Annotated in this window: 36 protein-coding genes and 1 pseudogene (1 of these 37 only partly in view); 28 read left to right on the forward strand and 9 right to left on the reverse strand. The window is 56.7% G+C overall.

Features of this window, described 5'->3' with window-relative positions; all coding sequences use genetic code 11:
• A protein-coding gene (locus ACGYLO_RS20455) for an IS3 family transposase (protein ID WP_394377291.1) occupies positions 1 to 509 on the reverse strand; the annotation gives its coding sequence in 2 pieces (ribosomal slippage) (positions 1 to 257 and positions 257 to 509; 1,155 coding nt in all) (it extends 645 nt beyond the left edge of the window).
• 72 nt (positions 510 to 581) lie between these two features.
• Between ACGYLO_RS20455 and ACGYLO_RS20460 the strand changes: the two are divergent.
• Positions 582 to 1,337: pseudogene (locus tag ACGYLO_RS20460) on the forward strand (O-antigen ligase domain-containing protein); the annotation flags it as partial.
• Between the two features lie 309 nt (positions 1,338 to 1,646).
• Positions 1,647 to 2,060, forward strand: coding sequence for a universal stress protein (locus tag ACGYLO_RS20465; protein ID WP_394377292.1), 414 nt, complete (start codon positions 1,647 to 1,649; stop codon positions 2,058 to 2,060).
• Between the two features lie 17 nt (positions 2,061 to 2,077).
• Here the strand turns inward: ACGYLO_RS20465 and ACGYLO_RS20470 are convergent, their stop codons facing one another.
• The 3 genes from ACGYLO_RS20470 to ACGYLO_RS20480 all read right to left on the reverse strand — a co-directional run bounded on the left by ACGYLO_RS20470 (position 2,078) and on the right by ACGYLO_RS20480 (position 5,265).
• Positions 2,078 to 2,794 (reverse strand): Crp/Fnr family transcriptional regulator, encoded by a 717-nt coding sequence (locus tag ACGYLO_RS20470; protein WP_394377293.1) that lies wholly within the window; start codon positions 2,792 to 2,794, stop codon positions 2,078 to 2,080.
• Between the two features lie 705 nt (positions 2,795 to 3,499).
• Positions 3,500 to 4,297: an alpha/beta hydrolase gene (locus tag ACGYLO_RS20475; protein ID WP_394377294.1), complete on the reverse strand. Its 798-nt coding sequence runs from the start codon at positions 4,295 to 4,297 to the stop codon at positions 3,500 to 3,502.
• A 71-nt stretch (positions 4,298 to 4,368) separates the two neighbouring features.
• Complete coding sequence (locus tag ACGYLO_RS20480) at positions 4,369 to 5,265, reverse strand: LysR family transcriptional regulator (RefSeq protein ID WP_394377295.1); 897 nt, start codon at positions 5,263 to 5,265, stop codon at positions 4,369 to 4,371.
• 133 nt (positions 5,266 to 5,398) lie between these two features.
• On the opposite strand from ACGYLO_RS20480, the gene ACGYLO_RS20485 reads away from it, so the two are divergent.
• From ACGYLO_RS20485 to ACGYLO_RS20495, 3 genes are read left to right on the forward strand one after another with little or no spacing between them, the layout of a single operon-like run.
• A complete protein-coding gene (locus ACGYLO_RS20485; RefSeq protein ID WP_394377296.1) occupies positions 5,399 to 5,911 on the forward strand; it encodes a TRAP transporter small permease in 513 nt (170 codons plus the stop codon).
• Complete coding sequence (locus tag ACGYLO_RS20490) at positions 5,908 to 7,218, forward strand: TRAP transporter large permease (protein WP_394377297.1); 1,311 nt, start codon at positions 5,908 to 5,910, stop codon at positions 7,216 to 7,218. The genes ACGYLO_RS20485 and ACGYLO_RS20490 overlap by 4 nt, the downstream gene beginning before the upstream one ends.
• 28 nt (positions 7,219 to 7,246) lie before the next feature.
• The gene (locus tag ACGYLO_RS20495) at positions 7,247 to 8,359 is read left to right on the forward strand and encodes a C4-dicarboxylate TRAP transporter substrate-binding protein (RefSeq protein WP_394377298.1); all 1,113 of its coding nucleotides are present in this window, start codon (positions 7,247 to 7,249) and stop codon (positions 8,357 to 8,359) included.
• A gap of 42 nt (positions 8,360 to 8,401) precedes the next feature.
• On the opposite strand, the gene hydA is transcribed toward ACGYLO_RS20495, so the two are convergent.
• Complete coding sequence (hydA, locus tag ACGYLO_RS20500; protein ID WP_394377299.1) at positions 8,402 to 9,793, reverse strand: dihydropyrimidinase; 1,392 nt, start codon at positions 9,791 to 9,793, stop codon at positions 8,402 to 8,404.
• Positions 9,794 to 9,918: 125 nt separating this feature from the next.
• Between hydA and ACGYLO_RS20505 the strand changes: the two genes are divergently transcribed.
• The 13 genes from ACGYLO_RS20505 (at position 9,919) to ACGYLO_RS20565 (ending at position 23,639) form a co-directional block, all read left to right on the forward strand.
• Positions 9,919 to 10,566 (forward strand): GntR family transcriptional regulator, encoded by a 648-nt coding sequence (locus tag ACGYLO_RS20505; protein ID WP_394377300.1) that lies wholly within the window; start codon positions 9,919 to 9,921, stop codon positions 10,564 to 10,566.
• A 93-nt stretch (positions 10,567 to 10,659) separates the two neighbouring features.
• Positions 10,660 to 11,052, forward strand: coding sequence for a VOC family protein (locus ACGYLO_RS20510; protein ID WP_394377301.1), 393 nt, complete (start codon positions 10,660 to 10,662; stop codon positions 11,050 to 11,052).
• 75 nt (positions 11,053 to 11,127) lie between these two features.
• Positions 11,128 to 12,687 (forward strand): ABC transporter substrate-binding protein, encoded by a 1,560-nt coding sequence (locus ACGYLO_RS20515; protein WP_394377302.1) that lies wholly within the window; start codon positions 11,128 to 11,130, stop codon positions 12,685 to 12,687.
• A 72-nt stretch (positions 12,688 to 12,759) separates the two neighbouring features.
• Positions 12,760 to 13,725: an ABC transporter permease gene (locus ACGYLO_RS20520; RefSeq protein ID WP_394377303.1), complete on the forward strand. Its 966-nt coding sequence runs from the start codon at positions 12,760 to 12,762 to the stop codon at positions 13,723 to 13,725.
• A gap of 10 nt (positions 13,726 to 13,735) precedes the next feature.
• The gene (locus tag ACGYLO_RS20525) at positions 13,736 to 14,608 is read left to right on the forward strand and encodes an ABC transporter permease (protein ID WP_394377304.1); all 873 of its coding nucleotides are present in this window, start codon (positions 13,736 to 13,738) and stop codon (positions 14,606 to 14,608) included.
• Entirely contained in the window at positions 14,608 to 15,603 is a 996-nt protein-coding gene (locus tag ACGYLO_RS20530; RefSeq protein WP_394377305.1) for an ABC transporter ATP-binding protein, read from the forward strand. Before ACGYLO_RS20525 ends, ACGYLO_RS20530 begins: the two co-directional genes overlap by 1 nt.
• The gene (locus ACGYLO_RS20535; protein ID WP_394377306.1) at positions 15,600 to 16,634 is read left to right on the forward strand and encodes an ABC transporter ATP-binding protein; all 1,035 of its coding nucleotides are present in this window, start codon (positions 15,600 to 15,602) and stop codon (positions 16,632 to 16,634) included. The genes ACGYLO_RS20530 and ACGYLO_RS20535 overlap by 4 nt, the downstream gene beginning before the upstream one ends.
• A complete protein-coding gene (locus ACGYLO_RS20540; protein ID WP_394377307.1) occupies positions 16,631 to 18,073 on the forward strand; it encodes an ABC transporter substrate-binding protein in 1,443 nt (480 codons plus the stop codon). Before ACGYLO_RS20535 ends, ACGYLO_RS20540 begins: the two co-directional genes overlap by 4 nt.
• Complete coding sequence (locus ACGYLO_RS20545) at positions 18,063 to 19,508, forward strand: amidohydrolase family protein (RefSeq protein ID WP_394377308.1); 1,446 nt, start codon at positions 18,063 to 18,065, stop codon at positions 19,506 to 19,508. The genes ACGYLO_RS20540 and ACGYLO_RS20545 overlap by 11 nt, the downstream gene beginning before the upstream one ends.
• Positions 19,505 to 20,164, forward strand: coding sequence for an aspartate/glutamate racemase family protein (locus ACGYLO_RS20550; RefSeq protein ID WP_394377309.1), 660 nt, complete (start codon positions 19,505 to 19,507; stop codon positions 20,162 to 20,164). The genes ACGYLO_RS20545 and ACGYLO_RS20550 overlap by 4 nt, the downstream gene beginning before the upstream one ends.
• An 8-nt stretch (positions 20,165 to 20,172) precedes the next feature.
• Positions 20,173 to 21,096 carry a dihydrodipicolinate synthase family protein gene (locus tag ACGYLO_RS20555; protein WP_394377310.1) on the forward strand — a complete coding sequence of 308 codons (924 nt, stop codon included), beginning with the start codon at positions 20,173 to 20,175 and terminating at the stop codon, positions 21,094 to 21,096.
• A complete protein-coding gene (locus ACGYLO_RS20560) occupies positions 21,096 to 21,866 on the forward strand; it encodes an SDR family oxidoreductase (RefSeq protein ID WP_394377311.1) in 771 nt (256 codons plus the stop codon). Before ACGYLO_RS20555 ends, ACGYLO_RS20560 begins: the two co-directional genes overlap by 1 nt.
• 156 nt (positions 21,867 to 22,022) lie before the next feature.
• The gene (locus ACGYLO_RS20565; RefSeq protein ID WP_394377312.1) at positions 22,023 to 23,639 is read left to right on the forward strand and encodes an MFS transporter; all 1,617 of its coding nucleotides are present in this window, start codon (positions 22,023 to 22,025) and stop codon (positions 23,637 to 23,639) included.
• Between the two features lie 74 nt (positions 23,640 to 23,713).
• Here the strand turns inward: ACGYLO_RS20565 and ACGYLO_RS20570 are convergent, their stop codons facing one another.
• Entirely contained in the window at positions 23,714 to 25,513 is a 1,800-nt protein-coding gene (locus ACGYLO_RS20570) for an ATP-binding protein (RefSeq protein WP_394377313.1), read from the reverse strand.
• 307 nt (positions 25,514 to 25,820) lie between these two features.
• On the opposite strand from ACGYLO_RS20570, the gene ACGYLO_RS20575 reads away from it, so the two are divergent.
• Positions 25,821 to 26,348, forward strand: coding sequence for a hypothetical protein (locus ACGYLO_RS20575; RefSeq protein WP_394377314.1), 528 nt, complete (start codon positions 25,821 to 25,823; stop codon positions 26,346 to 26,348).
• A 166-nt stretch (positions 26,349 to 26,514) separates the two neighbouring features.
• On the opposite strand, the gene ACGYLO_RS20580 is transcribed toward ACGYLO_RS20575, so the two are convergent.
• A complete protein-coding gene (locus ACGYLO_RS20580) occupies positions 26,515 to 26,829 on the reverse strand; it encodes a hypothetical protein (RefSeq protein ID WP_394377315.1) in 315 nt (104 codons plus the stop codon).
• Positions 26,830 to 28,162: 1,333 nt separating this feature from the next.
• Here ACGYLO_RS20580 and ACGYLO_RS20585 point away from each other — a divergent pair.
• The 7 genes from ACGYLO_RS20585 to ACGYLO_RS20615 all read left to right on the forward strand — a co-directional run bounded on the left by ACGYLO_RS20585 (position 28,163) and on the right by ACGYLO_RS20615 (position 34,746).
• Positions 28,163 to 28,405 carry a hypothetical protein gene (locus tag ACGYLO_RS20585; protein WP_394377316.1) on the forward strand — a complete coding sequence of 81 codons (243 nt, stop codon included), beginning with the start codon at positions 28,163 to 28,165 and terminating at the stop codon, positions 28,403 to 28,405.
• Between the two features lie 225 nt (positions 28,406 to 28,630).
• Positions 28,631 to 28,894, forward strand: coding sequence for a helix-turn-helix domain-containing protein (locus ACGYLO_RS20590; RefSeq protein ID WP_394377317.1), 264 nt, complete (start codon positions 28,631 to 28,633; stop codon positions 28,892 to 28,894).
• 3 nt (positions 28,895 to 28,897) lie between these two features.
• On the forward strand, positions 28,898 to 30,145 hold the full coding sequence (locus ACGYLO_RS20595) for a type II toxin-antitoxin system HipA family toxin (protein WP_394377318.1): 1,248 nt from the start codon (positions 28,898 to 28,900) through the stop codon (positions 30,143 to 30,145).
• A 341-nt stretch (positions 30,146 to 30,486) separates the two neighbouring features.
• Positions 30,487 to 31,380 (forward strand): hypothetical protein, encoded by an 894-nt coding sequence (locus tag ACGYLO_RS20600; RefSeq protein WP_394377319.1) that lies wholly within the window; start codon positions 30,487 to 30,489, stop codon positions 31,378 to 31,380.
• Positions 31,381 to 31,615: 235 nt separating this feature from the next.
• Entirely contained in the window at positions 31,616 to 32,107 is a 492-nt protein-coding gene (locus ACGYLO_RS20605) for an acyloxyacyl hydrolase (RefSeq protein WP_394377320.1), read from the forward strand.
• A 413-nt stretch (positions 32,108 to 32,520) separates the two neighbouring features.
• Positions 32,521 to 34,092, forward strand: a complete 1,572-nt coding sequence (locus ACGYLO_RS20610; RefSeq protein ID WP_394377321.1) for an ATP-binding protein — start codon at positions 32,521 to 32,523, stop codon at positions 34,090 to 34,092.
• 198 nt (positions 34,093 to 34,290) lie between these two features.
• A complete protein-coding gene (locus tag ACGYLO_RS20615; protein ID WP_394377322.1) occupies positions 34,291 to 34,746 on the forward strand; it encodes a hypothetical protein in 456 nt (151 codons plus the stop codon).
• Between the two features lie 38 nt (positions 34,747 to 34,784).
• Here ACGYLO_RS20615 and ACGYLO_RS20620 read toward each other — a convergent pair whose 3' ends face one another.
• Entirely contained in the window at positions 34,785 to 36,617 is a 1,833-nt protein-coding gene (locus ACGYLO_RS20620; RefSeq protein WP_394377323.1) for an ABC transporter ATP-binding protein, read from the reverse strand.
• Positions 36,618 to 36,625: 8 nt separating this feature from the next.
• Positions 36,626 to 37,906 (reverse strand): glycosyltransferase, encoded by a 1,281-nt coding sequence (locus tag ACGYLO_RS20625; RefSeq protein ID WP_394377324.1) that lies wholly within the window; start codon positions 37,904 to 37,906, stop codon positions 36,626 to 36,628.
• A 123-nt stretch (positions 37,907 to 38,029) separates the two neighbouring features.
• On the opposite strand from ACGYLO_RS20625, the gene ACGYLO_RS20630 reads away from it, so the two are divergent.
• Positions 38,030 to 39,460 carry a glycosyltransferase family 4 protein gene (locus ACGYLO_RS20630; protein WP_394377325.1) on the forward strand — a complete coding sequence of 477 codons (1,431 nt, stop codon included), beginning with the start codon at positions 38,030 to 38,032 and terminating at the stop codon, positions 39,458 to 39,460.
• A 195-nt stretch (positions 39,461 to 39,655) separates the two neighbouring features.
• The gene (locus ACGYLO_RS20635) at positions 39,656 to 41,077 is read left to right on the forward strand and encodes a TolC family outer membrane protein (RefSeq protein WP_394377326.1); all 1,422 of its coding nucleotides are present in this window, start codon (positions 39,656 to 39,658) and stop codon (positions 41,075 to 41,077) included.
• Positions 41,078 to 41,392: the final 315 nt, after the last annotated feature.

Here is a 41,392-nt window from a genome sequence, read left to right on the forward strand (position 1 = left end):
CACCAGATGGCCGTCGTTGCGCAGGTGCCAGGTCATTTGCCGGACGCCGAAGAACGGGGTCTCCAGGAACTGCTCGTCGATCTGCCGCATCAGGCCGAGGTTCTGCTCAGACTCGCCCTTCGGCTCGTAGTAATAGGACGAGCGCGCGATCGACAGCAGCTTGCACTGCTGGCCGATCGACAGGTCCGGGTGGTCAGGCTCGATCATGCCGCGCCTCACTTCCCGCCCCAAGGCTTCAGCTTTCGTTCCAAAAAAGAGTTGGCTACCGCCAGCTCCCCGATCTTGGCGTGGAGCTCCTTCACCTGCTCCTCGTCAATCTCCGGCTTCTTGCGACTCCCGCGCTCGAACACACCGGACGCGCCTTCGAGCAGGGCTCGCTTCCATTGATGGATCATCGTCGGATGAACCCCGAACCGGCTCGCCAGCTCGGCCGCCGTCTCTTCACCCTTCAGGGCTTCCAGCGCGACCTTCGCCTTGAACTCAGGCGCGTGCTGTTTCCGTTTTGACATCTCTGATCTCCTTCTCGTCGAAGATCAGCAGACTGCAAATCGTAGCTTATGTCAGTGTCCGAATTTCCGGGGGTAGCTCATTTTACTTTTGACCCTGCCAGTTGGACACCAAGGTGGCAGTTCTATGCCCCTTGGTCGCCCTTCGCTGCATTGCTGGGGGTGATCATGGTTCTCTTTGCGCTAGAGGAGCAGGATCGCAAGTGGATGCTAGCTGGGGTGGGTGCCGGGGTGTTGATGATCTTGGCCTCAAAATCACGCATGGGACTTGTGGGCTTGGTGGCCTGTACGATTGGGCCGCGCATGCTGCCTTTAATCCTTAAGGGGTGGGCATGGCATGTCACCGCTGCTTTAACAGCTTCACTTGCCGTTTTCGGTACGGCCCTTCTGACTTTGGGCCAAGATGCGGTGGCTACCTTCAAAGGTGCGCGGGCCGATAGCACGCGGGTGCGTGAGACATTGCAGCGCATTGCTTACGAGCGGTGGCAAAACGAAGCGGTTTGGTTCGGCCATGGGACCATCCATCCAGGATCTCATGCGGTGGAGTATATGCCCATTGGCAGCCATCATACTTGGTATGGGCTTCTTTTTGTTAAAGGGCTTATTGGCTTTGGCGCGCTTTTGGTCCCGATGGTTTGGCACACATGCTTTGCGATGCTCGACGCGGCACGGCATTCGAGAGGCCGGCTGCCGATGGGTATTTTGATGACAATGGTTTTGCTGTCGTTTGGGGAAAATATTGAGATTGAAGCTTATATGCTTTGGCCTGGGCTTATCCTTTTAGGGGTGCATTTGCGCGAGGTGGCAGAAGGGGGCCCCAGTCCATCGTGAGCTATCTCGTTACTGCGCAGCGATCTAGCGGCGGCCCGTCGCCCGGCATGGCATCAGAACCACCTTAGTCGAACGGTCTTGGGAACGCCCTGGAGCTGCGGCTGTTTTGAACAGAGAAGCATTTGAAAGCGGCGCGGATATGATTGCTGCCGTTGCATTTGAGTACTCACGAACATACGATCTATAGGAGTTACACCTAGTGAGCTGTTGCGAAACGCCGATCTCCCGGTGTTGTTCTCTCGATAAGTATTCTCACACAAGCGCATCGTACCAAGCACCTGCTAATCTACCAACAAAACGGAAAATGCTATGTACACCAAAATCATGATCCCCATTGATTTGAGACATATTGAACAGATGACAAAAGCCCTCCAGGTGGCCGCTGATATCGGCAGGCTTTATGGCGCCGAAGCCCATATTCTAGGGGTGGGACAAACTGTTCCAAGCCAAGTTGCACGTACACCTAAAGAGTTTGCCGATAAGCTTTCGGCCTTCGCGTTAAGAAGCACCGAGGTCTACGGTTTCGCTTTCGAGTCCCATGCTGAGATTAGTCACGACCCGTCGGTTGATCTCGATAATGTCCTAGCGCGTGCCGCGAAAGCCATTGGTGCCGATCTTATTGTTATGGCGAGCCACACTCCCGGCCTTGCTGAACATATTTTCTCTTCAAATGCAGGGTATCTTGCTTCGCATTCTGATATATCAGTGCTGGTTGTGCGCTAAGTTACTGCACCTTGATGTTAATCCAAAGCAATCTCTCCCGCTGCACGCTGAAGAGCTGAAAGGTTATCGCAAAGCATTGTGCGACCATTGTTTTCTAGCCGAATAAGACCATCCCGTCGCAGCGCGGTCATTTGTCGGCTTACGGTTTCAAGGGATAAGCCGAGATAGGTTGCGATGGTATCACGTGTGAGCGGCAAGGTGCAGCGCAAAGGAGAACACCGCGGCCGAATGCGTTGAAATAAAAGTGAAAGGAAGTGTGCCACTTTTTCGCGGGCGGTCTTACGGCCTAATAGTAGCATCCAGCTGCGCGCATTCTCAAGGTCATTCAATGTCATGTCTAAAAGACGAGATGAAACATTCTTAGAAGAGCCCAAAAAGTTTCTAAATATTACTGGATCGAAAGTACAGAAAGTTACATTACTGATAGCAGTTATTTCATAAGATGCGGTCTTATGCCCAGGCTTCCCGACAAAATCAGCTGGTAGGAGCATACCCACCATTTGTACGCGTCCATCTGCAAGGGATCGCGTGAGAGACGCGGAACCTTTCACGATAGAACCGACGAAAGGCAGGCTACCTCCTTCCATTGCGATGGTCTCACCTGCACCCCATGTCTGATAGCGCTTGATGCGACTGATACGGAGTAGCTCGTCATCGCCAATTTTGGCGCAGATCCCGTCGTCACGGGCTGGGCAGGTCTGACAAGTGAGGGGGAAATCTTCGTGGATGCTCATAGCATGAGCCGCAATTCTCTTCTCGCCTGCATAAGTCACCATAAAGGTTGAATAAATATCGATCTATGAGCCGAACTAATGCTATCCAAGTATACCGGTGATAGCAATGGCCCGACAACCCGCTTGGCCCGACATCGTCGTTCCCGAGTGTGGGAAAAAATGGGGAGCACAAAAGCCACTGATTAGTATGCTGGAATGCCGAAAGGCAGGAGCTCTAAAGTTAATGTTCACAGGTCGAAGATCGAAATCTGTTCACGGCCGACCTGATCCAGCACCTTCGACGCGGCCTCAATACGCCGGAACAAGCGCTGGCCTTCGTGTCGCACTAACAGTGCATTTCCGAGTTTCCTTCGGCCTTCAAAGGGTCACGTTCGCTGAAATAGCTACTCCAAATCGCGCACACAGCGAATGACCATATTCCGTCCTTTCTGTGGAAGCGCGATCTTTTGCGAGCGTAGAATATCAAATCAGTAACTCGCTGAGGCCCTTCGACCCGCAGTAAAGATCGGGCCGCACAAATGTCAGCAACTTTCAATGTCTACGAGCGCTAAGTGTAAACTTAACTCGCCGTTACTCTCCTCGCGTTTCGACCTTCGCGCCGCTCGCTCGGGCTCTGAGCGCTTGGCGTAGCGTTAGTGCCGTTCACATGCCCTTAACGTCGCGCGTCTCGGAGGCAGTAGTATCTCGGGCTACTTTGAACAAAGATCACGTCGGAGTGTGTGTCCCGAAATGGCTAAACTTCGACTGGCTCAGAAATTCACTAATCTGATCGGCGATGAGCCTTCGGTCATAATCTAATGTTGCGACGTGGTAAGATCGCTCTAACCAGATGAGACGGATCTCGCTCGACCCCACCGATGTGACAATGCGAGGCGCATTTTTTGGGTCTACAACGTTATCGCGGCGCGATTGCTGTATTAAGATGGGCTGTCGTATCATTGGCAGCAGCGCGCCGGTGGCGTTGGTCAAGAGAAAGCGCTCTTTCAGCGTTACTTTGGGAATGCGGTCATAGCAGACCTCAGCCATACCGGGTTCGGCAATATCGGACCCGATTCCGGCGATAAGACGGGTCCCTTTCATTTCGTATAGCGGCGCGACCACCTCAGGACGATAGAGGCCAGTTGAGCCATTAATGCTAACCACGCCGTGTATTTTCTCTGGGAGCCGAGCCGCGAGGTTGAGCGACAGCGTCGCCCCCAACGAAAGGCCGCCAACGATCACCTGCGTGCAGCGTGACCCCAGGGTTTCGAGAGCCGCTTCGGCGGAGGCCACCCAGTCGGCTTGCCCTGTCTTTGCTAAGACCGCAGGGGTTTCACCATGACCCGCCAGCAGCGGGCAATATACGGTAGCACCGCTCGTCGCGTGAACCTGATGAGCGACCTCTCGTACGCTTTGCGGCGTGCTGGTGAAGCCATGGAAGAACAGGAAACCGGTATTGCTCCCTTCGAGAAGAAAAGGCTGCGCTTCTGGCAGGTCGAAGGGTGCAATCGGTATTTGTTCCATAGGCACATAAAATCGCGCTATGGGGCGGTGACGCAAATAGACTTGCGGTATCGTGCGATAACCGAACGCGATCAGCCCAAGGGCGGGAAGTAATTACGGAACTGGCGCAGCAGCCCGGTATCCGCCTTGAGGCTCCAGGCCATGGAGATTGTTGCCTCTGCGTCGAACCCGGCAATCGGCGCCAATGTTAAGGCGGCGGGCAGGCTGTCGGCCATGCTCATTGGAAAAAACGTCATACCGCGGCGCTCGGCCACGCGTTGCAAGATCACCTGTACGTCCCAAGCCTCATCTACCACCATAGGGTCGAGGTTGGCCTGATCACATGCGCTGTCCAAGAGGGCGCGCCAGGAGCGCCAGTTTTCCCGCAGTCCCATGACAAAGGGCGTGCTTTCCAAATCCTTGACTTCTGAGGGCTCCTCACCGGCGGGAGCGACCACACCGATGCGGGAGCGCCAGACCGGCATCTGGTCTATTCCCGGCGCGCCGACGGTGGGATGAGAGAGTAGAAAACCGAGGTCGATCTGGCCAGACTTCAAGTTTTTCAGCATGTTATCGGTAGACATTACATGCATTTCGACTTGGACACCCGGCACACTGCGATGAAACGCATCCAGCGCTTCAGAGATTTGCCGCGAGGTGGCAAGGGCGGAGTAGCCGACGATGATATGCCCGCGTGCGCCAGCAGCATTTCTGCGCGAGGCGCGGATCGTGCGCTCGAACTGCGCGACCGTCTGGCGCGCATCTTCAAGAAAAACCGCGCCTTCGGGGGTGGACACAACGCGCGGGCCGCTGCGGTCAAAAATGCGAAACCCCAGATCGGTTTCCGTGTCTTTTACAGCTTTCGAAATCGCGGGCTGCGCGATATTGAGCGTCTCTGCGGCGGCGCGGAACCCGCTGGCATCGGCCACGGCCAGCGCATAGCGCAGATGCCTAAGGTCGAGCCGCGTGGGCTTAATGCTGTCGTCCATGCGCCTCATCCTGGTTGATCGCGCTTCGTTATCACTCGATCAACCATCGCTATTTGTCAACTGCCCCCCGAGCGGTGAGGTTGAATCGGAATAACGGGCCCAGATCCCGTCTTGGTATGGGGGAGGAGGCCCGATGCTGAAGCTGTTTAACAAGATATGTTCATGGCTGATGTTCATCGGCGGCTTTGGCGTCATCGCAATGATGCTGAATATCGTGGCCGATGTCGTGGCAAAGCTCGTGTGGAACGCGCCCATTCAGGGCACGGTCGAGATGTCGTCCTATTACTATATGGTCGCGCTGGTCATGTTGCCGATGGCCTTTGTGGAGATGCAGGATCAGCAGATTTCGGTCGACCTTTTGTTCAATCACTTCCCGAGATGGCTTCAAAAAGTCGCGCTGACCTTTAGCTGCCTCGCCGCTGCTGCCATTCTTGCTGTGATGACATGGCGCACGGGGCTTGATGCCGTGCGGGCGCTGCGTGTGGGCGAAGTCGTGATGGGTGGGCGCGAGGTCATTGTTTGGCCGTCGCGCATGGTTCTACCGCTTGGTTTTGGACTAGCCAGCTTCGCCGCCTTGCTGCGGGCGGTATTGGTGCTGCGCGGTGCGCCTGTCACCCAGTCTGACCTCGATGGGGGCATTTCATGAGCAATCTTGTCATTGGTTGGATCGGTGTGGGCACCCTGTTTGGTCTGCTGGCCTTTCGCATGTCCATCGGCACAGCGCTGATGGCGGTGTCCTTCGTCGGCATCACCATCATGTTCAATCTGCAAGCTGCCCTTGGCATCGTCAGTGCCATGCCGTTCAACCTGATTGGGGATTGGTCGCTGACGGCGATCCCGATGTTCCTCTTTATGGGCTTTATCGCGGCCAATACCGGGCTGACAGCAGGCGCTTTCGATCTGCTGCGCGTGATGCTGGCGCGGGTGCCGGGCGGGTTGGCGTCGGCCAGCGTCGGGGCTTGTGGCCTATTTGCTGCCGCCTCCGGGTCGTCCATCGCAACGACGGCGGCCATGTCGAAAATCGCCGTGCCGGAAATGTTGAAGGCGAAGTATCACCCGTCGCTGGCCACGGGCGTGGTCGCGGCCTCGGGCACGCTTGGCTCGCTCATCCCGCCGTCGATCCTCATGGTGCTCTACGGCATTTTCACCGAGCAATCGATCGGCCAGCTCTTCATCGCGGGCGTCATCCCCGGTGTGCTCTCTGCTTTCGTCTATATGGCGATGATCACCGTTCGCGCCACGGTCACGCCCCAGCTGGCACCGCCCGTGGTCGAACGGATCGACCGGTCGCAAGTGTTGGGCCTGCTATGGTCCGTCTGGCCATTTCCTGTTTTGGTGCTCGGCGTCTTGGGCGGCATTTTCGGCGGTTTCTTCACCCCGACTGAGGCCGGTGCCGTGGGTGCGTTCCTCGCCGCGATGGTTGCATTGCTGCGCCGATCGCTAACCCGCAAAGCGCTGGCCGAGGCGATCCGTCAGACGACGCTGGCGACCTCTTCGATCTTCTTTCTCTCCATCGGTGCGGTGATGTTCACCCGTTTCATGGGGCTGTCGGGCGTGCCGCGCGCCCTGACGGATATGATGCTGTCGGTGTCGGACAATCAGATCGTGATCATTCTGATGATCGCCGCGCTCTTCGTGATCTTGGGTATGGTGATCGACTCCATCGGTTTGATCTTGCTGACCCTGCCAATCTTGCTCCCGGTCCTGGAAGCTGCAGACATCAACCTGATCTGGTTCGGCATCATCTGCATCAAGTTGCTGGAGATCGGTCTTGTGACACCGCCCGTAGGCCTGAACCTTTACGTCCTGCACAGCGCACTCTCGGGCGAGGTCAAGCTGCGCGACATCATCTCGGGCACGACATGGTTCATCGCCATGGACATCCTGACGCTTTTTATTCTGATCGCCTTTCCCGCGATCAGCCTGTTCCTGCCCTCGCTCATGGCGCAGTGACGCAATTTCAACCGGAGGAGACGATACTATGAAACTGAACACATCCCTTTTGGCTCTCGCGGCCTGTGGCCTCGGCACTGTTGCCGCAGCCCAGAACGCAAACCATTTCTTTGCAGAGCGCCATTCGATGGTGCGCGGGCCCTATGTGGAATTCGCCGAGCGCGTGGCCGAAGAAACCAAGGGTGACGTGAACTTCACCGTTTTCGCCGGTGGTTCACTGCTGCCGCCTGCCGCTTCGCTACAGGGCGTGCGGGATGGTGTTGCTCAGGTGACCTATCACGCGGGCACCTACACCCCGTCCGAACTGCCGGTCGCAAACCTGATAGGTAACTTTGCCTTTTACAACACCGACCCGATGGTCATGGCCTTTGCTTCGACCGAATTTGGCCTGACCAACGAGGCCGCGCTGGCCGAGTGGAAAGACAACGGTGTGGTCTTTGGCGGCGGCTATTCGACCTCGGAATATTATATGATGTGCAACACCCCCGTTGCCACCTATGAGGACATCCAAGGCAAGCGTTTGCGCATGGCGGGCGGCGCATGGTCGCGTTTTGCTGAGCATGTGGGGGCCGTGCCCGTGTCGATCCCCTCAAGCGAGATGTACACTGGGCTCGACACAGGGTCGCTCGACTGTGCCGTGGCAGCTGCCGATGCGCTGGATTCCTTCTCTCTTTCCGATGTGGTCACACATCTGAACATGCTGGCCGTGGGAAACTACTACGCGGGTTTTGAGTGGGGCTATAACCCGACGTTCTGGCAGGGTCTGTCGCAAGAGTCGCGCGACGTTCTATTTGACCAAATGGCCTATTACTTGGCTCAGCACCGGGTTGAGTTCGACAAGGATGTCGAAAAAGCCGTCTCTGCTGCTAGAGAAGGCGGCCTAGAGGTCTTCGAACCCGATCAGGCGCTCAAGGATGCGCTGGCAGAATTCGTCAAAGCGGACGAAGCCGTGCTGATCGAAAACGCCAAAAACCGCGGGGTTGATAACCCCGAGGCGCTGCTGGACGACTATAAGCGCATCGTGGATCGTTGGGCCGAACTTCTGGCCGATGTGGACCACACCGATACCGATGCGCTTGCAGCGCTGGCAAAAGCCGAAATCTATGACAAGCTGGACCGTGCAAACTACGGCATGAACTAAGCTTTAGAGTGTACAAGGGTAGGGGCGCTGCAATGGCGCCCCTTAGCCCACCCGCATTGGCAACCAGCGACCGCGCGGCGCTTCAGTGACCAACGCACCATCCCTTACCAATAGCTCACCCCGAGAGAGCACATGGCGCGGCATTCCTTTGACTGTTGTGCCCTCAAAGGGATTATACCCTGTGTTGTCATGCAGATCGTTGGGGCCGTAGGTGTAAGACGCCTCCGGATCCCAAATGGCGAGATCTGCATCGAAGCCTTTGGCGATGGCGCCTTTGCCGTCCAGGCCAAAGGCTTGCGCAGGTGCAGTGGCGGTCACTTTGGCAAATGCTTCGACCCCCATACGGCCCTCGTTCACCATCGCATTGAACATCAGCGGCAAGCGCGTCTCCAGCCCCGGCATCCCATTGGCAATTTGATTGAACGGCGCGTCTTTTCCATGGGCGAACTTGCCGCTCGCGTCCATCCGGTAGGGCGCATGGTCTGAGGTGATGAGCTCAATCGTCCCGTCTACCATCGCCTCCCAAAGGGCGGCCTGATCGTCCGCCCCGCGTTGCGGAGGGGAGCACATGAAGCGGGCCGGATTTTCGCTATCCAGAATATCCTCGGTCATGAACAGGTAATGCGGACAGGTTTCGGCCTGCACCTTCACCCCGCGCGCGCGGGCTTGCCGGATGATCTCGGCCCCTTCACGGGTTGAGACGTGAAAAATCATGATCCGCGCCCCGGTGAACTCGGCAAAACGGCACATCCGGCCGATCGCTTCGATCTCCGCTTCGCGCGGGTGGGAGGCCGCGTGGTATTTTGGCGCGGTCTTGCCCTCGGCCAGCAGCTTTTCGGTCATATGACCGATCAGCCCATCGTTCTCTGCGTGAAAGCAGACGAGTGCGCCTGCATCACGCGCCAGAGCAAGGATATCGAGAATGGATTTGTCATCCTGACGGACCTTGGCATATGTGGTGAAAATCTTGATCGAACGGTGCCCTTCAGCAATCAATGCCGGGATATCTTCAGCAAGATTGCCGTTGCCCGTGTCGGCGACGATCATGTGAAAGGCATGGTCGATCACCGCACCCTTCTTAGCAAGCGCAGCATAGTCTCCGACCACCTGCCGCATTTTCTGACCCGCATGTTGTGCCGCGAATGAGACGGTGGTCGTCGTCCCGCCCATGGCAGCAGAGCGTGTGGCGGTGCGGAATGTGTCGGCATTCATCAACCCCGCGCCGGACATCTGCTCGATATGGCAATGCGTATCCACGCCACCCGGCAGCACCAGCAGGCCGCGCGCGTCGATTTCTGTCGGAGCGGAGGATGGGGTGGTGTTGCCCAATGCACTGATTTTGCCATCCGTGATGGCGATGTCCTGAACCGCAACGCCGGAGGGCGTTACAACGGTCCCGCCACGGATGATGGCATCAATCTGTTTACTTTGCATGGCGACCTCGACGATATGCAGTATTCACGGTGATGAAAATAATCATACCATGTGTATACCATATGGTATACCGATGGAAAGCGTATTGCGGTGGAGACGGGCGTTGGGCCCCAAGAGGAGGTAACATGGCCGACAAAGTCGAGACGCTTGGGGATGTCACTTTCAAGCGACTGAAGGCGATGATTTTGGATGGCACGCTGGAGCCGGGTACGCGGCTGAGCGAAAAGAAGTTCGCCGACCATCTGGGTGTATCGCGCACACCGGTGCGGGAGGCGATTGGTCAACTGGTCAGCGAAGGCCTTGCCAAGCGCAGCGCCGGCAGCGCGCCGGTGGTTTCAAGCGTGTCTTTGAATGAGATCATGGAGATCCTCCATGTGCGTAGCTTGCTGGAATGTGAGGCGGCACGCAAAGCCGCGTCTTCGGGCAAGTCCACCGCCGAATTGATCGATATTCGCAATAAAATGCAAGGGTTTATAGATGGTCCGCGCCCCACAGCGGCGGAGCATTCCGCCCTAGATATGCGGCTTCACTTCATCCTTGCCGAAATGGCTGGCTCCAATCTTTTGCTCGAGCTGATTGAGAGTCTTAAGGTCAAAACCGGCATGTATGATCAAGGTTCGATCCCCGATCGTCTGGTCCCGGGTTGCGAGGAACATATCGCTTTGATCGATGCGGTGATCGCTGGGGAGCCCGAAGCCGCCAGCGCTGCGATGAAATTGCATCTCAGCAATGTTCGAAAATCGATCATTTCGCACATTTATCACCCATTCTGATCCCGCATGAAGCAGCGCCAACGCAAAGGTGGTTGACTCAGCATTCCGAGTGTATACCGTATGGATACTATTTAGGAACGCAGTGGAGATTCCATGCAGGCGCAACGACCCGAAGGCGGTATCGTTCTCGCGATCACCTTTCAGTATTACCGCGATTTGCCGACAGCGATGCGTTTCTATGAGGACGTGCTGGGCCTCACGCTCGCGATCGACCAGGGCTGGTCTAAGATCTACCGGATCGACGGCCAAGCTCATGTCGGCCTCGTGGACGAGACGCGCGGTATGCAGAAATGGCAGGAGAAGAAGACCGTTCAACTTTGCCTGCGGGTGCCGGATGTCGATGCTTGGTATGCTTGGGCCAAGGCCAACAAGGTTGCCGGGCTAACCAAAATGTTCGACAGCGACGAGCTGGGCATCCGCGCCTTCGCCATGAACGATCCTGAGGGCTATCAGATCGAGGTGCAGACTGCCCGTCCGGGCCACTGACGCCGATCCGTCACCATAATGAATGAGGGCCCGCCAAGTGGCCCCGTCACCCATCCAACAGTGGAGAAACCTGCAATGAAATATCTCAGTGAAACCGCGCTACGTGCCAGCGCCCTCGGTCTGACCTTGATGGCCACGACAGCGGGCGCCGCGCTGGCCGAGAAATCGGTCACCATTGGCCTCACCGCCGACCCGAGCCACCTTTATCCGCTGGCGGGCGAGGAGCTGTCGTCCAACATCATGTACTACCACCTCTACGACCCGCTGGTGAAGCGCAGCGCCGATCTGTCTTTCGGGCCCGGCCTCGCGGAAAGCTGGGAGAATGTCGACGATACTACATGGCGCTTCAAGCTGCGCGAGGGCGTGAAATTCCACAATGGCAATGATTTCACCGCCGAGGATGTGGTCTTCACCGTAGAGAAGGCGCGCGAGTCGATCCGTCCCGATCTGGTTGCCAACATCGCCTCGATCACGGCGGTTGACGATTACACCGTCGAGATCAAGACGCCCAAGCCCTACGCGGTGCTGCCCAACGACCTGGCCGAGTTGCTGATCCTCGACAGCGAATACACCGAAGCTACTGGCGACGAGAAGATGGACCTCGAGCCGATGGGCACCGGCCCCTACAAACTGGAGAGCTGGATCAAGGAAGAGAAACTGACCCTTACGGCCAATGACGATTACTGGGCCGGGGAGCCGAAGATCGATACGGTCACTTTCCGCCCGATCACCAATCCCGCGACCCGCACGGCAGCCCTGCTGACCGGTGAAGTGGACGTGATCCAAGACCTCGCTGTGCGCGACGTGGACCGGGTCAAACGCGAAGAGGGTTTTGAGGTCGTCACCCGCCCGAGCCTTCTGAATGTCGTGCTCGCGATGGATACGCGCGAGAAATCCCCGACCATCGAGGGTGACAACCCGATGACCGACCAGCGGGTGCGCGAGGCCATCGCGCGGGCCATTGACACCGATGCGATCAACAAGATCGTCATGAACGGGCTGGCGACCCCTAGCGACCAGTTCGTTCCGGAAAGCCACATCGGCTATGCCGATGGCATGAGCTTCCGCGAGATGTATCCCGTGGACATCGAGAAGGCCAAACAGCTGATGGCAGATGCGGGCTATCCCGACGGCTTCACCATGACGCTGGACGCCACCAACAACCGTTACGTTAACGACGCGCAGATCGCGCAGGCGTTGGCCTCGATGCTGGCAAAGATCAACATCGACTTGCAGTTGAACATCATGCCGAAGTCGAACTTCTGGGGTTACATCCGCGTGCCGACGGAGCAGTCGAGCTTCATCATGTCGGGTTGGGACGTGCCGGCGGGTGACGCGGGCTCCATGTATGGCGCGCTGTTCTACACCCGCGACAAAAAGGAAGGCTACGGTCAGGTCAACCGTGGCTCCTACTCCAACCCCGAGTTGGATGCGTTGGTCGACAAGGCCGACGCCACCCCTAGCATCGAGGAGCGCGACCAATATCTGCAAGAAGCCTCCAAGCTGCTCTTGAACGACATCCCGATGATCCCCGTGCATTACGAGCAGGACATCTATGCCAAGCGTGACGGCGTGATGCTTGAGCCGCGCGTGGACAAGTTCATCTGGGCCTATGACATGGACGTGGCCGAGTAAGCCGCGCCTACGACCCCGGCGGTCTGCGCTGCCGGGGTCTTTCTTCTCCTTGCCGAAAGACTTTAGCCGCCGATGTTCGGATATCTGCTCAAACGTCTGATCCAGATGACGCTCGTCCTCTGGATTGTCTCTGTGATCGTCTTTTTGATGATGAGTTTCACCGGCGATCCGGTGTTCATGGTTGTACCAATCGACGCCACCGATGCCGAAATCGCGCAGGCCCGGCGTATCCTCGGGCTCGACCAATCGCTTCTGGTGCAATACGGACGCTTTATCACCAGCCTCGTCCAGGGCGATTTTGGCAACTCCTACGTCTTCCGCCAGCCTGCGATGACGCTGATATTAGAGCGTCTCCCCGCCACCGTCGAGATGGTGCTGGTTGCCATGGCGCTGGCACTTGCGGTGGCCATTCCGCTCGGTGTCTATGCCGGTGCGAACCCCAACAGCCGTATCAGCCGGACCATCATGGCGGGCTCGCTCTTGGGTATTTCGCTGCCCGGTTTCTGGGTCGGCATGGTGCTGATCTTTCTCTTTGCCGTGCATTGGGGGATATTCCCCTCCTCGGGACGCGGTGATACCGCCGAATTTTTTGGGCTGCGCATCAGTCTTCTGACCGCCGACGGCTGGCATCACATCATCTTGCCTGCCGTGACCCTCTCGCTCGCCACCATGGCGATCCTGCTGCGCATGACGCGCGCGGGCATGATGGAAGTAGGGCGGCAGGATTTCATGAAGTTCGCCCGTGCGAAGGGCGCCACGCGCCGCGATGTGCTCTATAAACACGGGCTGAAAAACGCACTCATCCCGGTCATCACAATCTTCGGTCTGCAACTGGGCGACCTCATCGCCTTTGCCACGATCACCGAGACGATCTTCTCCTGGCCCGGCATGGGCAAGCTCTTGATCGACAGCATTTACCGCGCCGACCGTCCGGTGATCGTCGTCTATCTGATGCTGGTGGCGCTGATATTCGTCATCATCAATTTCCTCGTCGACATCGTCTACACGTTGATCGACCCGCGCATCACGTTGAAATGAGAGCGGCGACATGACGGCATTCTTCCAATCCGAGTTTTTCTACAACTACCGCCGCAGTTCCTCGGCGATGATCGGCAGCGCGCTGATGGCGTTTTTTGCCCTCGCGGTGCTTTTGGGTCCCTTCCTTGTGGCACAGGACCCTTACGACATCGCGGCACTGAACCTGATGGATAGCTACAAGCCGCCTTTCTGGCTTGAGGGTGGCGATCCGCAGTTCTGGCTTGGCACCGACGGGCAGGGGCGCGACGTCTGGGCCTCGATCCTCTACGGCGCGCGGATTTCGTTGTTCATTGGGCTTGTGGCCATGGTGGCCTCTTGCTTCATCGGCACCCTTCTAGGGCTGATCGCGGGGTTCTACGGCGGCCTCGTCGACAGTGTCATCATGCGCGTCGCCGACATACAGCTTTCCTTCCCCTCGATCCTGATCGCACTGTTCTTGATGTCCGCGGTGGGCACCGGCATCGACAAGGTGCTGATCGCGCTGACGGCGGTGGGCTGGGTGGTCTATGCCCGCACTGTGCGCGGCTCGACCCTGTCGGAGATCGAGAAAGAATACGTGCAGGCGGCCAAGGTCGCGGGCCTGCCGAACCACAAGATCATTCGCAAACATGTACTCCCCAACGTGCTGACGCCGCTCATCGTCATCGCGACGATCCAGGTGGGCACCTTCGTGCTGATCGAAGCCTCGCTGTCATTCCTCGGGGTCGGCGTGCCGATCACCCAGCCCTCGCTGGGGCTGCTGATCAAGAACGGTTTCGACGTGCTGTTCTCCGGTCTGTGGTGGACCAGCGTTTTCCCCGGCGTGGCGATCATGATGCTGGTCTTCGGCATCAACCTCTTTGGCGATTTCCTACGTGACGAACTGAACCCGAGGCTAAAATGATGCGCGACACGGCACGACACAAACTGCTCGAAGTGCGTGATCTGCGCACCCATTTCCACACCTTCGCGGGCACTGTGAAAGCCGTGAACGGCGTCAGCTTCGACATAGCGGCGGGCGAGGTCATGGGCCTTGTTGGCGAGAGCGGCGGGGGCAAGTCGGTTGTTGGCTTCTCCATCCTCGGGCTGATCGATAGCCCCGGCAAGATCGAGGGCGGGGAGATCCTGCTCGACGGCGAAGATCTTGTGAAGGCAGGGGAGGCGCGTCTCCGCGAGATCCGGGGCCGCGAGATCTCGATGGTGTTTCAAGACCCGATGACCTCGCTCAACCCGCTGCACAGCGTGGGTCGGCAGATGGACGAGGTGTTGCGCTTGCACAGCGATCTTGACGCCGAGGCACGTCATGCCACCTGTGTCGAGATGTTGGAGAGCGTCGGCATCAGCCGCGCGGCAGAACGGCTGAAAGCCTATCCGCACCAGTTCTCGGGCGGCATGCGCCAGCGCGTAGTGATCGCCATCGCCCTGCTGGCGCGGCCGCGATTGATCATTGCCGATGAGCCGACCACCGCGCTCGACGTGACGATCCAAAGCCAGATCCTGAAACTGATGCGCCGCCAGATTGCCGAGAAGGGCGCCTCGATGATCCTCGTCACCCACGATCTCGCCGTCGTGTCGGAGATGGCCGACCACATCACCGTGCTTTACTGCGGCAACGTCGTGGAGCGTGGCCGGACCCGCGAGCTGATCGAGGCCCCCGCGCATCCCTACACGCGCGGACTGATCGACAGCATTCCGGACCTCAGCAACCGGCACGAACGGCTAAAACAGATCCCCGGCACCGTGCCGGATATTCGCAACCTGCCCAAGGGGTGCAACTTCCGCGAACGCTGCCCGCGTGCGCAGGCCCTTTGTGCGGAGATTGAACCCGATCTTATGCCACAGCGTGGCTCGCTATCGGCGGCCTGTCACTTTCCTCTCAGCCCCGGAGACACCGCATGACCGACGCCCCTGCACCAATGCTCGACGTGCGCGATCTTGAAATGCATTTTTCCTTGGGCGGTTCCGTCCTTGACCGACTGCGCTTTGGCAAGAAGGGCCCTCGGATCGACAAGCCTGTGGTCCGCGCTGTCAACGGGGTGAACTTCACCATCGAACGGGGTGAGATCATGGCGCTGGTTGGCGAGAGCGGCTGTGGCAAGTCTACCGTCGCCAAGACCATTGCACGCATCTACAAACCTACGGGCGGTGAACTGCGCATTGACGGTGAGGACGTGGCCGAGCACGACTTTGCGCAGATGTTGCCCGTCCGCGCAAAGATGCAGATGATCTTCCAGGACCCCTATGCCTCGCTGAACCCGCGCCAGAAGGTGCGCGACATCGTGGCGGAACCGCTGCTGCAGCAGACCAAGACCGCCGCCGAACGGCGCGAGGTGCCGAAGAAGATCGAAGCGCTTCTGGCGAAGGTCGGTCTTAATGCCGAACATGCCGGCCGTTATCCACACCAGTTCTCCGGCGGCCAGCGCCAGCGCATCGGCATCGCGCGGGCGCTTTCGGTCACCCCGGGGCTAATTGTGGCGGACGAGCCGGTTTCGGCGCTCGACGTCTCGATCCAGGCACAGATTTTGAACCTGATGAAGGACCTGCGCGACGAGTTCGGTCTCGCCTATCTCTTCATCAGCCATGACCTCTCGGTCGTGCATCACATCGCCGACAAGATCGGCGTCATGTACCTCGGTTTCATGGTCGAGAACGCCCCGCGCGACGTGCTGTTTTCGCGCCCGCGTCACCCCTATACACGCGCCCTTCTCTCGGCTGCACCCAGCATCAAGGAAAAGCGGGATAAAGAGGAAATCGAGCTTACGGGCGAGGTGCCCTCGGCGCTGTCGCTGCCCTCGGGCTGCTGCTTCCGCACCCGCTGTCCCTTTGCTTGGGACCGTTGCGCCGCCGAACGGCCCGCCCTGCGTGATGTCGGCGACGGCCAGAGCGTTGCCTGCCACCTGATTGATGAGCCGGAAAGGGATGTCGTATGACTTTGATCGCACAGGCTCGGCTGGGCCTTCACGACCCGCATGACTGCACCGACGCCAATGATGAGTTGACGGTGCTGCATGCGGTCTACGACACGCTGGTGAAACGAGACGGGCAGGGGTTTGCTCCCGCGCTGGCGCGGGACTGGGAAGTGTCGGAGGACGCGACAGTCTGGACCTTCACGCTTCAGCCAGATGTGACCTTTCACGACGGCACCCCCTGCGACTCGGAGGCGGTGGCCGCCTCGCTCAATCGCATGGCGCGGGAGGACAAGGGCTACACCTTGGGCGCGCCGGCGGTATGGCGGCAGTTTCTGGGCGGGGCCAAGTTGGAGGTTCTGACCCCGACGCGGCTTCGCGTTACGCTGACCGCGCCGATGGCCGATCTTCTGGACGTGTTGGAGCAGGGTTTCATCGTCGCCCCTTCGGCCTTCGCGGCGCTTGACGCGGGCGATCATAGTGCGCAGGTGGGCAGCGGGCCTTACCGGATCACCAAGATCACGCCCGAGCGCATCAGTGCCGAGCGGGTCGCGGGGCATTTCTCTGGCACTCCGGCCAATGAGACTATCGCATGGCTTTTGGAACCTGACGCGGCCGCACGCCAAGCGATGCTGGCGCGCGGCGAGGTGCAAATCGCCAATGGCCTCGACTTCGCGGCCTCGCGCAGCCTCGGCGCGATGCGGCATGAATTTCTCTCGCCGGTCGCGATCATCTACCTGCTCAATGCCGCGCGCGGCCCGCTTGCGGACGCCCGCGTCCGCCGGGCGCTGAGCCTTGCCGTGGACCGCGAGGCCATCGTCGAGACTGTGATGCAGGGCGCCGCGCGTCCCTTGTGTGGTTTCGTCAGCCCGAACCATTTTGGGGCCGGCACGGGGCAGGGCGCCCAGATGGACCGCGACAAAGCCCGCGCGCTGCTGGCCGAAGCCGGGCACGGCGATGGCCTGATGCTCGACGTCGACTGTCCGACCCGCCTGCCGGACGAGGCCGAGCGGCTGACCGCCGCCCTCGGTGAACAGCTCAAGGAGGTGGGGATCACGCTTAACGTCCACATCCACCCCGAGCGCGAAGACTACGCCCACATGGTACGCCGCAAAGAAATCCGCGACCTCTGCGTTTTTGATAGCAGCCCGATGAGCACCTACCGCGTGCTTTACGAAAAAATCGACAGCCGCGTGGCGGGCTCGTGGTGGCAGGGCTATGCCAACCCCAAAATCGAGACGCTGATCGACAAGGGCCGCGTGATGGCCGACCGCGATGCGCGGGCGCGGGTCTGGCAGGAAGCCTACGAGCTGCTGCAGGAAGACCCGGCGTGGCTCACGCTCTACAACCCGCTGCGGGTGATTGGCATCGCGGGGGCGCATCCGGGTTTCGCCATGCCCGCTGACGGGGTGATCGATGTGACGCAATTGCCGCATCTGCTGGAGGTGGCCCATGCAGGCTGATACGCTCCTTTCCGGCGGCACGATCATCACCATGGATGCGGACCGGCGGGTGATCGAAAACGGCGCCATCGCCGTATCGGGCGGCAGGATCGTCGCCATCGGCCAAGCGGCGGAACTGGCCGAACAGGTCGAGGCCGTTGAGATCATCGACTGCACCGGCCATGTTGTCTTTCCGGGGCTTGTGGATGTGCATGCCCACGCGGGGCATGGTCTGATCAAGACCATGGGCATGCATGGGGGAGATCGTTGGGAGGCGATCTGCGGCGAGGTCTATACACAGATCTCGCCCCCCGATTTCTGGCGCGCCGAAGCGCGGCTGGCAGCCCTTGAGCGGCTACGCTTCGGCGTGACCACCGGCGTGTCGCTTCTGGGCGGCGGGGATACGATCATGCGCAGCGACGATCCCGCCTATGCGGCGGCGCATTGCGAAGGGGTACTGGAGGTCGGCACCCGCAGTGTCGTGGCCATAGGCCCCACTCGCGCGCCGCATCCCATTACCTATGCCGATTGGGAGACCGGCGAACGGCGCCCGTATCCGGTGAGTTTCGAGGAGCAGTTCGACACCGCGAAAGCCGTGGCCGAGGACTGGCACGATACCCACGCGGGCCGGATCAACATCGCTATGCTCTACCCCGTGCTGCGCGACGAGCATGAGCGCGACATGGCCCCGGAAAGTTACGCCGCCGCCTGCGCGCAGACCCAAGCCGTACAGGCTCATGCCCGCGACAAGGGGCTGGTGTTTACCCAGGACGGCCACTGGCGCGGCTCGATCCGGCGGGCCAAGAAGCTTGGGACATTGGGGCCGAACGCTCTGCTGTCGCATTGCATTGACCTGCACGATGACGAGATGATCGCCGTGGCTGAAACAGGCACCAAGATCGCGCATAATCCTTCGGCCAATGCCTCGATCTCGGGCCGTTGCCCGGCAGTCGAGATGATGGACATGGGCGTTTGCGTCGGCCTCGGCTCGGACGCCACCGCGCCGGACCGCTCGGGCGATATGTTTCGACACATGCAGCAAGCGATGCACTACCACCGTCGGCACTTTCGTGACGCGGATGTGCTGCCCATCGGCAAGGTGCTGGAGATGTGTACCATCAACGGCGCAAAGGCGCTCGGTATGGAGGACCGCATCGGCTCACTGGAAGTCGGTAAGGCCGCAGATATCGTCACAATTGATCTTGTCCGACCGCATCTTCAGCCCGGCAACATGCCAGTGCATCGGTTGGTTTGCTTTGCCAATGGCAATGATGTGAGCAACGTCATGGTTGGCGGTGAAATGGTGCTACGCGACGCCCGTGCCACCCGGCTGAATGAGGCCCGGGTGCTACGCGATGCCGCCGCCGAGGCCGCGCTGATGGTCGAGCGGATGGGTGGCGCGCAGGATCTTGCGCTACCTTCTGATTTTTGGGGCCAGAGAGAAGAGCACCTATGACGATCTACATCATCAACCCCAACAGCAGTCAGCATGTGACAGAAGGCATCGACCGCACCATTGATCCGATGCGCGCCGCTAGCCCTGTGCCGATCACCACCCACACACTGGCCGAAGGCCCGCCGGGGATCGAAACGCAGGCCCATGTTGATGGCGTTGTCGGCCCGATGCTGGCCCATTGCGCCGCGTTAGAAGACCAGGCCAGCGCCTTTGTCGTCGCCTGTTTCTCTGATCCCGGCCTAGCTGCCCTGCGCGAGCAATCGAGCCGCCCCGTGCTGGGCATCGCCGAGGCCGGGGTGCTGACAGCCATGACCCTTGGCCAACGCTTTGGCATCCTGTCGATCCTGCGGCGCTCGATCCCCCGTCACATACGCTATCTTGGCGCCATGGGCGTGATGGACCGCCTCGCCGGGGATGAACCGCTGGAACTGGGCGTGCTGGAACTGGCAGATGAGACCCGCACCTTTGAGCGGCTCAAGACAGTGGGCACCAGCCTGCGTGATGGGGCCGGTGCCGATGTGCTGATCCTTGGCTGCGCTGGCATGACGGCCTTTCGCGGCGACCTTGAAGCCCAGCTGGGCATTCCGGTGGTTGAACCCTGCCAAGCCGCGACCGCCATGGCCATTGGCCGGGTCGCCCTGCAACAGACACGATAGGAGAGAACATGTCCGCACTCACAGCAGACGCAGAGGGCGTCTTTGTCATTGCCGTTACCCCCTTCCAGCCCGATGGCCGGATCGACATGGAAAGCTGCGACCGTATGGTCGACTTCTATCTTGAGGCAGGAGCCACGGGGCTCACGGTTCTGGGCATGATGGGCGAAGCCCCCAAGCTCACGGTCGAGGAATCCCGCGAGGTTGTGGCGCGTATCTTAGCTCGCGTGGGGGGCCGTGTGCCGGTGGTAGTCGGCGTCTCCGCGCCCGGCTTCGCGCAGATCGATACGCTCACCCGCGCAGTGATGGATCTGGGCGCGGCGGGCGTCATGGTGGCCCCGCCGGGCAGCCTGCGCACCGACGATCAGATTGTGAACTACTACACGCAAGTCGCTGAACTGCTGGGCGACGTGCCCTTTGTTTTGCAGGATTTCCCGCTCGTGACCGGCGTTCAGATCGCGCCAAAAGTGATTGCGCGGATCGTCAATGATCTGCCGACTTGTGTCTGCCTGAAGCACGAGGATTGGCCCGGTTTGGAAAAGATCAGCGCCCTGCGCGCCGAGGGGGTACTCACGCGCCCGCTGTCGATCCTTTGCGGAAATGGCGGGTTGTTTCTGCCCGAGGAAATGGCGCGTGGGGCCGATGGGGCGATGACCGGCTTTGCCTATCCCGAGATGATGGCCGACGTGGTGGCTCTCTATGCCAAGGGCGAGATCGACCGGATGAAGGACATCTTTGACGCCTATCTGCCGCTCGCGCGTTTCGAGCAGCAGCCCGGGCTGGGGCTGGCGATCCGCAAATACACGCTCGCGAAGCGGGGCATCATCGCCCATGACGCGCAGCGCCGCCCCGGCGCGCCGCTGACCGATGCCACCCGTGCCGAGGTCGATCGACTGATCGCACGGCAAGAAGAACGACTGAAGGAATTGAACTGATGGATCTCGAAATCACTGGCAAACGCGCACTTGTTCTGGGGGCCAGCCGTGGCCTTGGCATGGCGATTGCGAAATCGCTCGCCGCTGAGGGCGTCACCGTTTTCGCTGCAGCGCGCAACTGTGACAAAATTGAAGCTTGGGCCAAAGACATAGAAAATGTGCGCCCGATTGAATGCGACCTGTCGGACCTCACGCAGGTGGACGCCTTGGCCGACAGCCTGCTTTCCGAGGGGGGCGCGGATATCATCGTCAACAACGGCGGCGGCCCGCCTCCGGGATCAGCACAGGCCGCAGAGCGCGGCCAATGGCTCGCACATTTTGAGGCGATGGCTGCAAATCTATTCCACCTCAATACGCGGCTGTTGCCCGCTATGAAAGAGAAGGGCTGGGGCAGGATCATTTCGATCACTTCATCCGGGGTTGAACAGCCGATCCCGAATCTCGCACTCAGCAATGGGATCCGCTCGGCAGTGGTTGGCTGGTCAAAGACCTTGGCGAGCGAAGTCGCAGGCGATGGGATCACAGTCAATGTGGTGATGCCCGGACGCATCCATACCCAACGCGTTGACGAGCTCGATGCCGCTGCGGCCAAACGCACCGACAGCGATGTGGCCGAGGTCTCTGCAAAGTCCCGCGCCACAATACCAGCAGGGCGGTACGGCAAGCCCGAAGAGTTCGCGGATGTGGTGACCTTCCTTGCGTCTGCCCGTGCAAGCTATGTGACGGGGTCGCGTATTCGGATCGATGGGGGTGCGATCAAAGGGGTTTAGATAAGCGGGGAGTAAAATGGAATGTATCTTATGCGTTCTATAGTCGAACCAATCAGTCATGCTGTCAGTACTTAATGCAGGAAAGTACAGTGCAGTATCGACAGTAAGGTCACAAACCACATATCCAATGGGTGCAGCTTTACGAGGCTCCTAGTTTTGCCCGACCGCGTTTCGCCCCTGATCCTTTTCCGCAATCAGACATTTCGCTCGCTATGGATTGCCGCGCTTGCGTCGAACTTTGGCGGTCTGGTGCAGGCAGTAGGTGCAGCGTGGCTTATGACCTCCTTGTCGGACTCGCAGAATATGGTGGCGTTGGTGCAGGGGTCTGTCGCCCTGCCAATCATGATCTTCTCGTTATTGGCAGGGGTTTTTGCCGATAATTTTGACCGCCGCCGGGTCATGTTGATTGCGCAGAGCTTTATGTTCGGCGTCTCCATCCTACTGACTTTCATGGCATTTGAGGGCTGGCTTACGCCCTGGCTGCTCTTGGCATTTACATTCTCTATCGGCTGCGGCACAGCGCTGCACAATCCGTCATGGCAGGCGACCATGGGCGACATCGTCAGCCGTGAGGAATTACCCTCGGCAGTGTCGCTAAACTCTATGGGGTTCAACCTGATGCGCAGCATCGGGCCAGCCGCGGGTGGGGCAATTGTTGCGATCGCGGGTGCCGCCACTGCCTTTGCCGTCAACGCGCTAAGCTATGTGGCGATCATTCTAGCCTTGCTTCGGTGGAAAGCGCCGCTGCGAGATACGCATTTGCCGCGTGAGCCGATGGGCAGCGCCTTTTCCGCCGGGCTGCGCTATGTTGCCATGTCGCCCAATCTGATGCGGGTCATCCTGCGCGGTTTCTGGTTCGGCCTTTCGGCCATAGCGCTGTTGGCGCTGCTGCCGGTCGTAGTGCGCGAGACGCTTCAGGCGACAGCTTTTGTCTATGGCATTATGCTGGGCTGTTTCGGCATGGGCGCAGTCCTCGGCGCCTTGGCGAATGCGGGTTTGCGCGCGCGGTTTCGGAACGAAATGATCGCGCGTGGCGGTTTTGTGGGGTTCGCCCTGAGTTGTGCCGTGTTGGCGGTTAGCGCACAGTCTGTTTTATCGGGCGTCGCGCTGATGCTCGCCGGGGCGTGCTGGGTGCTGTCGCTGTCGATGTTCAATGTGACGATACAGCTTTCAACGCCGCGGTGGGTCGTTGGCCGTGTGATCGCGCTTTACCAGACCGGCACTTTCGGGGGCATGGCGGCAGGCAGTCTGCTCTGGGGGATCATCGCCGATCGAGGCGGGCCGGAAATCGCTCTCGCCGGAGCCAGCGGAATGCTCCTGATCGGAGCGTTGATCGGCTTGCAGCTGCCGCTACCGGAGTTCAATGGGCTCGACCTTGATCCCCTAAACCGCTTCAAAGAACCTGATACCCGGTTTGATCTCAGCTACCGAAGCGGGCCGGTGATGGTCATGGTCGATTATGAGATTGCCCAGTCCGATGTGCCGGAATTTCTTGCGGCGATGAGCCTGCGACGTCGGGTGCGCATCCGCGACGGGGCGCAGCAATGGGCGCTGTTGCGCGATCTGCACCGGCCAGAGCATTGGAGTGAGAGCTATCATGTGCCGACTTGGGCCGAATACGTCCGCCACAATGAGCGGCGGACCAATGCAGATGCAGAGCTATCGGATCAGATCAGACGGCTGCATCGCGGAGGCGCGCCGCCCGAAGTGCATCGGATGATTGAGCGCCAAACCGTGCCATTGCGTGACGACATGTTGCAAAAGGAGGCATGAACGCACGATACGTTGTTAAAACATGTGGTACCGTTTGATTTCGAGGTGGTTTAACAGACCTTGTCACCGTTTCTCTAACAGAAGGGAAAACTTATCCAGAATGTTGTTTGAACGTTCGGGGTAGACTCATACCCAATCTCCCCACCCATACTGTCGACCAGTTCTTTAGAGATCGCGAGGCCAAGTCCTGTTCCCTCGCGGCTTCGCGTTAAATGATCCGCCTGCTGCGAGAATGGCTGAAAGATTCGCGCTCCAAATTCTTTGGAAATTCCGGGCCCATCGTTGCTCACCGCAATTTTGCAGGTGGAACCAGAGGCGCCAATGCATACATAGACTGTTCCTCCGGTCGTGGAGAACTTCGAAGCGTTGGAAAGAAGGTTCGTAAGCACTTGCTTCAAACGTTGTGCATCAGCATTGACGTAGACAGGTGAATTGGCTCCACCCAATACGACACTCACTTCAAACTTCTCTGAAAAAGGCTCGTTATCCAAAATGGTTTGTTTGACGAGCTCGACCACTTCAACCCGCGCCACCTTAACTGTGAAGTGACCTGCTGTGAGCTTTTGGAAATCCAGTAAGTCTTTAACCACCTCGCCGAGCCGCACACTATTTCTCCCAGCTACGTCGAGCAGTTTTGCTACCTGTTCAGAAGCCTCATCTCCGATTGCTCCCGTGAGTAGCCTCAGAGCGCCATGTATCGATGCCAGTGGAGTTCGAAGTTCATGGCTTACTGTGGCGACGAAATCGTCTTTAAGCGCCTCCAAGCGCTTCTTTTCTGTGATATCGACCATCTGAATGATAAGACGCGTTTCTGCTCTGACTGGGCGTTTTACTACAGAAAGCCTGATTGCGATATCGATCATCTCGCCATCAGGTTTCGTATATCTTTGCTCGATACGAGACGCATTGATATCAGAGGCAAGAAGTCTTTCCACTTCGTCTCGAACATTTTTAAGTGTCTCTGTATTGGAAAGCTTCCAAAACTTTTTCTGTTCGAGTTGACCGCGGGGATAGCCGAAGAGCGAATAGCATGCGTCGTTAAGCAACAAGAATGTGCCATCAAGGGCTAGAACCGCCATTGCCACTGGGGCGTTGGCCAGTAGCATTTCCAGTCCGACTTTACGAGCTTTCGCAAGTTCTAAGGCGTTTTCAAGCGGCGTGATATCAATCATCGTGCCGAGAAGCCGAACAGCTCGTCCTTCTTCGTCTCGCTCCGTCACCCTTAGAATAGAACGCATCCAGCGCCAGGCGTCGTCACCAACTCTCATGCGAAACTTCGCTTCGGACCTATCGATGCGACCTTCAATGCATTCCGCATCGAGTGCTTCTACTGCCGTGCGGTCATCTGGATGGATTCTTGCGCGCCATTCGTCGTCGGAATTCCGCCCTTCGGCTTCACATATACCAAGGAGTTGGAACCATGCATCTGAAGCGACTCCCGTACCTGTACGAAGATCGGATTCGAATACGCCGATTTGGCTTCCCTCCAAGGCGAGGTTCCAGCGTACTTCTTGATCTTTCAATGCCTGCCAAGCCTGAATGCGACTTGTTACATCGTTGAGGTTGACGATGTTTAATGTCTGCCCCGAGGCCTCCTTAAATTGGCTTAGGCTAACCTCACAATAGCGTAACCCTCCTGTTCCCCCTGAAAGGGCGATGACATTATCGAACTCGCTGATTTCGATGGACTTGATTTGCAGTGCTCCATCTATAACAGAGATCGCTGGTAGTAGTTCTGAGATGTGTGAACCATGGCGCCCTGTCTCGCCAGCGGGCAACATCTCGTCGGCGCTCTGATTGCGGAATACGACATGCCCCATCCTATCAACCACCCAAACGCCAAAAGGGCTGCTCTGGATGATCGACTGAAACATTGAGCTCCCCTGAGAGCTATGGACCGTTTCTATAGTATCAAATTTCAATTGGTAGCCATTCCATGATTGACCGCTAGCAAAGAGATAAAAGTGCGAAATACTCTATCTTGCCCATAACCCTCGCGTTCGGCAGGATCGTTATCAACAATTAGTTCCCTTATGGGGCGAAGGTGTGGCCTCACACACACAAGGCTACTTTGTGGCATAGTACCGCAAGGGAACCTAAATTACACAACCGTAGTTTCTCATCTGACCCACCCGCGGAGGAATGACCCGCCGCGTGCAGGTAAGAGCGAGGAGTCGAAATATGCTCACGACAGTTAGAACGATGGTCTTTGCGGCCGGTGTCAGCACGATTGCACTTGGTAGTGCTGCATTTGCCGATGATGCGATCAGCATTTCAGGAATCAATGTCGGGGCATCGGTCTCGGCTATGGCTGAAAGCAACGGAATTCAGTTTTATCCCGACCTAGCGGAGGATGTGCGCGCTGAGGTGGCAAAGCGGGTACCGCTAAGCAGCGATGGTGCTGATCCGGAAATCAACATCGACATCCGTAAGATCGCGCTGAACGGCGCAACCATGTTGGGGGATGACCGTCTTTTCAATCAGCTTGAAGGGGTTGTCGACATCACGAGCCCAACGGGTGAAACCAGCGGTCTGAGTTTCTCGGTGAATGTTGCTGCGGCAAGCGCAGATCAGGTTATCCCTGAAGGCTACGTGGCAGTTCCTCCTTCGGAAGCGGACTTCTACGTCGCTATGGTGTCGACCTTCGCCGATGTCGTGGCGGAAGGTTTAACTAAGGTGAATGCCTCTGGTGGTGTTGTCGATCCCTGACCGCAACGCGGCGTTCGCCGTAAAGCAACTAATGGTTTCTACAAGGGGGCTGTTAAGCAGCCCCCTTTTTTTCCGCATCTACCAGCTCAAACCATCTATATTCGGTAAATTATATTGATGCGCTAAAAACTCTACGAGAAATTCTATCTGCTCAGCTTGGTTCTGGTTAAGCGAGCGTTCTTTTCCAACCAAAAAAATTAGCAAGCGTGCCTAGAATAAGCGAAGCCGATCCCCAAAAAGCCATATCAGGGGAGTGGCTTGAGATAGAAAAGGCTAGGAAGGCAGCAATCGTAAAAATAAGCCCTCCGACGCGTGGACGTTTGAAGGTGAAGGCCCCGGCTACGAACACTAGGGTTGCGAAGATAATGCCGAGAAAGCTTGTTTGCGAAAGTTCGTTGAGAGCAACCTCATTAAAGATCATAAATTGAAGCATCACAAGGATACTAAGGCCTATCCCAATCGTGCCTAATGAAAGCTTCATGAGGGGTCCTTCCGCCAATTTCGAGTAAACCTAGAGCCTTAAAGAGAGGCAGCAGGTTCCATACAGGGTCACTGTCGTGTCAACAGGGTGCCTTTTCGTATGGCCAACTGCAAGCCGGCTCTTTGGCTGGTTTGATGAGCCAACTCTCAGATCATATGATCTGAGCTGTTCCGGTTGTCGAAATGCTCCAATAGCCTGGTTCTTGCAAAAGCGCGGCGGGCTATGTGGAAGACGGGCCGCCGCAGTCTGCCGGGTCTCAGGAAGAACAGTCCCGGTTGCGAGGATGTGAACTCCTCTGAAAAGCGATATAGCGATGGGAAGCTACGAGGCAACCATCGGGCTGGTCCAAGAAAGTCTGGGAAACGAGCATCGTTGACCTAGCGATAAGAGCGATTCGGATCCGCAAACCCTCGCAATCATCACTCTATTGCCCTGCATTCCGCCCATTTATGCCTTAATCATGGTCAACAATAAGCCCAACAACACATCATTGGAGCCAAAAATGACATATCACTGGAAGGCCGATTTATTTCTTATGCTCGGCTATAGTTCGGTCACTGCCTTGCTTGCCTTTGTTGTTATGCATGGGTGAAACGCGGATCCCTCAAGCGCTCTTTAGTGCGGACTGCAAAAGTCCGAGTATAGTGTCTCATAGGAATTTTTACTGCAATGCGATTAGGTAAGCTCTATTTTGGGTGGGGAGAGCCAAAGTGCGCGCCGCAATATTCACCAGAGCTGATTATCTGCTGTGATGAGGAACAAGCGCAGCGGATCCGCCGGGGGCTCCCGCAAGAATCTTCTATCCGCGTCGTAACCCCGCAGATCTCTGAGCTAAGAGGCTGCGTTTATGCAAAGGTAACCGTGATGCCAGGTGTCGATCTCTCTCAGGACGTAGGCGGTTCTGGAAGCTTGCGAACCATTTTAGAGCACCGACAGTTGATGTGGGGCGCGCGTGCTATTCTAATTGAGCTGTGATGTCTGCCGTTAGAGGCTGATAAAGCTGCCAGCAAGTTTGAGACCTGCTAAAATCCACAGAGCGACAACGATAAAGATCGAGATTTTGAGGTTGCGAACTTTGGTCGTTTGAAAGCGAGCAGGTTGTTCGTTTTCGGGTTTTTTATGTCGCGATCTATACATGTGTTTCAGTTCTTGGCGGGCGAGCGAACCGAGGGTTCGACGCATTATGAATGCAATTGGGTCATTTACGATACGACATAATACAATTGGTTCAAAGATTCTTTCCTGCTCTTTTAATTCGGAGTTTCGACCAAACTGGCTTTTCCCGCGGGCCGACCCCGTCAAGTGGTTGCGTATCTCGCTTAGAAAATCACTGATGGCGACACTGCTGACGTTCCCGGCATCTGTTCTGCGAATGGGATTTCATCGGCATCACATTGTCGAAGCCACCGATGGTGACGCAGCGGCAGCTCTGCGTCGACTGGACGAAATCGACCTACAGTTGGAAGCGATACTCGGAAAACCGACCTCCGTCGTTCACCTTGAAGGAAAACTTGATGGCAGGATGGTGCGCCATGGAGGGGGGCGGACATCACCTGACTATCGTATTCAAACCTAATACTGAAATGGCGACCATCATCCGAGAGCAAATAGGATGCTCAACTTTCGAGAAAATCTTCGACCACCCTGTGCGCCGCCTTTCGACGGGCGCGAGAGTAGAGCCCCATTGATTAATGTTACACACTTGTAGCATTCTTCCAATGCACCTACAAAAGGTACAGATCGGTAACAATGTGGATTTGGAAGCGACAAAGTTACCGACCTGTATCAAGAGGTATCTGCCATGGAATTGAAGCCTGCAGAGCAACGTCTGGCCCGTCAGTTTGGCGAGCACGTCCGCGCCCGCCGCAAAACGCTAGGCTATACTCAGGACGATCTCGCGTCCATGATCGGAACCAACAGACGCTTCATCAGCGAACTGGAGCGCGGAAAGGGCACTAGCTATCTTGGCCCAGCCCTGGCGGCGGCCGAAGCCTTGGGTATCAACATTTCCATACTCTTCGAAGGGCGCCGAATTACGCCATCCTCCTCTCTTCCAAAGGCGTAGCCCGTGGACATCTTCTTCGAAAAATACCTGGTCGGCAGGATCGATACGGCTGCCTCTCCTTCACCAGTCTTTCATTACGATCCCGCTTGGCTTTCCCTGCGCGGTGCCTTTCCGATTTCGACGACCCTTCCCATGATGGAGCAGCCCGTCGGGTGGGACATCCTGGCTCCATGGCTGATCAACCTCCTGCCGGAAGACGCGGACGCACTCCGTATGATGGCCCGCATCCTCGACGTTTCACACACCGATGTTCTGGCCCTGCTCGAACGGGTCGGACGGGATACATCAGGGGCGCTTTCCTTCGCTCAGAGAGGCACCCCCGGTGATACAGTTATTCCAATCAAAACGAACGCCGCGCTTGAGAAGATTCTGAACGAACTGCCGGCCAAACCATTCCTAGCTGGCGAGGAGGGGGTCTCTATGTCTCTAGCCGGCGTGCAGTCGAAACTCTCTGTCCGTCTGCTTGAAGACGACCGGCTTGGGATCCCCGTAGATGGTGCTCCTTCTAGCCATATTTTGAAGCCTGATAACCCGGGCCTCCTCTGGGGCAGCGTACACAACGAGGCCTTCTGCTTGACCCTCGCTCGCCGTGTCGGACTGTCTGCTCCGGTCGTGACCACAGGCCAAGCCGGAGAGCGGCAATTCCTTCTTGTGAAAAGGTATGATCGAGCACCGGATGGAGACCTGCTGCGCCGCTTGCATCAGGAAGACTTCTGCCAGGCCCTTGGACTGCCGCCGGGCGCCAAATACCAGCATTCGCAGTATCGTGGTCCGAAAGCCAACTTTTCGCGCATGATGGACCGACTCCGGGAAGTGGGTGGCGGCTCTCAGGTCATGCAGATGTGGGACATGTTGGTGTTCAACGTCCTGTGCGGGAATACCGACGCCCACCTCAAGAACCACTCCCTGCTCCTGTCATCAGAAGGTGTGACTCTCGCCCCCATCTACGACGTGATGTGTACTGGAGTGTGGCCCAATATCACGCGGAACCTGGCTCTCGACATAGGTGGCAAACGCGTAGGAGACTACATCCAAGAGCGTCATTGGAGCCGCGAAGCAGAGGCCTGTGGTCTCGCCCCAAGACGCGCCTTGGCCCGCGTAGAGTATCTGATCCATAAGGTTCGGAACGAACTGCGCGCAACGGAGGGAGATGTCGCGGCCATGCCGGCAGGTTCTCATGGGATCATAGAACGTGTTGCGGAGGATATAGACCGCAAGTGCAGAATACTTTTGAACACCCTGAAAAAATAGATCGCGGCGTCATTCCAAGGGTTGGCAATATCTGAACCCGAACGGACAGTGGCTCATCAACATTTACCGTAGGAGCAAGGATGCGAATGCGTTTCTTTAGGAAAGTAAGTTTTGGGGCGCCAAATATCCACAACCTTGGAGCCCACCAGTGCGTGCCATAACGCCCCTGCGTCACTTTGAGAGGAACTGGGTCCTATAGCGAGTCCCAGGATTGGCTGTTGTGACATCAGTCAGGTAATGCATTTGCATTGCATCGTTAAAGCAAGCGGCGAACGGGTTGTTTCGCTAGTTCATAAAGTGCAAAGCTAGATGGCCTAGCGCCTCGCTTACGGGAGGTCTCCATGTCCCCAGCATTGAATAAAAACCGACGTCCTCCTCATGAAACGGCAGACGCGAAAGCGATGCGCGATAGGGCCCAAAGCACATTGCTTCATTTAGTAGCTTTGATGGAGGTGGAATTTCTAGCACCAGGTCAGTTTAAGTCTTTACCTGAAAGCGCACGACCTCTTGCTGATCTTAAAGATATCCCGAGTACCTGGTTCTCTGGGCCCGTAGAGCGGTGCGACTTGCCAAGCCTTCAAGCAGAAGCCAAGTCCTTGCTTCAGGACTATGAAGAGCTTTTATATTGCCTCCATGCCGTCCGACGGTTCAAAGTTAACATAGCGAAACTTCAGAAATCAGTAGTTTCTCTTGGCTGGAAAGCCTCGGGTTTTGCGCGCGGAGTTCATCAAGAGGTTCATAGGTTGCGAGCATCCATCGCTATGCTCGCCTTGCAAAAACAACGCGTTTGTCCTGCAATCGAAACAACAGGCTACGGCGGGGCGGCGCCAGAACTTTTGCAGCAGAAGTATGTTTACCAAGTTAAGAGTCTTGCAAAAGATGTTTCGCTGGATTGCTTTGACGCGACCGACGATTTTTCAATGGCCGAAAGGGGTTATGCTTCAGGGTTCAAGCCGCGATTGGTTGTTTTTGAAGACATGAGCTCTCCTCTTTTGGAAGCCTATTTGGAGATTTACCGAAAGTATAACGGCGATATTTTTCTGGGAGAGCATGCTTGGAAGCATGTTTGCCAGAATACGAGTGCCAATCTACAGATCTGTATTGACCGATATTGCCGGAACCCTCTGTCATTGGTCTCTTCGGCAATAGCACATAAGTCAGAGCAACTTTCGCGGAAATGCTCAGCGGAAACAGAGGCCCCGAGTTGGGCAAAGGTAGTTTTGGGCCGTTGCTGAAGCTAAGCGAAACCGCGCGGGCGCTAGCTCGGCGGCGGTTCCGGGGCGCAACGCGAGGAGCACGGTTTCTTCAACAGCTCTGCGAGAGCCTTGCCTTCCTTTGTTTTCAGCAGGAAGTGTCGCATACAAACAACGCGATCTGGACCTTTAAGCGAAAGAGGTAGGTCTATCTGTATCACCCAGACATTTACACGTATCTGATTACTGTACCTCTTATATCTCACCAAGGCCCAATATGCAGTATGTGACCTCTGCCCTACTCTTTATGCTTTCGACATCTGCAGCATTTAGTGGAGAGGTGGTACTTGGCCTTGGCGTAGATGATGTGCTTGAGCACACTGAAACCTCTGCCCCTGCATTTGTCGCGGAGTATCACTCTTCGCCTTTCTTTGAGGGCCCTCAGGCCGCTTATTCTTTTGCCGTCGCGGCCCAGCTCGACAGTGATCAAGATATATTCTTAGGCGCAGGCCTGTCTGCCCAGTGGCACGTAAAAAATAGCCCGTGGTTCATTGAAGGGAGCTTCATGCCGGGGCTTTACACCAAAGGCACCGATGGGACACCGCTTAATGGGAAACTGCAGTTCCGGACGCTGATCGGACTAGGTTACGAACTGAATGATAGCAGCAGCGTATCACTCGCTCTCGACCACAAATCCAACGCTCGCCTTAAAAGTCCGAACCCCGGCTCAGAAACCTTAGTAGTGCGATATCGCCATAGTTTTAGGTAAGCGACGTTCTCATTGCAGAGTTCGACATAGTTTCGAAGCAGAGGCCTTCTAATTGGGCCTTGTCGTGGACCGTTTCCGATGACGCTGTCAGGCGGTTCGTCGCCCTTGTTATCGACGTTCTGTCAGGGTCTTAAGCCTCGCCAGCCCTGCAAGGCCGACGTGAACTTCGGAGGCTAGAAACGCTCGAATGCAGCCCACACCGTCTATGGCGAACCTCGCTTCCCATCTCTGCGCATTAGGGAGCTCGGAAACATTGCTCCTGCTTGTATAAACCCTTTCATAAAAAATGTTTGCATGTGACCTTACGTCAAGATGGCCGCCTGGATTGAAGACCTGCTTTACGTAAACTGGGAGGTGGGGTGATGATGCCAAAAACGGTTCGTCAATAAAGCATAAAAGGAGGAAAACTCCAAATGAGCCATTTTCCTAACGCGCCAGCGAATTTTGATGATCCGCTTCGCAAACTCTACATGCTTGCTGTCGAGCCAGACCTTGGGTTCGAAGATAAGGTCACGCAACTGCTCACCTTAGGCACTGAGGCCCTTGGCCTCGAGCTCGGAATTGTTAGTCAGGTGAACCACCCTGTCTATGAGTGCCTTTTTGTCCATGGACCCGAGTGGGCCCCGGTTCCGGGCGCCAGCTTTGATGTAAAAGGCACTTACTGCCTGCACACACTAGAAAATGACGCAGTGACAGCATTCCATCATGCTGGGCAGCAGGAGATATCTTCCCACCCATGTTATCAAAACTTCGGGCTTGAGAGCTACATAGGAGCCCCCCTGCGACGGGGCGATAAATTCTTTGGTACGCTGAACTTTTCCGACCGTGCCCCGCGTCAGGCACCGTTTAGCAACAAAGAGTTCGAATTTGTCGCGTTTCTGGCACGATGGCTCGGCAATGAGCTAAAGCTGCATACCGAGCGGCGCGAACTGCGACAACAGCGCGGGTTGCTCAGTGCCATGATAGATGCGGTACCAGAAGCAGTTGTCTTCGCTGACCTCAACCGCCGCGTCGCTTTGGTCAACCCTGCTGTAGAGAAGCTATTTGGATACGCGTCCGACCAGCTTCTGGGACGCCAAACAGCAGTGCTTTATGGGACCTTGGAGGGCTATGAGCAGGCTGGGAAAGAGAAATTTGATCCCCAGATATCCAACAAGCGAGGCGAGTTTGAAGTTTCTTGTCGCAAATCTGATGGATCAACCTTCGATGGTGTTGTTTCCATGGCCAAAGTGGAAACTGACTGTGGGGAAGCTCTCGGCTTTCTTGCCCTCATCAGAGATATGAGCGAACAGCGGGCTTTTGAGCATGCCAAAGACCAGTTGATTGCCACTGTCAGCCACGACATTAAAAACCCCCTGACTGCACTTTGCGGAGCATTGGAAATGCTGGCCGCAGGCGAAGCAAAACTGGATGAGACAAAACAAAACATGCTACGGCTTGCCCTGCGCAATGCGCAGCGCATCGACAAAATGGTTACGGACATACTCGACGTCGAACAGCTCCGTGCAGAGGAGCCCTCAGGCTTTGTCGCACGCCCCCTGGCTCCTGTACTGGATCAGGCGGTCGAAACACTGACGCCCTATGCCAAAGAGCACGGCGTATTTCTCGCACTGAAGCCTTCCGATGCCCCGAACAGAACTTTGCGACTGCATGAAGGTAGGGTGGAGAGGCTAATCTCTAACCTTTTGACCAACGCCATCAAAGCATCTGAAAAGGGCGGGACGGTAGAGTTAGGGCTAACCCGTACGGGACTTGGCTTCTATGTGAAGGACGAAGGGGCAGGTTTGCCACTTAATATTCAGAATGCCCTGTTTGAACGTTTTGCCCGCGGCGGGAGTTATCGGGTCCAAGAGGGGCATGGGCTCGGGATGAGCATCGTAAAAGCGATCATCGATCAGCATCTTGGAGACATCACTTTTCAAACGGCCGAAGGCAAAGGGACAACATTCTTCGTAAACTTTCCCGCCCCGGATCCTGCTGAATAAGAGCTAAACTCCAAGTAGCCTTAAAGGCCAAAGAAAATATGCGATTGATTGCAGCTAGCATATTACCGTCTAGGCGCCTGTTAGCCCAAAAGCAAAGTGTGAAGGAAGGCAATGGCCAACCGACGGACCATAAACCTCATACGTGTCAGTCTCGTTTTGATGCTCTTAGGGGTCTTTTGGATGCCGAAAGAGAGACGTATGACCGTCTTTTTGACGGGATACAGCTATTGGGACAACACACCTCCAGCTTCTGCCATCATCGGACGACCCGTCATACATGAAATCGCTGCAGGAATAGGAACCTACGACGATCCCGTAACCTTGGCTGTGGGTTGGCGGATAGATGGAGACCAAGTGTCAGAAGACTTCCAGCCTGGCACACGGTTTTATATTCCACGCTTACGCAAATATGCGATCGTTGAAGACTTATGTGGAGATGGCGTGAAGCCCCAAGGGGGGCCATGCCACATTGGCTGGAAAGGGTATCCTTGGCTGGACATTTATGTCGATGGCAGCACGCACAATGCTGAAGACAGCAAGCAATGCATGGAAAAGCTTACCGGCATTCAAGCCGTTTTGATAAAACCAAGAAAAGGCTACCCCATATCCCCTGGCCCTATAGTGGAAGCTGGGTGCAAGGTCTTTAAAGACTGATCAAACGGGCAATCAATAGATGTCTTTTCCGTAAAGGTTTATCCGTAACTGCCACGTTGAGCGGTGAACATCGCCGCGTAGAGGCCATCAAGAGCCATCAGCTCAGTATGTGTGCCCTCTTCAACGACCCTGCCTTCATCAAGCACGTAGATCTTGTCGGCATGGGTTACAGTCGACAAGCGGTGCGCAACCAAAATGGTGGTCTTGTCCTGCGAGAGCTCTTGAATGGCGCCGCGGACTTTTTCTTCAGTGCGTTGGTCAAGTGCGGAGGTAGCTTCATCGAGCAACAAGATGGGCGCGCCGCGCAGGAATGCACGGGCGATAGCGATCCGTTGCTTTTGACCGCCTGACAGCTGAGACCCTTTGGGGCCCAAGGGGGCATCCCCGCGGTCGCGCATCAGCTGGTCAATGCCAACGAGCTCTGCCGCCCGCCAGATTTCCGCGTCGGAGGCATCCGGACGGACGTAGCGGATATTTTCCCAAATGCTGCTGTTGAAGATGACGATATCCTGCGCCACCACCGAAAAAGACTGGCGCAATTTGTCAACGCGCAGCTCTTTGATCGGGGTGCCGCCGATGGTCACGACCCCGCTCGAGACATCATAGAGCCGTGCAATCAGGCTCAAGACGGAAGTTTTGCCCGAGCCTGTGGCGCCCACGATCGCCGTGACCTTTCCGCCTTCAAACGTCATGTTTACCCCGCGAAACAGGGGATGTTTTTCGGAGTATTGAAACGTCACATCATCCAGTACGATATCCCCATCCGGATTGAACGTCTCTCTGGCGTCCGGAGCATTGGTGATTGAGGGGCGCTCACGGTAGAGCGAGCGCAGGCTATCAAGAATAATCAGGCTGGCCTGCATGCTGACAAAAAAGGATGTCAGGCGGCGCGCTGGATCAAATATCAGGGCCATGCCGATCATAAACCCAATAATTCCAGCGCCATCCATCTCAAAACCCGGACTAAGCGCCATGTAGCCGCCCACCCCAATGATCAAGACGTAGATGATTGCCGACAGGATATCGACGGTGGGGCTCATCATGGCCTGCAAAGCCTGCAGGCGGATCGAAAGATCCCGGATTTCTCCTGTGGCCTTATTGAGCCGCGCTTTTTCGACAGGCTCTTGGTTTGATATTTTGACTGTGCGCATGCCATTGGACATCTCTTCGATGCCGGACATATAATTGCCCATAGCGTTTTCGGCCGTGGCTTGGGTGCCCTTGATGCCTTGAGAGATCCGCCGCACGACAATCGTGATGATGGGGATCACCACGATGACCAGCACGAACAAGGGGGCGTTTTTCCAGATAAGGTAGCCTGAAACGGCAACGACGGTAACCGTGTCGCGCACTGCGTTCACGGTGGTCTGGCCGATAAATCCGGATAGGTCTTGGGCTTGATTGACCAGACGTAGGATCAAGTCTCCGGATTTCGTTCGTTCAAAAAAGGCCAAATCCAAAGTCATCATATGATCGATCAGATCCCGACGCATCTTATAGACGGCATTGCTGGCCAGCCAGGCCGAAAGCCGCGGCACCCAATAGGACATCACGGCCCGTAGAAGAAATATCCCCAACACCATGCCGCAGACTTTGACCAGCCCGGCGACATCGCCATTGTCGAAGATGACCCGGAGTCCGGTTTCGGTGAGAGCAATGAACTGCTGATAGGCAAAGCCCTGGACCAGGATCATGACCATCACCAGGCCGAGCCAAGGCGCGCGCTGCTTGAGGTAGGTGTTCCAAAACCAGGCGAGGTTGTCCTTGTCTTGGTCATTGAAAAGCGGTGCGCGTGTTTTGGCTTTACGCTTGTTGCTGCCAGCGTCGACCGTTACTGCCTCGGCAGATTCTGTATCGTCTTTGATGTCCATGCTGTGCCTTACACTCGTTTGGAGTGGGGGGATACTGCAGCAATGATATCAGCCGCCACGTCTTTCCAGGTGCGTAGTTCGGCTCGATTGCGCATCACCTTATCCTTGACCGCTTCATAGGCTTCAGGGTCGGTGTGCATCTTGTCGATAAGTGCAGCAAGTGCGTTTGGATCGTTCGGGTCGAAGTATTCGGCCAGATCGCCGCCGACTTCTTGCAAGGCAGGTACCGCGGCCGCAAGGGCAGGTGTTCCCACCCAAAGGGCTTCACCAAGCGGCAAGCCAAAGCCCTCCATGTGACTTGGAATAACCAAGGCCAAGGCCTTTTGGTAAAGCAAGCGTAGGCTGGCTTGGTTCGGGTTCAAGATAAGCTGGATCTTGTCTCTGATGGGGGCAATTTCCGGCTTATTCAAACAAGCAACGGTTCTTTTCCGATGCGCGCCAGCGAGAAGAAGCATGGGCACCGGACGACCTGTATTGTGGAGTTGCAGCATTGCCTCCAGTACGCACTCAAGGTTCTTGCGCCCCGTCATGACACCCACTCCTAAGAGATAGGGGGCTTGGGGGATCTCAACTTCAATCGGCTCGTCGACCTTGCGCAGTTCATGGGGCAGGGGGGTGGGCACGACATCCGGAATGTCCGGCAAGCGGCCAAGGGCTGCAAAATGTTCAATTTCTGTTTTGGTGAATAAGGAGTTGGCGAGCAGCTTTTCAGCATGCTCGATGACGATCCGGTTATCATGAGCAAAATTGCGCGCAAACATGCTCTGACGTGGATGGGAAAACTCGTGCAAAGGGATCATGTCGTGCAGCAGCGGGAAAAACCGCATGCGGACATTTTGCTTGTCCAAAGCTACGAGGTAATCCGACATCATTTTGGGACGGCCGAGCGACACCACAATCTGACCGGATAGGTCTACTTCGCGCACATGGCCCTCTGGCACGGCGCGCTCCCATCTTTTGAGGCATATGCGTTTCGCAAAGGCCTGCAGGAAAGGGTAGAGGGCATCGCGCAGCTTATGAGGTTCCGGAAAACTGTATCGGATGCGCATGGGTTTTGCTTCATGGGGGATATTGGGGTCGCAAACACCCGTTTCCGAGTCTGCTCCAATGCGCGGGTTCACTTCGAAAAAACGATCATGTGCCGGGGAGAAAACGACGAACCGAACATCCGCCGGTGAACGGGCAAGCTCATAGCCCACCTCCATGACGGTCCTCGCGATTCCATAATATTGGAACTTGACGCCCGAAGACAGAAACTGTTCTGAAAGGTCGTAATATATGGGGCTCATAAAACCTCTTAACATCGTCTCTGGGGTTGAGGAACGTCGAATTGTTCGTCAGTTAGTATCGCCAAAGCAGCATTCTACCTTTGTTGGGATGTGCGCACCAGAGCCTAGGAAAACACATTACTTATGTACTATTTTGACCTGACTGACATCCTTCTTTACGTCGAGAAGGAAACCTCCGTCTCGGGCATCCAGCGTGTGTCTTTCGAAGTCATTCGGCGCATGGTGGGGCGCCTTGGTGCCGAAAACGTCCGGCTGAGCTATTGGGATCGGTCACGTCGAGAGTATGTGGCTCTCGAAGCAGGTTTTATCCAGAACATGAAGGAGTTTTCTCCTGACGAGTTGAGCCGCGTATTTTTCGGCAAGAAAGCGCGCTCTCAGCACGATGCTGCTCCTACCTTAATGCGCTACCGCAACCGGCCTTTGAAGTATTGGTTCTACCACAAAGTACGCGCTTATCACGCCGCGCGCGGTCATGAGCGCTATTTTGCGAAGATGGGCTCGAGCATTGAAGAGTGGAACGCATTCAAGGACCGTAAAGCGCCTGTGCGCGCGGAAGCGATTGCAGAAGCGCCTCGTGAAGTTATGAGTCAGATCGTCAAACCAGGGGATCAACTGATCATTTTAGGAGCGATTTGGAACATCGATGGGCTTGAAGCCGCCCTCCAACGCTTGAAAGACACCAAAAGCCTTCAGATCTACCAGTTGGTTCATGACCTTATCCCGCTCATTGCCACAGAGCATATTGCGGCCGATTTTTCGGGGGAGTTCTACCATTGGTTGCTGTCTTCCATGGGGTACTGTGATCGGTTCCTTGCGAATTCTGAAAACACCGCGCGTGATTTGCAGCGCTTCATGGACGAAGTTGGCAAGCAACGCCCCATCGACGTCGTGCCCTTGGTGCAAAAGTTCGGCGTGGTGCATTCCAACCGTGTGGATGACCCCTCCAAACCCTTCAAGTCGCGTCTCAGCAGTTTACACGGGCTGGATCAATCTGTGCTGAACCTCACCAAGACACCTTTTGTGCTGGTGGTGGGAACGATGGAATCGCGCAAAAATCTCTGGTCGCTGGCACAAGCTTGGCTGCGGCTGACCCAAACTCCAGGGCTCAATGTCCCCAAGCTGGTCTTTGCAGGTAAGCCGGGCTGGTACAATGACGACTTTGAAAGCTTGATGGAAGCCACCGGAAACCTTGGTGGTTGGGTGCAATTTGCCAAGCGCCCCAGTGATACCGAGCTGGGTTTTTTGTACGAGAACTGCCTCTTCACGGCGACCGTTAGCTTTTATGAAGGTTGGGGGTTACCGATTGGAGAGAGTCTCTCTTTTGGTAAAACGGCCGTGGTCGCGAACAACTCTTCCATGCCCGAGGTTGGAGGAGACATGGTGGAATATTGCGACGCCCGCTCGATCAGCAGCATTTATGACGCTTGTCATAAACTGATTGCAGATCCTGAGCATCGATTGGCTTTGGAGGAGAGAATTCGCACGACCTCTCTGCGGACATGGGATGATGTGGCAGAGGATGTGGAGGCGGTCTTGCGCCCTGCGGCCGTCTGATTCATGCAATAATAAAGGTCGGAGGAAATCCGCGTGTGGTAAGGAGCTGTCGTTCCCAAGCTGTTTCAGACCGCATAAGGTTGCGTCATGCTTGAAGGCGCCCGTGATGGCTGACGGATTCTAAAGCAGGCCACTCAAGAGCCAGCAACTTGTAAAGATAAAGAATATGAACGCAGTTTAAGAGGCGATCGAGTAATGAGTAGTACTAGTTTTAAAAGCACCTTGCGGCGTGTGGGTATAGCGCTACCGCTTATGGTTGCGCTCTTGCCACGTCCTGGCTTCGCAGAAACCTTGGCCGACGCCTTGGTCGGTGCTTATGAGCATTCGGGGCTTTTGGATCAAAACCGGGCTTTGTTGCGTGCGGCGGACGAAGATGTGGCGAGCGCCAAGTCTGCACTCAAGCCTGTATTGCAATGGGCAGGGGCGCTGACACAAAATTTTGGCACCAGTAGAGCATCGAGCCTTGCCCCGGCGACCTCGACCGAAAGCCTTACCGCTTCAATCAATCTGATTGGTGAGTTGCTGCTGTATGATTTTGGCGCAAGCGCCTATCGGATTGAGGCCTCAAAAGAAACAGTCCTAGCCACCCGCTACACTCTTTTGGACATCGAACAGCAGGTCCTGCTACGTGCCGTTGCCGCTTATATGGGGGTCATTGAAGCCCGAGATATCGTGGCGCTGCGCAACAACAACTTGCGCCTCCTGACCCAAGAGTTGCGCGCCGCGCGCGATCGGTTTGACGTAGGCGAGGTGACCAATACGGATGTGGCGCTTGCCGAAGCGCAACTGGCGCAAGCCCGCAGTGGGCTGGCTGCCGCGCAAGGCGCTCTGCTGCGCGCCGAAGAAGAGTACCGCAACGCTGTGGGACAAGACCCTAAAAACCTCACGCCTCCGCCTGTCCTTCGGGATGTGAGCCGGGATCTCGAAGCAGCCAAGGCTCTGGCTGTTCGCCAGCACCCCGCCGTACGGGCTGCACAGCACCAAGTCTCTGCGGCTCGGTTGGCGGTGGAATCCAATGAGGCCGCAATGTCGCCCCGGGTCACTTTGAGGGGCAATTACGGCCTGACTGAAACATTCAACGAAGACAGATACACCCGTGGGGGCAGTATTGGTATCGAGGCGGGGCAAACAATCTATCAAGGTGGAGCATTATCATCTGCCGTACGCCGCGCCATGGCCCAACTCGATGCGCAGCGCGCCAACCTTCATGTTGTAAGCGGCCAGATCGTTCAGGAAGTTGGTAACGCTTACGCCTCTCTCGCTTCAGCGAATGCCCAGCTCGAAGCATCTGATCGTCAAATTCGCGCGGCTCAGGCAGCCTTTAATGGGGTCCGAGAGGAGGCCAAGTTAGGCGCACGCACCACGCTTGATGTTCTCGATGCGGAGCAAGTTCTACTTGATGCGCGATCCACCCGAGTAACGGCGCGTGCCAATCTTTACGTCGCGGCCTACGCGGTGCTGGCCGCCAAAGGTCAGTTGACGGCAGTTGATCTGCGTCTGCCCGTTCAGATTTACGATGCTGCTGCCTATTACAACCTCGTGAAGGACGCTCCTGCCAAGTACTCCAAGCAGGGTAAAGCTCTTGATCGCGTATTGAGAGCCCTCCAAAAAGATTAAGGGATTGCGCGGCGCGTGCGTGGCCTACAGTGGTGCGTTTAACTAAGCATTTTCACATAATCTTGCCCCGCAACCGGCTCCCAAAAGCAGGCTGCGGGGCAAGCCGTATTTTAAGGGTAGATAGGACCGAATGACCCAGAATATCTTGAATAAGAACTCCTTTCGGCCAGACCGCGAAATTGATGCCCTTTGAAAGTATCTACGCGGCTCCGCGTACTTTTGGACATTCCTTAGCCTTGGTCATGTCCCAGGGAGAGGTGTAACTTCTGGTAGCGCTTTTGGTGGCGTCCGCGCCCTTCATGAGGCGCCGTAGGA

The sequence above is a fragment of the Sulfitobacter sp. 1A13353 genome (genome assembly GCF_043557255.1).
GTDB lineage: Bacteria > Pseudomonadota > Alphaproteobacteria > Rhodobacterales > Rhodobacteraceae > Sulfitobacter > Sulfitobacter faviae.

Bases quoted from the DNA above. Each gene is read 5' to 3' on its own strand.
- ACGYLO_RS20465 (WP_394377292.1), top strand. From the start codon at position 1,647: ATGTACACCAAAATCATGATCCCCATTGATTTGAGACATATTGAACAG.
- ACGYLO_RS20470 (WP_394377293.1), bottom strand. From the start codon at position 2,794: ATGAGCATCCACGAAGATTTCCCCCTCACTTGTCAGACCTGCCCAGCC.
- ACGYLO_RS20475 (WP_394377294.1), bottom strand. From the start codon at position 4,297: ATGGAACAAATACCGATTGCACCCTTCGACCTGCCAGAAGCGCAGCCT.
- ACGYLO_RS20480 (WP_394377295.1), bottom strand. From the start codon at position 5,265: ATGGACGACAGCATTAAGCCCACGCGGCTCGACCTTAGGCATCTGCGC.
- ACGYLO_RS20485 (WP_394377296.1), top strand. From the start codon at position 5,399: ATGCTGAAGCTGTTTAACAAGATATGTTCATGGCTGATGTTCATCGGC.
- ACGYLO_RS20490 (WP_394377297.1), top strand. From the start codon at position 5,908: ATGAGCAATCTTGTCATTGGTTGGATCGGTGTGGGCACCCTGTTTGGT.
- ACGYLO_RS20495 (WP_394377298.1), top strand. From the start codon at position 7,247: ATGAAACTGAACACATCCCTTTTGGCTCTCGCGGCCTGTGGCCTCGGC.
- hydA (WP_394377299.1), bottom strand. From the start codon at position 9,793: ATGCAAAGTAAACAGATTGATGCCATCATCCGTGGCGGGACCGTTGTA.
- ACGYLO_RS20505 (WP_394377300.1), top strand. From the start codon at position 9,919: ATGGCCGACAAAGTCGAGACGCTTGGGGATGTCACTTTCAAGCGACTG.
- ACGYLO_RS20510 (WP_394377301.1), top strand. From the start codon at position 10,660: ATGCAGGCGCAACGACCCGAAGGCGGTATCGTTCTCGCGATCACCTTT.
- ACGYLO_RS20515 (WP_394377302.1), top strand. From the start codon at position 11,128: ATGAAATATCTCAGTGAAACCGCGCTACGTGCCAGCGCCCTCGGTCTG.
- ACGYLO_RS20520 (WP_394377303.1), top strand. From the start codon at position 12,760: ATGTTCGGATATCTGCTCAAACGTCTGATCCAGATGACGCTCGTCCTC.
- ACGYLO_RS20525 (WP_394377304.1), top strand. From the start codon at position 13,736: ATGACGGCATTCTTCCAATCCGAGTTTTTCTACAACTACCGCCGCAGT.
- ACGYLO_RS20530 (WP_394377305.1), top strand. From the start codon at position 14,608: ATGCGCGACACGGCACGACACAAACTGCTCGAAGTGCGTGATCTGCGC.
- ACGYLO_RS20535 (WP_394377306.1), top strand. From the start codon at position 15,600: ATGACCGACGCCCCTGCACCAATGCTCGACGTGCGCGATCTTGAAATG.
- ACGYLO_RS20540 (WP_394377307.1), top strand. From the start codon at position 16,631: ATGACTTTGATCGCACAGGCTCGGCTGGGCCTTCACGACCCGCATGAC.
- ACGYLO_RS20545 (WP_394377308.1), top strand. From the start codon at position 18,063: ATGCAGGCTGATACGCTCCTTTCCGGCGGCACGATCATCACCATGGAT.
- ACGYLO_RS20550 (WP_394377309.1), top strand. From the start codon at position 19,505: ATGACGATCTACATCATCAACCCCAACAGCAGTCAGCATGTGACAGAA.
- ACGYLO_RS20555 (WP_394377310.1), top strand. From the start codon at position 20,173: ATGTCCGCACTCACAGCAGACGCAGAGGGCGTCTTTGTCATTGCCGTT.
- ACGYLO_RS20560 (WP_394377311.1), top strand. From the start codon at position 21,096: ATGGATCTCGAAATCACTGGCAAACGCGCACTTGTTCTGGGGGCCAGC.
- ACGYLO_RS20570 (WP_394377313.1), bottom strand. From the start codon at position 25,513: ATGTTTCAGTCGATCATCCAGAGCAGCCCTTTTGGCGTTTGGGTGGTT.
- ACGYLO_RS20575 (WP_394377314.1), top strand. From the start codon at position 25,821: ATGCTCACGACAGTTAGAACGATGGTCTTTGCGGCCGGTGTCAGCACG.
- ACGYLO_RS20580 (WP_394377315.1), bottom strand. From the start codon at position 26,829: ATGAAGCTTTCATTAGGCACGATTGGGATAGGCCTTAGTATCCTTGTG.
- ACGYLO_RS20585 (WP_394377316.1), top strand. From the start codon at position 28,163: ATGGCGACACTGCTGACGTTCCCGGCATCTGTTCTGCGAATGGGATTT.
- ACGYLO_RS20590 (WP_394377317.1), top strand. From the start codon at position 28,631: ATGGAATTGAAGCCTGCAGAGCAACGTCTGGCCCGTCAGTTTGGCGAG.
- ACGYLO_RS20600 (WP_394377319.1), top strand. From the start codon at position 30,487: ATGTCCCCAGCATTGAATAAAAACCGACGTCCTCCTCATGAAACGGCA.
- ACGYLO_RS20605 (WP_394377320.1), top strand. From the start codon at position 31,616: ATGCAGTATGTGACCTCTGCCCTACTCTTTATGCTTTCGACATCTGCA.
- ACGYLO_RS20610 (WP_394377321.1), top strand. From the start codon at position 32,521: ATGAGCCATTTTCCTAACGCGCCAGCGAATTTTGATGATCCGCTTCGC.
- ACGYLO_RS20615 (WP_394377322.1), top strand. From the start codon at position 34,291: ATGACCGTCTTTTTGACGGGATACAGCTATTGGGACAACACACCTCCA.
- ACGYLO_RS20620 (WP_394377323.1), bottom strand. From the start codon at position 36,617: ATGGACATCAAAGACGATACAGAATCTGCCGAGGCAGTAACGGTCGAC.
- ACGYLO_RS20625 (WP_394377324.1), bottom strand. From the start codon at position 37,906: ATGAGCCCCATATATTACGACCTTTCAGAACAGTTTCTGTCTTCGGGC.
- ACGYLO_RS20630 (WP_394377325.1), top strand. From the start codon at position 38,030: ATGTACTATTTTGACCTGACTGACATCCTTCTTTACGTCGAGAAGGAA.
- ACGYLO_RS20635 (WP_394377326.1), top strand. From the start codon at position 39,656: ATGAGTAGTACTAGTTTTAAAAGCACCTTGCGGCGTGTGGGTATAGCG.